Genomic DNA, 57,671 nt, shown 5'->3' on the forward strand with positions numbered 1-57,671 from the left:
GCGAGACGCCTATCCCACAAGAGTTATGGGAGAGGTCTATTATACTTGTCCAATAACTCTTGTGGGGTGGGCATCTGAGACGCCTATCCCACAAGAGTTATGGGAGAGGTCTATTATACTTGTCCAAAAACTCTTGTGGGGTGGGCAGGCGAGACGCCTATCCCACAAGAGTTATGGGAGAGGTCTATTATACTTGTCCAATAACTCTTGTGGGGTGGGCATCTGAGACGCCTATCCCACAAGAGTTATGGGAGAGGTCTATTATACTTGTCCAATAACTCTTGTGGGGTGGGCATCCTGCCTGCGCTTGAGGTTGTTTTCTAGAGAAGTCTATTTGACAGGGGTTCCCAAGCGACGCCAGGGTGCGAAACCATTTTCCACACCAACTAAAGCGGGTGCAAGTTCGGGGTGGTGACGGCGAAGGACCGTTAGGAAAGAATTATTGTCAATCCAATCTAAACCTAATTGGGTATAAATTTCTGCCCTGTAGTCCTTGGTAAAGAAGCGATCGCTTTTCAGTCGTCGGGAAGCCATCAGAATAAATACGCGAAAAGCAGTATCGCTAAAACCAAAGCCTTCTGGCAAATCTTCTGCAAACAAACCCACCATCAAATCTACACTGTCGATGTCGTTGTTATAGACTTCGCGCAGTTCTTTCGCCCACTGTGGATTGCTGGTAATTTCTGCAAAAGATTTTACCCGCCCTCGACCCATGATTTCTCGGAAACGATTGTAACGAGGAACGCCCCGTTCGCGATCGCGAATGATATCAACCGCAGCCAAATCAAAAATTTCTCCATCATCTTTGACTAATTGGCGCAGGAAATGCGGATAATTATGCAACGTCACGGCACCAGGATGAGCAATCCCAAACGAGTAGAATAAATCGGACATTTTCACTTCTTCCATGAAGCCACGAGTTTGCTTACCAAACACTTCGCGAAACTCTTTCTTCACCACGAATCGACCATCTTGGTGCGAATAAAATTCCAACTCGTCTGGAATCAGAGGATGCATCCGATACACAGAGACAAATTCCTCAGTCAGGTAGTAGGGCGCAGTATGATGATCTGTTGATGAGCCGATGATGCCACTGAGCATTTCGCTGTCACCGATGCGTCCCAGCATCTTTTTGAAATCCTGACCCAGCAGTCCCCACCAGTTGGTATTCATGGCAATCTTGGTGGCAGGATGGGGCAGGATGGCGGGCGTCCATTCTACGGTATGGATTTTAGCTAGCAAAGCAGCGTTAATCAATCGAGCATGGTCGAACAGATCGTCATCGCTCCATTCAGGGTACTCTTGCTTTAGGCGATCGCAGATAGCATTATGTTCTTTGACGAACAAAGTATGCAACATGCTTAAACCCACCCACCAAGTACCGGGAAAACCTACATCGTCAATCCCGTCTGTTGGGTGCATCGGCAAAAAGCCATCCCGATCAATAATCATTTTCCCATCTACATGGGAGCGGAGTTTGTTAATAGTCTCCTGGTTGCTACCATAAATCTGCGAAGCATCCCACCAATGGGTCACCTCATTAATAAAAGTGGGAGGGTTACTATTATCGTGGCGAGTTGGGTCTGCTAAAGTTTTTTTGACCTCCATCTTGCCATATTCTTGCCGCCAAGGGTCATCCTCTTCTACAGGGATTTCAACTTTATTATCTGGTTGGTTATTGCCATGAGTGAACCAGTCATGGGTTTGGAATTGAATCCAGGAAGCAGCATTGAGATTTAAGATAGTTGCTGGATGAAATTTATCTCGCGTCAATAACACTCGACTGACATTGCGAGGATTTGGGTTTAGGAGATTTTTTGCATCAACTTTAGCATCAGAGAGCGGCACATTGCGTCCAAATCGAGTACCCGCCATCCCCATTTCCGGATGGTCGAGGTCATTGTAACTTCCATCAGCAGTACGAACCACCAAATGGCGATCGCTAGGACTTGGAACAGGTTTAGGTAATTCATCTTTATTGGGTATTTGTGATGTATCGTGAAGGTTATTTTCCCGCAAAGCATTGCGGAACTGAAGCAGTTTAAACAGGGCAATAGGGGTAGGTAGCTTATGCCAAGGAATTCCAAACATAGCAATATTCCTGAATTACAAAAGAGCGATTGATCTTCAACTAGCTCCCACTAACTCAAAAGGTATAGCGGGAGAAGGTGAGGTGACAGTACCCTTGAGGGTACTTCTAATTTCTAACTCTGTAATTGAGATTGTGATGCCTTTACAGCCTATTGCTTGCTGAGTGAGAAAAAGTCTTAAGACTTCGTTTGTGTAGCGGCACCCTTAAGGGTGCCGCTACACAAACGAAGGTGTACCTCATACGGCGGCAATCCGCTGTAACTCTTTCTGCAAATCCTTCATAAAGGCGAGAAAGAAATCTTTGAAAACACAAGCTCGTTCTGAACTTCCCGCCCCAAAAGTAAAGAATATGTCGTGAGTTTTGGCAGCAGCTTTGCCGATTTGCATTAGCACTACTGTCTTGCCTGGAGTTGTGGGAGATGAGAGCATACCATCAAAAGTTGATGATTTGATCGCGATCCGAGGTGCTTGGGGCGTTAGGGGATGTTCTGTAAAGATTTCTTCCACAGGTTTATCGAGGTTATCTTTTAACTTTCTTAACCCCCCTGCCGTCGTTTGAACCACCTAGCCAAAGATGTCCAACATCGAGAATATGGACATCTTTGGCTAGGTGGTGTTCGCAGTAACTCATGATTTCCTGCTGCGCTTTGATGCCGCGTATATATTTCCAAGGCAAGATAGCCTCGGTAATTTTCTGGACTGTATTATTGGCTGTTTTGGTAATATGCAGGGGAATCTCTTCCCCGAAGAATCTCCGGTTAACTACTTGCACCATTGCATGGGCAAGCACCTCGTCCGCCGCATTATTTTTCAACAATTCGGCGATGGTTTTAACATCTTCTTGGCTATAACTTGTGGCAACTTTTTCCTCAAGATAAGCGCGTCTTGGCTGATAAGTAGGATTGGCAGTGGATTCAAACGGGCAAAACCACAAGTCGCGCTTATCGTCATGGAACTTCGTAGACCGAAAATAAAACTTCACCCATCCTGGTAAAGAGGCTGTATCGTATGCATGTAAGCGGTCTACATCCCCGGAAGTCTCGATTTTTTTAATCTGTTCCGGGTCGGAAACGATGATGATGTCTAACAAAAATGGGATTTTTATCCGCAGAGGATTGAAGAAAGATTTGATGGTCTTTAACATTGTTTATTCTTCCTTGATCTGGTAAAACTAGATGCATTTCTCCTCCACCATCTTCTCTACCATCTCCATGCTTAAGTTCCGCGAGCAATATTTCAGCCCTGTATGAAAGATATTTTGGGTTAGGTAGATAATGTTGATACACAAGACATCGACCTATGTCCGGAAAGTTTTTTCAATTATAACGGGCTGGCGATCGCGAATTGCTCTCAAGCTGACTCAAGCGTGGCTATCACCTTCAACTTGAACAAGATTTAGCAGCCTCTTCAATACCGAATCGGGATTTAAACCGATCGAATCTATTCCCAACTCTACCAAGAAACCTGGGAATTCCCCATAGTTGTTTTCGGCTTGATTGCAGATGGGGATGCAAAGAATTGTTAAGTTTAGTTGAGGCGATCGCACTCTCCCGCTTGCAGTAGGTAAAAAGCCCCTCTCCTTTCAAAGGAGAAGGGTTGGGGATGAGATTTCTAAGCGATCGCAAATTTAACTGTGCTGTTTTTAACTACCAACAGACCTTTGACGCAGACTGACAACAAATCCTGAGACACCGATCAGGATGGAAATTACGCCAATTACTCTACTGATTACCGGGCCACAGACAATGCAGTCTATACCGCCAGGGGTAATCATTAATCCGCCTATAATTATCAGCCAAGCCCAAGCTAGTGCGCCGATCGGATTAATCATTGTCTTTCTCCATTAATAGACGATAATATTTAGCAATTACTCTCGATCTCATTCTGAACAACACAACGCAAATCGCCCAGTCGCACGTTCGAGTGAAACTCATTTGAGTGACACGAAGATTTATGGTAATTGGTAATTGGTAATTGCTCTGATTGCTTAGGGTGCGTTAACAATTTCTGTAACGCACCATTATAGCGGATTGCGTGCTGAGTGAGGTACACCTTCGTTTGTCAAGCGCGCACCCGCGCATGGTGCGCGCTTGACAAACGAAGCGAAAGCGCTGTACCTCACGCGGCTGCAAGCCGCTGTAATCTTAGCTGATGCCTTCTACTTGGGCGACATCTAGCAGCGTTTTCAACACCGAATCCGGATTTAAGCTGATGGAATCTATTCCCAATTCAACCAAGAAGCGGGCGAATTCGGGATAGTCACTGGGTGCTTGACCGCAGATGCCGATTTTGCGATTGTTGCGTTTGGCAGATGCGATCGCCATCTTCACCATCCGCTTCACCGCTGCGTTACGTTCGTCAAAAATATGCGCCACTAAAGCCGAATCCCGATCCAATCCTAACGTTAATTGAGTCAGATCGTTAGAACCAATCGAAAAACCATCAAACACCTCGCTAAATTCATCCGCCAAAATTACATTACTCGGCAACTCGCACATTACATAAACTTGTAAGCCCTCGTTCCCAGGCTGAGCCTGCGTTATCTCGTTCCCAGGCTCAGCCTGGGAACGAGATAACCCATGTTTCGCCATTTCAGCTAACACTTTTTTCCCTTCTTCTGGCGTGCGGCAAAAAGGAATCATCGGGATAACATTAGTCAAACCCATTTCATCCCGGACTCGCTTCAAAGCTTGGCATTCCAAAGCAAACGCATCCCGATATCGCCAATCGTAATAGCGAGAAGCACCCCGCCAACTCAGCATCGGATTTTCTTCTTCCGGTTCAAACTGTTTACCGCCCAAAAGATTGGCGTATTCATTGCTCTTAAAATCGCTCATCCGCACTACTACAGGATTGGGATAAAACGCCGCAGCAATTTTACCCATACCTTGTGCTAGCTTATCTACAAAAAACTCGGATTTGTTTTTGTAGCGGGCAGTCATTTCGGCGATTTGAGCTTTGACGTCTGCATCTTTTAATTCGTCAAATTTAATCAATGCCAGCGGATGCACTTTGATATGGTTAGCGATGATAAATTCTAACCGTGCTAATCCAACCCCATCATTAGGAATTGCTGCCAAACTAAATGCTTCCTCTGGGTTACCCACATTCATCATAATTTTGGTGCGGGTGCGGGGCAGATTTTCTAAGGTCACTTCTTTGACTTCAAAAGGCAATAACCCTGCATAAACTCGTCCTTCTTCCCCTTCCGCACAGGAAACAGTTACTATTTGACTTGTTTTCAAAACATCCGTTGCATTGCCGCATCCTACTATTGCGGGAATTCCCAACTCGCGGGCAATAATTGCCGCGTGACAGGTACGTCCGCCAGCGTTAGTGACAATTGCACTCGCCTTTTTCATAATTGGTTCCCAGTCTGGGTCGGTTTTATTGGTAACCAATACTTCCCCATTTCTGAACTGGTCAATTTTATGCGGATCTAAAATAACGTGGACTTTCCCTTGACCAATTGCTTCCCCAACGCTGCGACCTTTTGCTAAAACTATGCCTTTTTCTTCCAGGTGATAGCTGCGTAAAATATTGTTCCGTTTTTGGGATTGTACTGTTTCCGGACGCGCTTGGACGATAAATAATTCCCCCGTTTCTCCATCTTTCGCCCATTCGATATCCATCGGGGTGTAAGTTCCCCGCACTTCGCTGTAGTGGTCTTCAATAATGCAAGCCCAACGTGCTAGTTGTAGAATTTCCTCATCGGTGAGGGCATATTGTTGCTGTTCGCTTAAGGTGACTCGTTCTTGTTTGGTAATTTTGCAGCCACCATCGTCGCAAATGAGTTTGAATTCTTTCGTACCCAGCCGTTTTTCTACAATTGGGCGAAATCCTTGTTTTAAAGTGGGCTTAAATACCAGATATTCATCTGGATTAACTGCCCCTTGCACTATATTTTCTCCTAAACCGTAGGCAGCGGTAATTAATGCGGCATTTTTAAAGCCAGTTTCGGTATCGATAGAAAACATTACCCCGGAAGCAGCTAAGTCAGAACGTACCATTTTTTGCACGCCGACGGAAAGCGCAACTGCAAAGTGATCGAAACCTTTCGTATGACGATAAGAAATTGCCCGATCTGTAAATAATGAAGCAAAGCATTTATGGCAAGATTCTAATACGCTTTGGACGCTTTGCACATTGAGGTAGGTTTCCTGTTGTCCGGCGAAGCTGGCGTCGGGTAAGTCTTCGGCGGTGGCGGAAGAACGGACGGCGACGTTTACATCGGTGCCGTATTGACTGCACAATTGTTCGTAGGCTTTGGCGATCGCATTCCGCAATTCCCCCGGAAACGGTGTGTGCAATAACAACGCTCTCGCCTGTTTCCCCCTCTCCCGCAAGTTGTTCACATCTTCCACATCCAAGTCTGCAAATAACCGCCGCAGCTTGTTTTCTATTCCAGCCGTCTCGATAAAATAACGATACGCATAGGCTGTAGTTGCAAACCCCATTGGGACGCTAACTCCTTTCCCAGTCAGCTGTTGAATCATTTCTCCCAACGAAGCATTCTTACCCCCCACCAAGGGAATATCGTCGATCCCGACTTCATCGAACCATAAAACGAGCGATCGCTCTCTAGATGACCCAGGAGATTTCTCTTGCGCTGCCATCACCATATATTTACCTACTACCCTTCCTATAGCCTCAGTCTAGCGACGCCAACAGGGGAATGGGTAATTTTGTTCATATTGTAATCAAATTTACAATTTCTTTGGGATCGCCTTTGAGTTGCAGTTTTTTGGTATAATAGAATACAAACTACTGTTTATAGTGGGATACGCCTTTGTCACGCAGTTGCGCGATTCTCCTGACGGAGACGCTACGCGAACGCTCTGGTGTTAGGTGTAATTTTGCTAAGATTAGCAACACGCGCTCCCGATCGGGGGATTGAAATATGACATTACCCACAATTACTGAAGATACAATTTCCCTGGCGGCGGGGGACGAACTGATTCTGCGATTCAGGACTTGGGAAGATTATGAGGCATTGCTAGCGCGTCGAGAAGATAAAGCTGGATTGAGAATTCGCTACGACGGTAAAACCCAAGAAATTAGAATTATTTCACCATTACCCAGACATGGTAAAGATGCAGATTCGCTAGCAGATTTTGTCAAAGCTTTGCTGCGACATCAAGGGAAAGATTGGGATGCATTTACCCCAATTACGCTGAAACGGATTAACCAACAGGGAATCGAACCAGATTACTGTTTTTATATTGACAATCGCGGCAGTATTTTAGGGAAAGAACGCATCGATTTAGAAACAGATCCTCCCCCAGATTTAGTTATTGAAATTGACCTGACTTGCGCCACTAAACCAGAAGATTATCAAGCAATTTCGCCTTTGGAACTCTGGATTTACCGTCAAAGTCAATTATCGATCTATCAGTTCGATTCACAGCAGTATCGAGAGTCTCAAAGGAGTCGGTGGTTTCCCAGTTACGATCTCAAAACTTTAATTCCTCAATATTGCGATCGCGGCTGGGAAATTGGCTCTAGTGTGGCGTTGCGCGAGTTTGAAGAAGTAGTGCGATCGCTATGAATCTATTTGAGATGGTAGAGATTAGAACTGAAGCGGAGAATGAAAAGGCTTTGGCGATTGTTGAGGAGTTGATGCACCTTTCTAACCGAACGCCAGAGGAAAATGAGCTTTATGAGTTACTGGTCACTTTAATTGAAAAGTTTGAGCAAGAGTTCTATCAACCAGGGAACGTTTCAAATCCCCATTCAATGTTATTGTTTTTGATGGAACAGCAGAGCGTTGAATCGAAGGATTTAGAGGAAATTTTGGGCGAAAGTGATGTTGTTAGCGAGATAGTTTCAGGGAAACGGAAGATTAGTCAGGAGGAAGCGATCGCATTGGCAGGTTTTTTTGGCGTTGATGCGAGTCTGTTTGTTTAATGGTGTGGGAAACAGGCGATCGCTTGTGGGATTGATGGATGAGAGAGCGATAATGCTACCCATCGCTGTCGCGATATGCCTCCGGCACGCTGCGCGAACGCATCTGTAGCAAGAGTGAGGGCGATGTTTTTGTAATTAAATTATTATGGTAAAGTTTGAAATCCAGCTTGACTAAAATGATTATCTAAGGTTAAAGCTGTAACAATCTCTCGTTCTTGCATAACGATAAATGATAAACAATCAGTGAGAGAGTAAGATTTATCTTTATGCTTTTGAAAATATTGCCATCCCCGATCAAATAAAGTTTGATCGATTTGGATTAATTCTATATCTGGGCTTTCCAATAAGCGATTCCCAACTTCAACTGCTTTATAATGAAGGTTTCGACTATTAAAAAAAGTGACAACTTCATCAAAAACGTATGTTGTTGTTACTAAAAAAACGTTGGAGATTGCTAAAGTAGCCCAATTTTGTAATACCCGTTGATGGGCAGAGTCATTTTGAATTTCTAGAGATAGAATATAGCTTGTATCCAAAAAGTAGATTTTTTTCATGGGTTATACAGATAATAATCGTGGTTAATTGCGCCATCTTTTACATCACATTCCACAGGATTTGAACCTAAATCCCAAATAGAAGATGTTTTCTTGATGCTGATAATAATAATTTTTCCCTCTTCTTGAATAATCTCAAACTCTTGGTTTTCTCCTAAGAGTTCTTTAGGGATTAATAAGCCTTGTTCTGTTGCTGTTAATTTCATGGTTAATTACTTCGGTTGATTTGCTGCAATCTATGGTACAAGCTTGTAGTTGAGCTTTAAATATTAAATTTAAAAGGTTTAGGGCTAAATGCTCAACTACAAACGAGTGGAGTAGAAATTACCTACTCTATTAATCTTAACTTACCTTAAGCAAAATTTACTCGTTAAAACAGCAGCAAATCCACCCCGCAACAGCAGTACCACCAGCAATACGACCAGGCGATCGCTATTGGGATTGGTGGATGGGAGGGGATGCGATCGCGCCTGTGGGGAGATGGTGAGCGAGATCTTTTGGGATTGGTGGATGGGAGGGGATGCGATCGCATTTGTGGGGAGAGTGAGTGCGAAGTCTTTTGGAATTGGTGGTATTGAGAGCGATCGCACCTGTAGCTAGAGTGAGGGCGAAGTCTTTTAGGATTGGTGGAATTGAGAGCGATCGCACCTGTGACCAGAGTAAGTGTATGTGAATAGCTTAATTTTTGTTTTCTAAATTAGGAGGTGGCGGTGGTAACTGAACATTACCTTCTACGGGAGTAAGTGTATACTCTGACTTTTTAGACGCCTTGTTTGCCTCAATGATTTCAGTCATTGCCTCAATCAAGTGAGACTGAGTAACCCGCTTTTCTTCTTTGGGTTTATCTTCTCTGGCAGCAGCAACTACAGCTTGAAAAACAGCATTTTTGATGTCCCTTCCAGAAATTTGGTCAAACTGTTTCGCCAGTTCCTCAAAGTTTACTGACCGATCTAGGGGAAGCTTACTGGGAATTTGAGCTTGCCAAATTTTGACTCGCGCTGCTTCATCCGGTAACTCAAACTCAACTTTCCATCGAATTCTACTTATAAAAGCAGGGTCATAGTTACGGATTAAGTTAGTCGCAAAAATTACAATTCCTTCGTATGAAGAAAGTTGCACGAGCATCACACTACGGGTTAAGTTAACTGCTGTGTCAGTTGACTGGGTAACGCTTTCAAGACGCTTTCCTAAGAAAGAATCTGCTTCATCGAAGAATAAAACTGCATTCTGTTTGCTAGCAAACTCAAAAGCTTTAGCAATATTTTTTGGAGTATCGCCAACATACTTAGACTCAAGTTGTTGGTAGGGTACAACTAAGATTTTCTTGTTCAGCGCATGAGCTAGCGCCTCAGCCGTAATAGTTTTACCTGTACCAGGAGGCCCAGAAAAGTTGATGGATAAAGCTTTATCTAGCTTGTGCTTCTCACTCATTCCCCACTCATTGAATATTAAATCTTGATACTGAATTTCAGCCAACATTAAATCAACCATATTTCTAGTTTTATGCGGTATCACCACATCATCTATAGTGTATTTAGCTTCTCTGAGGTATGGGCTAAAATCTATGGATGATTCTGAAGCTTTGTTGCCATTCTGTTCTTGGTTGGCTGGGCGATTTACTTCATTGTCTATCAAACTATACTCCGCATCATCTTTGCCATTGTTAGAGGTGGGGTTTTCTCCAGCAGCTTCCCGAAAAGCTGCTAATTTATCAACTCGCGGCATGATTTGTTACCTAGATTATCAACATCAACTCAACAATGATTAATCCCAATTGGTCAAAGACATGACTTCAGCTTGCGACCTGGTTTCAGGGAAATCCTTATTGTCCCCCTTAAATTTAAAGACTTGTGACGGTTTACTTTCAACATGCTGGGGATCCCAAATTTCCATAATGATTTCATCTGGGTCTTTTCCAGCGTACAAGATCGCATATAAAGTGGTTTCTAGTCCAAATTGTTCGATGAGAATAGGTGCGATCTTGCTAGGCCAGATCGCAGCTAATTTTTCCCAGATATCTAAAGAGTTTTTAGAAGGTTTATCACCCCCAAAAAGGCGAGGCATAAAATCCAAGCCTTTACCTTTTTCACGCTGAGGTGTTTCCCTTTTATCATCAGGATACCAAGCATCTAAGTTTCTGTTTCGCGGTGGCTCGCTTCGTGGCATAGCAATAACCTCTTGTAGTCAAATAAAAGTTCAATTTTGACCCATTTTATGGATTTCAATCAATCTGGATAATTAAGGCATTAAAAAACAGATTTCGTTTCATTTTGCCATAATCATCTACGCTATCAGTCATTTTTTATACAAACTTGGCAAAGGGGTTATCAGCCAAGATATCTGGCAGTTCTGGTGGTGCAATGAAATCCCTGAATAGCGGACTAAATAGTTTCTCAGCCATTTCCTTCCATCGGTCGTATTCTCGACCTGTTAACTCGTTATCAAGCACATAGATTCTTTCTAACTTAGAAGAAAGAACATTTGAGCTAATTTTTAAATCGCCTTTATCAATCTTTGGAACAGCATACCCCCTTTCAGCGTCGCCGATCTCTGTGTCGTATAGCCAGATCTTGATGTATTCAAAATTACAGTCGGGTATACGGCGACTCTGACGGAATATTTTCCTGACAATTAAATCATCAAAGAATTGTTGAACTTTTTCGCTGACAACACATTCATTATTCTTTAGTTTTTGACCTGGTAATCCCAACAGTTCGATGCTTCTTAAACTGCCCTCACGTTCAGGAGAACGAAAGCCTATTTCCAGAAAAACTCTTTCGGCATTATTTTTATTTAGCATACTTTAACCTCTGTTTTTCTAATCTTCTAGTTCCAATCTTCAATCAGCAATGTTTGAGCTTCTGACCGTTTAGGCAGTGGTGTGTTTTGAGGTGCTTGCTTCAACTTGAAAACTTGTGAGGGCTTGCTGTTAACATATCTAGGATCCCAAATTTCCATTATCGTCTCGCCTAGCACTGAGCCAGCGTAGAAGATAACATACAAAATAGATGCAAATCCAAAGGCTGCTGTTAAAACACTGGCAATTGCAGTTTCCCAAAGTTTTTGTAAGCCAGTAAATAGGGCTTTCAAAAAAGCTGTTAGCTTTTCTGCTAACCAGGTTGTTACATCACGCAACCAGTTAAAAACCTCGCTTGCTAATCTATCTAACTGGCTACCTAACCATGTAAAAAAGCCCATCTTCTTTCCTCTTTAAATCATTTAGTCTGGCTCTAGTTCACAGTTTTAGCTCAGTGACTATCGGATTTTGGACGCTAGGCAACTGAGCTTCATTTCCTGGTGGTAGTTCTCCGATTTTGAAGGGGACAGAACGACCTTGTGATAAACTCGGATCTACAAAGACAACAAATACTTCTAAACCATCCCTAAAAACAGCTACCAACCACTCTCGACGATATCCAATTTCTTGACGCAAGTAATACTCAATCTCAGACCAGTTGTTGTCTAATATTTGAGCTATACTCGCCAAACAATATTCAGTAGCTTCTGTTACATATCCCCAAATTGCTCTAGTGGCAGCAACAAGGTTTTTCCATAACTCAGCAAAGGCTCTTGAAAGAGCATCAATAATCGCAGCAACCCCATAACCCACCGCTGCACCAAGAATGAATCCGGCAGCAGCTTGCAATAAAAGATCCCAGACCATTGCTCGTTACTCCAGCGAGCGCATCAGTTAATTAGAGCGAACTATATTGGTAGATTTCCTAGTAGAAACGCACGCCAGAAAGGTGGATGTTGCTCGCTCGCGGAACGATCGCATACTGCTCATCCCGCCGCTATGCAATGTCTCGCGAATTTCTACCTTTGATCTGGCTTAAGCCCCAACTTTGATGCGAAAAGTCGGAGATTGTTGCAAATATTTACGTTGGTTTGATGCCCGTGACTCTGATTACACCCTGAGAAGCACCCATTAGCCTTACTTCTCATCAAGCTCAACCGTGTTGGTTATTACCATACTAAACTAGCTATACTTAGTAAACACCTAACTGGCACTATAATTTTAGTTAGTATTACGTTATCAATTTATCCAGACATCCTGCAATGGCTAACGACGAGATGTTTGCAGAGGCTGCACATAACTGGGATTTGGAAAGGCTATACCAAGATCTGGCAGAAGCCAAGCGGCAAGTGTCTCCTCGCGCTAGAAAGGGACTGACGGAGCGGGAAAAGCTTTATCTACGCGGGTTACTGTGCGGTTACAGTCCGGCTGAAATGGCTCGCAAGCTGATTCAGAGTCCCAAGGGTGTTGAGGTTTATGTGTGCAAAACTTTATATCAGTACTTTAAAAGAATGGTAGATATACCGAATGAAACTAAAGTAAGTAACTGGAGAAATATTAATAACTCACTAGAAGAAGCAGGATATAAAACTAAGTCGTCTACTAAATCTAAATCAAATAATTCTTTGCAGATAGAGCCATTAGTAAAGATAGTTAATATAGGTGTGGTTCAAAATAATCAAGATACAGTAACAATTGACATTAACATTCGAGTCTCGCTTCCCTCAGCTTCAGAAAACCAAGGAACAGAGGACTTAGATTCAGGGGATTCCTAATGCAGCGCGATCGCACGCACCCGAAACGCGATCGCATCCCCATCTGACATGCGATCGCAAGCCTATCTAAATTTCTAGGGCTAAGCTATCCTCAAAGTATAGAGATATAAAAGACAAGCGAATAGGAGGAAAGCGATCGCCATGCCAGCGACTGAAATTGATATCAGTACATTGATTACTCGTACACCTGGCTTGCACGGGGGTTGTCCTCATATTACAGGCAAAGGCGTTACCGTTCGACGCATCGTATTGTGGTATAAACGAGGACTCAATGCAGAGGAAATCTCTGACCGCATTGGACATTTAAACCTTGCCGAGGTTTATGCTGCACTGGCATATTACCATGCAAACAAAGAAGAGATTGAAGCTGACTTAGCTGCCCAAGCTGCTGAAGCGAAACGCCTGGAACTGTTCTACGAACAAAATACTAACAACCAAACATGAGTGCCATTCGTCTATACATCGATGAAGATTCAATGGATAAAGATTTAATCCGCGCATTGCGAGCCAGGAATGTTGATGTCATTACCGTTCTAGAAACTGAGACAGAAGGGCAACTTGATGAAGAACAACTGAATTTAGCAACATCCCAAAACCGAGTGCTATACAGTCACAACATTGCTGACTTCTGTCAGCTACATACAGAATTTATCGCTGAAGGTAAAACCCATGCAGGAATAGCCTTGTTGTCACAAGATTATTCAATCGGCGAACAATTACGCGCCATTTTAGGATTGATCGCTACTAAAACCGCCGAAGAGATGCAAAATCAATTGGAATTTCTGAGCAAGTATTTGAGAAACGGTTAGTTATTCTTGTATAAAGATCGCGATCGCATATCCTAATTGACGCGATCGCATCCCAGCAATCCCCTAATATGGAATCCAATCTATCTTATCAATCCATTCTTCAGCCTCGGTAGTCTCCCAAATCAGAAAAAGAGTTTCTGCCCAACTGCGTATTGTCCCACTTGGACGCAACCAAATCACTCCCCAACTATGTCCACCTGTTGCCCAATGGTCTTCCAAATGCCCAGGAATACTTCTGCGGTTATCTGTCACCAACAATCTTTGCGATAATTCTAGATACTGCAACAGTTCTGGATCTAATGTTCCTAGCGGTGGTGTATCTGACTCGCCCACACGCAGAATATCTATCCCTGGGTTGAGGCGTAAAACCGCAGATTGCAGCTTAGGCGATAAGTTTTCATCTATTAAAAAACGTATTTTCACGACCGATTTAGCAACTCCTGTTCTCGTTGCGCTTTTATTGCTCTCAAACGTTGTGCAAAAGGTGGCAGATTAGCTAACCATTCTTGATAGCGTTGTTCCCGCCACCTCGCCAACCGCAACATATAAGCATCCATCTCGGCACGATTGTGCAAATAATAGGTAATCGTTGCGTGAACCTTTTCCAAATTCAAGGTAGGCAACTCTTCCAGAATCTGTTCTGGCGAATATCCTTGCAGGTAATAATCAATCACATCGTCAATGCCGATGCGATGTCCTTTGATCCGGATGTCATCTGGATCTAAAAATTCAAAATAATCTTCTAGTTGCATTTCTCTACCTCTGCTGAATGTTTAATACTATCTTACCTCAAATACTTGGTAGCTATTTGCTAATTTATAGGCGCGCGATCGCTCTCATATCATGTCGGGTTGCATCGGTAGCTTCAGCCGGGGCGGGTTTAACGAAATATCTCGTGGTTCCATAGATTGGTTGGTAAAACCCGCCCCTACAACATCAAAAATTATACAATACCATTGCTACCGCACGCGATATCAATTAGTCAAAAAAACCCAGTGCTAAAATGATTGAAAAATCAATACATCTGGAGACTGCCCTATGCCCTCACCCTTTCCCGGAATGGACCCCTACTTAGAACACCCCGATTTTTGGCAGGAAACTCACCATTGGTTAATTTCCCTGATTGCGGAATCCCTAGTTCCTCAAATTCGCCCTAAATATGAGATCGCGATTGAAAAACGCATCTATGAAATTAACGATACCAACGACAATAACGGCGACTCGCTATTAGTTGGCATTCCCGATGTCGCGATTAAACGCCAACCTAATAACCCCAATGTTCCCACCAGTTCGGTTGCTACTTTAACTACAACTGTTCCTACTACTGTCAAAGTCCCAATGCCTGAAAAAATTAAACAGGCTTACCTGGAAGTGCGAGAAATGGCAACTAGACAAGTTGTGACGGCGATTGAAATCCTCTCCCCAGTTAACAAACGCAATGGAGAAGGACGAATCACTTACCTCAAAAAACGCCAGAGTATTTTAGGCAGTTTAACCCATTTGATTGAAATAGATTTGCTGCGAGGATGGCAATCTATGCCAATACTTAACAATCCCATTCAAAGCGATTATCGTGTTTTAGTCAGTCGCAGCGATCGCCGCCCCTTTGCCGAACTTTATCCTTTCAATCTGCGCGACTCTTTACCTGTATTTCTGCTTCCTTTGCGCGAGGAAGATGTAGAACCTATTGTTAATTTACCAGAGTTGCTTACAGGTATTTACGATCGCGCAGGCTACGATTATCGCATCGATTATCATCAAGAACCCGTCCCGCCTCTATCAGAACAAGATATGGTTTGGGCAAACGAACTGTTACGCGAAAAAGGTCTGCGGGATAATTGCTAATTGCTAATTGCTAATTGCTAACTGGGTGTTTATTAATGAAGGGGGCGGGGTGTGCGATCGCTCTCGACTCATGTAAAATTAATCGATACATTGTATAATCTATTGTATGAATTATCCGTATTATGGCGGATGTCAATGCGGGCGGATACGGTACGAAATACACGCTGAACCTCTGACACTTTATGTCTGCCATTGTCAAGAGTGCCAAAAGCAGTCATCTAGCGCGTTTGGGATGTCAATGCCAGTCCCGCGCGAGGCAATTAAGATCCTGCGGGGAGAACCAAAACAATGGAGTCGGAAAGGGGATAGCGATCGCGAAGTGATTTGTTTTTTCTGTGGAGACTGCGGGACGAGATTGTTTCACAACCCAGCACGTAACCCAAAAATTACCAACGTCAAACCCGGTACTCTTGATGATACCAGTTGGTTGAAACCTGTGGGAAATTTATGGACTCGCAGCGCTCAAAAATGGGTTTTTATTGATGAATGTATGTTGAACTATGACGGTCAGCCAAGCGATTTTTCCCCTCTATTTGAACAACATTCACAGCAGATTGCAAGCGAGTGAGGTACAGCCTTAAGGCTTCGTTTGTGTAGGGGCAGCGTTAACGCTGCCCCTACACAAACGAAGGTGTACCTCATGGGACTGTAATCGGTTATAATATCGTGTCCTTTAGCAAAGGTTGTGTATAGTAGGGGCGGGTTTTACGAGACATAAGGTTGTGTATAGTAGGGGCGGGTTTTACGAAACATATTTGCTACCAGCGCTAGGGTTAAATAAACCCGCCCCGGCTTAGGCTACCGATGCCACCGGACATGATATAACGCCAAAATAATCCATTTTATTTTGTGAGCAAAGGAGGCATGAGCCTCCATTCTTGCGTTCCAAGGCGGGAGCCTTGGAACGAGTTTACGAGTTGAGCATCTGCTATTAGCTCAAAATACCTTCTTTTTGCGCCATGTACAGCATTAAATCAATCACTCGACAAGAATAACCCCACTCGTTGTCATACCAAGAGACAACTTTAAAGAAGTTGGAATTTAATTCAATTCCCGCACCCGCATCGAAGATGCTGGAATGGGCATCGCCGCGAAAATCCATCGAAACTACTTCTTGTTCGGTGTAACCCAAAATGCCTTTCAGTTCGCCTTCACTAGCGGCTTTCATTGCAGCGCAGATATCTTTATAGCTGGTTGCTTTTTCCGTCTTAAACGTTAGATCGACCACCGAGACATCGGGGGTAGGAACTCGGAAAGCCATACCCGTCAGCTTGCCTTTTAATTGTGGCAGAACCAACGCCACTGCTTTAGCCGCCCCTGTAGACGAGGGAATGATATTTTGCGCCGCACCTCTTCCGCCGCGCCAGTCTTTTTTACTGGGACCGTCTACCGTTGGCTGGGTGGCGGTCATGGCATGAACTGTGGTCATCAAACCTTCCGTCAGCCCAAAGTTATCATCGATCACTTTGGCGACAGGTGCTAGACAGTTGGTTGTGCAGCTGGCGTTGGAGACGATTGTATCCTTGGCTGGGTCAAATGTTTGATGATTGACGCCTACCAGCAGGGTAGGAACTTTATCCGGATCTTTCGTTGGTGCGGAAATTACCACCCGTTTAGCACCTGCCTTTAAGTGATTGGCAGCGCCGTCCTGGTTGGTAAATAACCCTGTAGATTCGACTACGTAATCGGTTCCCAGATTCCCCCAGGGCAATTCTGCCGGATTTCTCAGGGAAAAACAGGGGATAAAGCGTCCGTCAATTACAATACCGTCTTCTTTCGCTTCCACTGTGCCGTCGTAAGTGCCGTGGGTTGAGTCGTATTTGAACAAATACGCGAGGTTATCCGGCGGCACGAGGTCGTTGATGCCGACAAACTCGATCTGCGGATTTTTAATGGCGCTTCGCATCACCAAGCGTCCGATGCGACCAAATCCATTGATACCAATTTTTAATGGGGACACAATTAAACCCTCCTTTTCAAATGCGATCGCCTCAACAGAGCATTGCGTATGGGGGATTGGATAAACTGTTCTTCGTTACCCCAGTCCCCAGTCCCAGAGCCGATCTTCAAACTGCTCTTTCTCAGTTCTCTTGCACTTAGCATATTAAGGCTCTCACCAGCGGGCTTTAGACCGGACGCAAGCACGCTGTATGAATGTACGAGGGCATTCCAAACCCCTGGGCAAAACAGGAGAGTTTAAGAAAGGTTTTAGAAGTTTACCAAAGCGTCCTCGTGGTTTTGAGTTACCTTAAACTTAATAGAGTAGCCTTTGATACATTTCTTTACCTTATAACTGAGCCATGCTAACTTAATGAACTTTTGTGAAAAAATGCAATGTTTTAATTGCAAATCTTAAAAATTGCAGACAGTTGTAAAAAAATTCATGCATACTTTGACAAGATACCCATCTGGCCTGGAAAAGAGCAAATTAAAGGAAAATTGATTATGACAGCTTTCAATCCTCCTGTTTCAGCCTGTCGGTACTGTCAGCATTACAAACCGATTGGACGGCGCGGCGGTGCTTGCGAAATGCTTAACGTATCGGTGCAAGCAGGATGGAAGGGTTGCCAGCTAGGCGTTCCCACTTTTACAACAGCCTACGAAAGTGATGCCAGATGCGATCTAGTCCGGCAAAACTGAAGGCAGAAAGCACAATAATTATCAGAATTGTCAAAAAACTTGACTAATTTTGCATTAGAGTAGGGGCGAGTTTAACTAAGGATTCTGCGCCAACCACGAGCAATCTGGTAAAACCGGCCTCTACTTTTTTTGAGGGCGACTGGGGGAAGACAGCGCCACTACGAATCAGGCGATCGCATCCCACTGGTGTGGTGATGCGATCGCTTTCTGATTTAAAAGTGATCTAGCTAACTGACAGTCACGCGCCAGTTCCGCTAAGGTGTAATTAAGTAGAGAAACGCGAAACTTAGGCAGAGGAAGTTGTTAAGAAGTTATTAAAGTTCAGACGGCTCAAAACTGATAGGATATATCGGCTTTTAAGCCATTTCCTCAAAACAGAGAGTCCTAGCATCGATTGGAGAAATCGTCAAAATGGTAACCGTAAAATCGATCAAACCCACCACCGATCCGGCTTATGACATTCTGCGTGCCGAAAGCCAACCCCTCAGTTCAATTTTCACGCCAGAAACTGTCGCCGTTATCGGTGCAACGGACAAACCCGGTAGCGTGGGGCGGACTATCCTGTGGAACTTGATTAGCAATCCTTTCGGGGGAACCGTTTATCCCGTCAATCCCAAGCGACACAGCGTTTTGGGCATTCAAGCATACCCCAACATCAAAGCCATCCCAGAACGAGTTGATTTGGCGGTGATTGTCACCCCAGCAGCGACTGTACCAGAGATCGTCAGCGACTGCGTAGAGGCTGGAGTGAAAGGCGCGATCGTTATTTCTGCCGGATTTAAGGAAATCGGCGCCGCCGGTATAGAATTAGAGCGGCAAATCCTGGAAAAAGCGCGGGGCAAAATGCGAATTATCGGTCCCAATTGCTTGGGGGTGATGAATCCGCGCACGGGATTAAATGCTACCTTTGCCAGCACGATCGCGCGACCCGGTAATGTAGGTTTCATCAGCCAAAGCGGCGCGCTTTGCACCGCAGTCCTCGACTGGAGTTTGGCTGAAAACGTCGGTTTTAGTGCCTTCATTTCTATTGGTTCGATGCTTGATGTGGATTGGGGCGATTTAATTTATTATCTCGGCGATGACCCCAACACCCAAAGCATCGTTATATATATGGAATCGGTGGGAAATGCCCAGTCATTTCTCTCCGCCGCCAGAGAAGTGGCGCTGACGAAGCCGATTATTGTAATTAAAGCCGGACAAACTGAAGCCGCCGCCAAAGCATCCGCCTCCCACACCGGCAGTTTGGCAGGTAAAGACGAAGTACTCGATGCGGCATTTCGTCGCTGCGGGGTATTGCGGGTTAACCGCATCTCCGAACTGTTTAATATGGCAGAAGTTCTCTCCAAACAACCCCGACTGCCAAAAGGCCCACGATTGAGTATTATCACCAACGCTGGGGGACCGGGAGTACTGGCAACGGATGCCTTAATTGCATCAGGAGGAGAACTGGCAGAATTAGCACCGGAAACGATCGCCGCCCTCAACCAATTCTTACCCACCCACTGGAGTCACGGTAACCCGATCGATATTCTCGGCGATGCCGACCCGCAACGCTACACTAAAGCTTTGGAAGTAGCAGTTAAAGATCCCAATAGCGATGGCTTGTTGGTGATTCTGACTCCCCAAGCAATGACCAATCCTACCGAAATCGCCGAACAATTGAAACACCACGCGCAAAGTGCCGACAAACCAGTTTTGGCTAGTTGGATGGGAGGAGATGAAGTCACCACAGGGGAAACAATTTTAAACCGCGCCAGCGTTTCCACCTATCGCTATCCAGATTCCGCCGCGCGCCTGTTTAACTTAATGTGGAAGTACAGCTACAACCTGCGCGGTATCTACGAAACGCCGATGATGCCTCCAGATGGGGAAGGCGCACTTGACCGCGCAATGGTGGCGCAGATGCTGGAAGGGGTACGCCAGTCCGGTCGAACCATTCTCACCGAAGTGGAATCGAAGGAAATTTTAGCAGCATATAGGATTCCGATTGCCAAAACAGCGGAAGCTGATAGCGAAGACACAGCAGTTGCGATCGCCAATTCCCTCGGTTACCCAGTCGTCCTCAAACTCCTCTCCAAAACGATTACCCACAAAACCGACGTCGGTGGCGTACAGTTGAACCTCACCGACCCAGAAGCAGTCCGCTGGGCTTATCAAAAGATTAAAACATCGGTGAGCGAGAAAGTGGGGTTGGAGCATTTCTTGGGCGTTAGCGTGCAGCCGATGTACGATCCTGATGGCAGTTACGAATTAATTATCGGTAGCAGCATCGATCCTCAGTTTGGTCCGGTATTGCTGTTCGGTTCTGGGGGACAATTGGTAGAGGTGTATAAAGATAGCGCGATCGCTCTTCCACCCCTCAACACCACCCTGGCGCGGCGGATGATGGAAAATACCAAAATCTACAAAGCGCTGCAAGGGGTGCGCGGACGCAAACCCGTCGCTCTCGCCGCCCTGGAACAGATTCTGGTACGATTTAGCCAATTGGTGGTAGAACAGCGCTGGATTAAGGAAATTGACATCAATCCCCTGCTGGCTTCATCGAATCGACTAATTGCCCTCGATGCGCGCATCGTCCTCCATCCACCGGATACAAGAGAAGACGAACTCCCCAAACCCGCGATTCGTCCCTATCCGACGCAATATGTTTCGTCCTGGACGATGACAGACGGGACTCCAGTGATGATCCGTCCCATCCGTCCCGAAGACGAACCGCTGATCGTTCAATTCCACAAAATCCTATCCGAACAAAGCGTTTATTTCCGCTTCTTCAATTTAATGAAGCTGAGTCGGCGCATCGCCCACGAAAGGTTAACGCGCATCTGCTTCATCGACTACGACCGGGAAATGGCACTCGTGGCAGAATATAAAAACCCCCAAACAGGCGATCGCGAGATTCTCGCAGCTGGACGTTTGAGCAAATTGCACGGCGTCAACGAAGCGGAATTCTCCCTGCTGGTCGCCGATCCATACCAGCGTCGCGGATTGGGTACGGAGTTGCTGCGACAGCTATTGCAAGTTGGTCGCGATGAGAAACTCGCCAAAGTCCGGGGCGATATTCTAGCTGAAAATACAGCCATGCAGCGCGTTTGCGAAAAAGTTGGATTTAGACGCGATCGCACTACCAACGATTTAGTCAAAGTCGAGATTGATTTGTAATGGCTAATGGCTAATGGCTAATTGCTAATGGGTAATAATTCTACCTATTACCAATTCAGGACTTACGCAAAAAAACCCGGTTTCTCCCAAAAATCCTGGGTTTAGAGTCGCGAGATTGACGCATCACCTTTGTTTTTGGCCCCGCGGTGGAGGTTGAATATGACAGATACTGGGAGGGGAAAACTGGATGAACTGAAGCAGACATATCCGAAAAAGTTTGCTTCAGAAGAGAAAATATTTAGTCGGATTCATCGAGGCGATCGCATTTTTATCGGTACGGGATGCGGCGAACCTCAATATCTCGTTCGCGCTTTAATCGATTATGTCAAATCTCATCCCAAAGAGTTAGTAGATGCGGAAGTTTTGCACGTCTGGACTCTGGGCGTCGCGCCCTACGCCGATGAAAAATTCAAGCGCAATTTTCGCCATAACTCTTTCTTTGTTGGCAAGAATACCAGAGACGCAGTTAATCAAGGACTTGCCGATTATACGCCCATATTCTTATCAGCGCTTCCCAATTTATTCTATCGCGGTCTGGTGCCAATTGATGTAGCCTTGATCCAAACTTCACCGCCAGACAATCGCGGTTATATGAGTTTGGGCGTTAGCGTTGATATTGTCAAAGCCGCTACAGAAAAAGCTGGATTAGTTATCGCTCAAATTAATTCTTACATGCCCCGCGTGCATGGAGATGGATTTATTCACATCGAAGATGTAGATTTTATTATTCCCTACGATGAACCTCTCTTAGAATACGAATCAGAAGCAGATTCAGAAATAGCCGAAAAAATCGGCAAGTACGTCGCCCGTCTGATTCAAGATGGAGATACGATTCAGGTTGGATACGGCAGCATTCCCAATGCTATTTTAGCAAATATGGCTCATAAAAAGAACCTGGGCGTCCACACAGAACTGCTATCAGATGGCATCGTAGACTTAATCAAAAAAGGTGCGATCGCCAACAAAAATAAAAACATAAATCGGGGAAAAACAATCGCCGCATTCTGCATGGGGAAAAAAGAAACATACGAATACATCCACGATAACCCAACTGTAGAATTTAAAACAATCGACTACACAAATAATCCTCTGGTTATCGCCCAACACGATAACATGGTAGCGATTAATAGTGCCTTAGAAATAGACTTAACCGGACAGGCGACAGCGGAATCTATCGGCAAGATATTTTATAGCGGCATTGGGGGACAAGCTGACTTTATGCGAGGGGCAGTTTTGTCTTGCAATGGCAAAACAATTTTAACCATTCAATCTACCGCCGAAAATGAAACAATTTCTAGAATCGTACCGTTTCTGAAAGAAGGTGCAGGAATTACACTCAATCGCGGCGATATTCATTACGTTGTCACAGAATACGGCATCGCATATTTACACGGAAAAAATATCCGAGAACGGGCAATGGAATTAATCTCTATTGCCCATCCAACCTTCAGAAATTGGCTAATAGAAGAAGCAAAAGCGCAGAATATAATTTATAAAGACCAAGCATTTATACCAGGAAAAGCCGGAGAATATCCAGAAGAATTAGAAAATTATAAAACCACAGAATCGGGAATAGAAATATTAATGCGACCTGTAAAAATCAGCGACGAACCGTTATTAAAAGAATTCTTTTATGCTTTATCAGACGAGAGCATACATCGCCGCTTTATTTCGATGCGTCCGGATATGCCCCACAAAAGATTGCAGGAATTTGCCATAATTGATTTTACCAAAGAAATGGTGATACTCGCCGTGCGATCGGCAGAACAAAAACAAGAAATAATCGGCATCGGACAATATGCCATAGACGAAGAAACCCACGCAGCAGAAGTCGCTTTTGTAGTCAGAGACAATTATCAAAACCAAGGGGTCGGAACTGAACTACTTACTTACTTAACCTATCTAGCCAAAAAACAGGGACTGCTTGGCTTTACAGCAGAAGTATTAGTAGAAAATCAGCCCATGCTGCATCTATTTGAAAAAATGGGATTTGCAATTCAAAGACGAATGGCAGAAGAAATTTACGAACTGAAAATGGCATTTGGGAATGGGTAATGGCGTTCCCAGGCAGATCCGTGGGAACGAGGGGAATGGGAGAAAAAATACCTCCCCAATTAGCAATTAGCAATTAGCGCTCGCCGACGCCACGCAATTGTTTAATTATGTGTAGCGGCTGTCTCCAGTGCGCCCCGCCACCTTATGATATAGTCAAAGATTTATTTTTTCCGCCGATTCAGTCAGCGCTGCCAGGATCAATCGGTCGTGGTTACTCAATGACCTTTATTCTATAGCTCGTTAGAAAGATCCAAGGGAGTCGAGATATGGGTCACCAAAAAAGGAATGGGTGAAGATTCTTCCAAACGCTCTGGTAAACCCCCAATATTATCTCTCTTCTTCTTGGCGTCCTACTCTTCGAGAAGCCGCTACCCTTGTCTATGGCGTCTTGGCGGTTCATTAAAAAAAAAGCTTGTCGCAGCGGATAAAGCACAATCTTATTGCCATCCGCAGCCGAATTATAGTCTCACTTTCAAAAGGGTGTAAACAACTATGTCGCAAGCCACAATAGAATCCATCCTACAAGAAGAACGGCTATTCCAGCCACCCGCTGAATTCTCCCAAACAGCGCATATCAAAAGCCTGCAAGAATATCAACACCTATACGATAAAGCAAAAACTGACCCCGAAACATTTTGGGCAGAATTAGCAGAACAAGAATTGCACTGGTTCCAAAAATGGGATAAAGTACTCGATTGGCAACCCCCCTTTGCCAAGTGGTTTGTAGGAGGCAAGTTAAACATTTCCTACAACTGTTTAGACCGCCATTTAACCAGCGATCGCCGCGACAAAATCGCCTTAATCTGGGAAGGAGAACCGGGTGATGGCTTAAAAATTACCTACGGGGAATTGCACCGACTCGTGTGCAAAATGGCAAACACCCTCAAAACAATGGGAGTGCAAAAAGGCGATCGCGTAGGCATCTACATGCCCATGATTCCAGAAGTTGCGATCGCAATGCTAGCCTGTACCAGAATCGGCGCCCCCCACACCGTTGTATTTGGCGGTTTTAGTGCCGAAGCATTAAAAGACCGACTCCTCGACGCAGAAGCCAAAGTTATTATTACCGCTGATGGCGGTTGGCGCAAAGATGCCGTTGTCCACATCAAAGACCAAGTAGATAAAGCACTTGCCGATGACGGCGTCCCCAGCGTCGAAAAAGTCATCGTCGTGAGGCGCACCGGACATCCGATTAATATGCAACCAGATCGGGACTACTGGTGGCACGAATTGCGGAAAGAAGCTGCGGATGACTGTCCAGCTGAACCGATGGACAGCGAAGACCCCCTGTTTATCCTTTATACTTCTGGCACTACCGGAAAACCAAAAGGTGTCGTCCACACCACCGGCGGTTACAACCTCTACACCCACATCACCACCAAGTGGATTTTCGATCTCAAAGATACGGATATCTTGTGGTGTACCGCCGACGTAGGTTGGATTACAGGTCACAGTTACCTGGTTTACGGCCCCCTCTCCAACGGCGCTACCACCGTAATGTACGAAGGCGCACCCCGCGATTCCAATCCCGGTTGCATGTGGGATGTCATCCAAAAATACGGCGTTACCATCTTTTATACCGCTCCCACTGCAATTCGCACCTTCATGAAAATGGGAGAAGCTTTGCCTTTGGCGCGGGATTTATCTTCCCTGCGATTATTGGGAAGCGTGGGGGAACCGATTAACCCAGCCGCTTGGATGTGGTATTACCGAGTAATAGGAGGAGAACGCTGTCCGATTGTAGATACTTGGTGGCAAACTGAAACCGGCGGCGCGATGCTTTCGCCGCTACCGGGTGCAACTCCGATGAAACCTGGTGCAACAACCCTGCCCTTCCCCGGAATTGAGGCGGAGGTGGTAGATTTGGATGGCAATCCCGTGGGTGAAAATCAAGGCGGATATTTGGCGATCAAAAATCCTTGGCCTAGCATGATTCGCACAGTTTACCGCAATCCCGACCGCTACCGTACCACCTATTGGGAGCATATTCCGCCCAAAAACGGTCAATACCTCTACTTTACTGGGGATGGAGCTAGAAAAGATAAACAAGGATACTTCTGGGTTATGGGAAGAGTGGATGATGTGATCAACGTTGCCGGACATCGCTTAGGCACGATGGAAGTCGAATCGGCGTTAGTGTCTCACCCGGCGGTAGCGGAAGCTGCTGTTGTGGGAAAACCTAGCGATATTAAAGGGGAAGAAATCGTTGGTTTCGTGACTTTAGAAGAAGGGTATTCCCCTAGCGACCAACTGGCGAAAGAACTCAAGCAACACGTTGCGAATGAAATTGGTGCTTTAGCGCGTCCCGCAACGATCCAATTTTGCGAAGCCTTACCCAAAACGCGATCTGGTAAAATCATGCGGCGACTGCTGCGAAATCTAGCATCAGGTCAAGAAGTTGCGGGGGATACCTCTACACTCGAAGATCGCAGCGTTTTGGAAAAACTGCGCGGCGGTGCTTGAATTTTAGAGGGTGGGGTGCGAACGCATTTTTCATCCCCTCTAGGTTGGGTTTCACTTTGTGCAACAGGACTTAGGCAAACACCAAAGTTTCTCTGAAAAATCGTGGATTTGCTGTGGAGAGATCGACAAAGAAACCCGGTTTCTCGCCTCGACCTGCGTAAGTCCTGGCAAAGAAACCCGATTTCTCATCACCTCTTGCGTAAGTCCTGCATAAATTTCGCACCTGTAGGGACACGGCATTCTAGAAACTTTGGGTAAAAATCAAAATTTATTCTGCGCCGTGTCCCTACTGTGCGATCTCCAGCTATTTTCCCAGAGGATGAGATCGCATACAGGGGCGGGTTTAGTTAAATAACGCCAGTTGCTAGTTATAAACAAGGGCGTTGCTAATTGCTAATTGCTAATTGCTAATATAGGATTTTTACTGACATTAGCCATTAGCCGCTCCCAGAGAGAGCGCTAGCAACTTGAGTTAAATACTCTATTTTAGCAAAAATTATGGGTAAAACCCACCTCTACATGGCTCACTTGCTCACCTGCTCAACTTTTGGCTTCGACTTTGGTACTTTCGCCTGCATTTCCAACAGTTGCGGCACCGTTACAAACCGATAGCCGCGCTGTCTGAGTCCGGCAATAATTTGCGGTAAAGCTAGCACGGTTTTCGGATGAACGTCATGCAGTAGGACAATTCCTCCTGGCGTTGCTTGCTTCAGCACATTTTTCACATACGCAGCGGCAGTATTGCGGGGTCGAAATTCTCCTGGCTCGGAATTCCACATCATAATACCATAATTTTTACTGCGGGCATAAGCGACTAGCCCATTATGCATAAAGCCACCAGGCGGACGGAAAAGAAATGTTTGTACGCCTGTAGTTTGATAAATCAGCTTCGACGTATTTTCTATTTCCGCAGCAGCAGTTGCTGAATTCATGTGAAAATACCAATGATGCCAGGTATGGTTGCCAATTGCATGGCCTTCGGCGACTACTTGCCGCCCAATGTCTGGATACTGTTTCAGGTTTCTACCGATCCAAAAAAACGTTGCTTTGATGTTGTTTTGCCTGAGAATGTTTAATACCTGAAACGTGGTGTCAGGCCAGGGTCCGTCATCGAATGTGAGCGCGATCGCTTTTTGTTTCCCACCCAATTGCACCTGTGTGACAATTTTCCGTTGAAACTGTAGGGGGGGAGCAAAGATCGGCGCAGTGACGGCTTCCTTCTCTGCTTGCTGCGGAAGATTTGGCAGTTTAGGATCGGCTAGGCGTGAGGGTAACAGCAGGGAAATGCCTAACAACCCTGTCACAGAAATCGCCGTTGTTACAAACCTGGGATACCAAAAAAACGTGCTACGGTTTTCCATATTAAAGTTTGTTTAAAATATAGCCTCCCGATTACAGGAACGTGCTAGCGCGGACATCTATCTGCGGGCGGATTTCACTGTGCTTGGGACATCCTATATTTTACCGAGCAACGTGGCAGCTCTCAGGATTTTATCGCTATTTTTTGCTCAAAACAAACAGAAACCCGGTTTCTTTAACAGGACTTACGCAAAGAAACCGGGTTTCTATGAAAAATCGTCAGTTTGGCAACGAGAGATCCCAGCAAGAAACCCGGTTTCTTAAAGAAACCGGGTTTCTCAAAGGTAGCTGACTACCCAATGATTGGAACTGTTTCACCTGCGCTCAAAAGCGGTGGGAAATGGTGAACGTTGACTTCATGCATCACTTGAATGCCGATCGTAGCGCGGTTGACAATATCCGCATTAGTCGGAATCGGTCGCCCTTGGCTATCTAGGATCGAGTGGTTGAAATTGAAACCGTTGAGGTTCAACGCGACCAAACAAATCCCCGCTGTAGCGAACCAAATACCTATCGTTGGTAAAGCTGCCATCAAAAAGTGTACAGCACGGCTATTGCGGCTGGCTAACGATGGAATAAACAGCCGTCCTAAGTAGCCAGAAAACCCAGCAAGATAATTGTAGGTTTCTTCGAGTTGACCAAACTTGTAACCCGCCGTCGCCGATTCAATTTCTGTTGTTTGCCGAATTAGGCTCGCAGTTGTCAATGCACCATAAGATGCGCTCATGAATGCACCGCCAAACACACCGATAATGCCTAAGAGGTGGAAAGGATGCATCAGAATATTGTGACCGGCTTGGACGGCTAACATGAAGTTAAACGTGCCGGTAATTCCTAAAGGCAACGCATCAGAAAAGCTACCTTGACCGATGGGATAAACTAGCAATACTGATGTCGCGGCGCCAACTGGCGCACTGAAAGCCACAGCAATCCAGGGGCGCATCCCTAAGCGGTAGCTGAGTTCCCACATTTGCCCCAGGTAGCACCAAATTCCAATCAGGAAATGCAGCACAATTAATTGATAGGGGCCGCCGTTGTAAAGCCATTCATCGAGAGAACCAGCAGCCCAAATCGGATAAAAATGCAAGCCAATTGCCGCAGAGGTCGGTACGACAGCAGCCGTGATGATGTTGTTACCGCCCATAATAGAACCGATGACTGGTTCCCGCACGCCATCGAGATCTACGGATGGGGCGGCGATAAATGCGATCGCAAAACAAATTGCAGCAGCACACAGAGTAGGAATCGCCAGTACGCCAAACCAGCCAATATAAATCCGGTTCTCCGTACTCGTTATCCAATCGCAAAACCCATCCCAATATTTTGCGACATCTAGTTCGGCACGACGTTGAGTAATAGTGTTCATAGGAAAAGCGCTCTCTGCCAAAACTACGCCGAAAAAAGGAAATTAAACAGCCAGCTAAAATCGGATAATTTTATCACAATTGTGGATTAAATTTTTCTCTCCGCTTCTGCTAGTGCGTTCAAGCTCTTTGATTGCAGTGAATTTAGTTACTCATTCACCATCACTTACAAAAAATTCTATAAAAACTTTCGATTAGCTTGCACATTTATGAAACATCTTTTAATTTAAATTTAAAATAAATTAAAAAAACATAATATTTTTATAATGTGTTTTAATATAACGTAGCAAATCGGGGTTCGAAGGTTTTTCTTCATAGCCGATGCCAAGAGCGTTCCGCCGTCCCATGCCCCTCTGAAGATTGATAGATTCTTACTTTCACCTGCCACGCCGGACGCATCTGGCAGAGTCAGGACTTACGCACGACGATCTGAGAAACCGGGTTTCTTGCTGCGAACGCGAGTGCGGAAGGGAGGCATATCTCTAGTTCTAAAGCCACAATTTTTCCTAGAAACTTTGGTGTTTGCGTAAGTCCCGAGCATAAAACTGGAATCCGCGCCGTGCCGGTACCGGCGTCTAGCAGCAGGGCATTGGTTGGTCCCAATTTAATCGCCAGCTTCCGGTTCCAACAGTCTCTGCATGGTAAATACCCTGAAAGGAGTTTGGCAAACTTTGGATTAATTTTTTCACAATTGTGAAATTACTCGCAGGTTTGGGAACAATAAAACAAGTTCTTGACATAATTTTCCAGGAAATTATGCCCGTAACCCTCTTATGTCACAAATAAAACCCATAAGAGCAGAAAAAAATTTTTCAGGAGATATAAGCTATGAAGAATCGGATTTACCGAGGAAATGGGGAGCAAATGCGCGAAAATCGCGATAGTCCTGCGGAGGCGCTGCGGGAACGCGAGCGAGGGACGATGGCGCAGTCACTCGATGCATACATGCAAAGCCAAATCTTGGATAAAACGGAAAGTAATTCCCGCCTCAGTTTGGCAAATCAATTAATCGAGGAAGGGGTCAAGTATGGTTCGTCGTTGCAGTTTAAGGAAGCATTGCAGTATTTGCAGGAGGCACTTAAAATCTACCGAGAACTGGAACATCTTCGCGGAGAAAGCAAGGCGCTGGGAAATCTGGGTAATGTTTACTATACTGCGGGAGATTACATAAAAGCGATTGAGTATTTCCAACAGTGCTTAGCGATCGCGCACCAGCTTCCAGACCGCCGCAGGGAAGGACAGACCTTAGGACATCTGGGAAACGCTTACCGTCACGTGGAAGACTACGCCAAAGCGCTGGAGTATCAGCAGCAGAGTTTGATCGTTGCCAGAGAAATTAAAGACCGGCGCGGCGAAGTTGCAGCACTCAATAACATGGGACTCGCGTACAAAGCTTTGGGTAATTTAAACTCGGCGATCGAGTACCAACTGCAAAGTCTAGCCCTAATGCGGGAGTTGCAAGACCGGGAAGGGGAAGCACAGGTGCTGAGAAACTTGGGAAATGCGTTTTATGCGTTGGAAGACTATCCCCAAGCAATTAACTACTACCAACAGTGCTTGGAGATCGCGCGTCAAATGGAAGACGGGCGCGGAGAAGGACAAGTGCTGCGAAATTTGGGAAGTGCTTGCTATGCTTTGGGCAATTACACCGAAGCGATTGAATATTACCAACAGCGGTTAGCGATCGCCAAACGTCTGAATGACTGCCGAATTGAAGAGCAAACTTTAGGGAGTTTAGGCGTTGCTTGCGAATCGATTGGTAATTTTACCACAGCGATAGAGTGCTACGAACAACGCTTAGCGATCGCGCGCCAACTCCAAGACAAGCGAGTCGAACAACAGTCACTGGGAAGCCTGAGAATTGCTTGTTATGCGATGGGTAACTACGCTAAAGCTTTTGATTATCAATATCAGCATTCCACCACCTTACCAGAATGACCGTTTAATTTATTGGCTCTGCTTGCCAAGTTAAAATCCCATCTGCCTTGGAGGTTTTCATCTAACTTGTTTCAATCTTTATTTATCAGGGTCAATACAATAAACTTCTTGCAAAAATTATTTTGACGGGCAGGATGCCCATCCCACAAGAGGCTTTTTTTCTTGTGGGGTAGGCGTCCCGCCTGCCCAAAAATTAATCGAAAAAAGTCTTTTGCAACAGGTAAAAAAACTGACGGGATTGCCGTCCCGTCAGTTTTTTTTACCTCTACTACGCGAGGCCAGAAACCCGGTTTTTTCGCATATTTCTGGCTGTCAACCCTGGATTTTTCCTCAAAACCGGGTTTGTTTGCGTAATTCCTAAGAGCGTTAGTTTCGCAGCAGTTTCAACCCCATTGCCACCTTGTCTAAAAGCGTTTTTTGCGACACGCAGGTAATCAGGCAGAGTTTACCACAACCCACGGTTTGGCGGCGGATTTCCTGAGCTTTTTCACCGTACCAAATTTCACGGGCGCTCTGCTCTTTGATATTACCAACTACGGGATATTCGTCGCATAATTTCACATCTCCCCGCGTGTCAATCCAGAAATTACGCAAACCCACGCGACAAGGACGAGATTCGGGGGGTGCTTGTTCTTCGCGGAAGTGAGGAATCATCAGCCTGAGGACTTCATCGCTGTTCATAATGGGAGCGCCGTTTTTCTTCATTTCAATTAACCGCTCCATCATCTGTTCAAATTCCGCCATATCTTCGTCTTCTATCCACAATTCTTCGTAAGTTTCTTGGGTCCAACGATTTACTGGCTGGAAATTAACAGTTGTCGCTCCCAGGTGTTCCGCCCATTTGACTATATCTGGCAGCACGCGGAAATTTAGTTTGTTAATCGTCGGTTTTATATTAATCGGAAACTGCACGCCTTGTTTTTCTTGCTCCTCGCGCAGATACCGAACACCGTTAGAAAGCCTGTCAAATAATCCCGGTTGTCCGCGCAAATAATCGTGGAGTTCTGCATTGTGACCATCCAGGGACATGTTCACGTTAAACGGATGCGCTGCTACAGTTTTGGCTGCATTTTCTTTCGTCATGCAGTAACCATTGGTTGTGACGCCGCAGTTTATGCCATTTTGATGACTAAACGCCAGCAAGTCAACAAAACCTTTTTTAATGTATGGTTCGCCACCGCTAAAGTTTATAGAAAAATCGCCGACAAATTCTTTAACCCTCAATAACGCATTCTGCCATTCTTCGATGGTCATTTCATCTTTGTATTCTTTGAGTCGCCAATACTCGCATTGACGGCATTTAACATTGCAGCGCTCGTTGACAATCCCGTAAAAAGTCACCGGCTTGGTCATGTCATAATTGTAATTTATGTAAAGCGATTCGGCGACAGCATTCTGAGTATGTTTGACTGCAAGCTTAGATAAAGTTAAGGCGTCCATGGGTTTCTCCTCTTATATTACTTTTGTAATCTTCTTGAATCCCAGCCGATGATCTTTGAACCATTCTAATGAATTATTGAAATCTTTTTTCCAGAAAGCCCTATCTTGATTAAATCTTTATATCTTTAATTTTTGTAAAGTATTAGTATTTTAAATATTTAGCGGTTTAATTTTTGATAAAAACGCCGCAAAGCTGATTAAATAAAGGCTGGCACTCGTGCGATCGCTCCTTCAAACTCAAATGGCGACATCCCACGCCTGTGCTTTTAGACTAAATGTTTAATTTTCCTATATCTTTAACGAGTTATTTTGCCTTGCTATTGCAATATAGGTTCAATTTTTTAATATAAATTAAAATACTGTTACCTTTCTTAAATAACTTGAGACAGTAGAATTACGTAAATCAGCAGGTAGATAAATAAAAGTTATAGGAAACTAGGAAGTCGGTAGACAAGGAAAGTTTACAAAATCTTTACAGAGACAAATCCAGGACTTACCCACGAGGATTTTAGCAACCGGGTTTCTGGCGGGGATTTCTGGTTCTTTTGCCACAATTTTGCCGAGAAACCCGGTTTCTGTGCCGATTGCACTCACAGTGTCAAGACTTTAAGGGTTTTTAGCGTAGCATCGGCACAACCGCTAATGACTCCACCCATAGTTTGAATCTGCTGTAGGTAGTCGAGGGCGGATTTTGCGATCGCTTCACCGGGTAGCAAAACGGGAATACCCGGTGGATAAGGACAGATGAGTTCGGCACAGATGCGAGATTTCGCCTGTTCTATCGGTAAAATTTCCGTTGGAGCAAAAAACGCTTCGCGGGGGGAGATTAGGGGGGCCCAGGTGCAGAGGGGCACGACGACGGGTGGGCAAGGGGGGCGTCGATATTCTGTGGCGAGGGTGGTGAAAGCTTGCACCAGTTGGTCTATATCTGCTTCTGTATTGCCCAGACTAATAATAAAAGTTAGATGTTGCAGGGATGGGAACTCAGCCGTAACGCCGAGATATTGATGGAAAATATCATCAACTTCAAACCCGGTTAAACCCAAACCGGATACCGTCACGGTTAGTCGCGTTCGATCTAAAGTAGAACATCTCGGTATTTGTACGGAGGATAGAACGGACAATCCAGGAATTTGCTGAATTTGGTGTCTGGCTACATCAGCTAAATGTAAAGTTTTAGCCATCAAAGCTTCTCCGTGCAATGCCATTTGTTGGCGCGCCGCATCGAGGGAAGCTAAAAGAATATAGCTGGGACTGGTAGATTGGACTAACTGTAAAGCTTTGCTGAGGCGATTTCTATCGATGCGGTGACCTTGGACGTGTAACATAGACGCTTGGGTCATGCCAGCCAAAGTTTTGTGGATAGATTGTACGGTTAAATCTGCACCTGCTGATAGCGCCGAGGTCGGTAATTCGGGATGAAAGGCGAAATGGGAGCCGTGGGCTTCGTCTACGAGTAGGGGGATATTATATTGATGGGCGACCAGAGCGATCGCGCGCACATCTCCACACACCCCATAATAAGTTGGATACACCATCATCACCGCCTTCGCATCCGGATGCTGGTTTAAAGCATCGGCTACCGCAGCGGGTGTTATAGAGTGGGCGATATCTAGAATCGGGTCGTATTCTGGAAGGACGAAAATCGGGATAGCACCGGAGAGGATGAGAGCAGCGATCGCAGAAGAATGCACATTTCGCGGCAAAATAATCTTATCCCCCGTTCCGCAAGTAGCCAAAATCGCCGCAATTATTCCCGAAGTAGAACCATTGACCAAAAACCAAGTTTGTTCTGCACCAAACGCCGCCGCCGCCAGTTCCTGCGCTGACCGAATCACCCCATCTGGGGCAAATAAAGCATCCAATTGGGCTAATTCAGTCAAATCCGCTCGAAATACAGCCGTTCCCAGCAATTCTGCCAAACTAGGAGCAATACCCACCCCCCGCTTGTGACCAGGCGTATAAAAAGCAGCGTGCGGCTGATTCGCACATAGTCGTAGAGCATCTAACAAAGGTGTTTCTACTTGAAAATCCCGGCAACTTTTACTTGCACTCATTCCCTACTCTTTTTCTTCTTCTGGAGCGGTTCAATTAACTATTCTTCTCCCAAAAGCGAGTAATATAGGGAACGTCCCAAGACGTAGCTAATGGGAGGGATGTTATTTTATCAGTTTTTCCCTACTTTTATAGAGTTAAACGATAAAATAACAAGTCTCATGATCGGCATCCCAGAACCACAAATTCCCCATCCAGAACCCATCCCCCAACCACCAGTACCGGAACCCGTACCAGCACCCATTCCTGGGCCAGTACCAAGTCCAGTCCCAGAACCAATACCAGAACCAGTACCGGAAACCGTACCAGCACCCATTCCTCAGACAGTTCCGGCACCGATTCCCCAAACGATTCCCGCACCTATCTAAAATACACCGGGGAGGTGATAGCAACTTGTATAGGACGATGGCAATAAAAGCTAAGTTTGCCGATGAGCAGCAAGCGTTCTGCGTTTACAAGTGCGAACAAGCAAACAGCTCGCTCAACTGCGCGCTTTATTACACCCGTCAAAAGCACTATGCTTTCTTAGAGCCAAGTGAAAACGCCTTCGCTACCTATTGGTGTGGCGACTGATTGAGCCATAGCTGGAAAACATATAGATGCCGGACGACCTATGGAGAAATTGACAAAGTTCTCCAGGATAATCCTGATTACAAAGCGATGGCTGCACAGTCCGCACAGCAGACACTTAAGTTTGTTGGGGAATCAATTTCCAGCTATAACAGATTGGTCGATTTATAGTAACCCAAGTTGCTAGTTATAACTTGTGACAGCGGTAATTGCTAATTGCAAGCTTGCTAATTGCTAATTGCTAATTGGGTTAACAGGCTTTTGCCTTCTTGACAACTACCCATTAGCCATTAGCGATTAGCCATTACCAGTACCGCTTGATGTAACTAGCAACTTGCGTTAGTACAAAAACTCAGTCGATAAACCTTCTTTACCCAAATACAGAAAGCGTGGCAAACTTGCATCTGTAACCTTTCCCCGTCAAGCATTAACCTACAAAGACGGCTGCCAAAACGGTATGACTTGTTTGGCTCTCTCACAAAATCAGGACTTACGCAAGGGCGTTGCCAGAAACCCGGTTTCTGAGTCGATCTCTGGTTCCCTTTCCCAAGGATTTTTCGGAGAAACCGGGTTTCTGGGCGTAAGTCCTGAAAATCATACCGTAAGCGTTGCGGAGCGCTTCTTGCTGACCGCTTTGCAACATCAGCTGAGAATCCCCTCTCTTTCAAGCAGGGGAGATGTCAACTAAAATAGATCTGGTTTAAAATCAACCCAGTTTCTCACCTTTTAACCTTCACACTCAAATGCTCAGAGCCGGAATAGTCGGACTACCCAACGTTGGTAAATCTACCTTGTTTAACGCCTTAGTTGCCAACGCTAAAGCCGAAGCAGCCAACTTTCCTTTTTGCACCATCGAACCTAATGTAGGCGTCGTAGCGGTTCCCGACGAGCGGTTAAACGTGCTAGCGGAAATCTCCAAATCTAAGCAAATTGTGCCGACGCGGATTGAATTTGTCGATATTGCCGGTTTGGTCAAAGGCGCAAGTCAAGGCGAGGGACTGGGAAATAAATTTTTATCCCACATCCGCGAAGTTGATGCAATTGTCCACGTCGTGCGCTGTTTCGAGAACGACGATATCATCCACGTCGCCGGTTCGGTAGACCCGCTGCGGGATATAGACATAATCAATTTAGAGCTAGCATTAGCAGATTTAGGACAAATTGAACGCCGCATCGACCGTACCCGCAAACAAGCACGCGGTAGCAAAGAAGCCCAAATCGAACTGGATGTTTTGGAAAAAATCAGCGCCGCCTTAAATGAAGGAAAACAAGCACGCCAAGTTGAATTAACCGAAGAAGAAGCAGCAATAATTGAACAATTGTGCTTGCTCACCCGCAAACCGATTATCTACGCCGCTAACGTATCCGAAGATGACCTGGCGACGGGAAATCAATGGGTAGAACAGGTGCGACAACTTGCAGCACAGGAACATGCTCAAGTCGTCGTTGTTTCCGCTCAAGTCGAGGCGGAATTAGTTGAATTACCCGAAGCAGAAAGAGGAGAATTTTTAGCATCTTTAGGCGTCGAAGAAGGCGGATTAAAATCTTTGATACGCGCCACCTACGAACTGTTAGGCTTGCGGACATACTTAACAACAGGTCCCGAAGAAACCCGCGCCTGGACAATTACCGCCGGAATGAAAGCACCCCAAGCAGCGGGTGTGATTCATACAGATTTTGAACGCGGCTTTATTCGTGCAGAAACGGTTTCTTACAAAGATTTAGTCGAATCTGGTACGATGACTGCTGCTAAGGAAAAAGGCTTAGTTCGTAGTGAAGGGAAAGAATATGTAGTCCAGGAAGGAGATGTGATGTTGTTCCGGTTTAACGTGTAGCAGGTTAAATCAATAAAGCAAGTTAACAGCTTTATGAAACGGCGAAACTTATTGGAATATGGAGCGCTAAGCAGCGCTTCATTCTTGGTTAATCAAAATTGGCTAAGCTCTACTGAGGCAAAGCCAAATTTACCTAAAAATATGAAGGAAAAACATAGTTATGAATGGCTCGTTTTATACTGGATGCCTTATGACAATAATTTGTCAGGATTTGCCAGTCCTATACTGGAAATGCTGACCAGAGGTGTACAGAGCGACAATATTCTTGTAGTAGAATCAGACTTTAGAGGCGCCAAGCAACTTTCCAGACATATTATCGCTAAAGGTAAGATTAACGTCGAAAAACTAGCAACAGCAAACAGTGCTAGCGAAGAAATATTTGCAGAATATCTTAACTGGGCAAAATCGCAGTTTCAAGCAGAAAAATGGGCGATTGTCTTTTTAGGACATGGGGGTCGTTTAGATGAAATTAGTCCAGATGAACACCCCGAACCTAACTCGTTGTCAGTAACTAAATGGATGAATATTCAAAAGCTGAGTCAGATTATAGCTAACTTTAATAAAGAATTAGATAATCGTGTAGAGTTAGTTTTCTTTCAAAACTGTAATAAAGGAACGATTGAAGCACATTACACCTTTAGAGATACAGCTAAATATACGCTTTCTTCTCAATTGGTGCTGGGAGCGCCTAATTATTATTATCAGTCATTGTTTGAATTTTTGGGTCGCAACCCAGAGATTAACGGCGGACAACTAGCGGAAAAGATTATGGAATTTGAGCGGAGCGACATGTACCATAGCTACACAGTCACCAACAATCTTGCTGTGCGCGATCTACCAGCAAAAATTAATCCTCTAATTGAAGATATTTTTTCATCTAATACAGATAATATTAAAATTGGTGAAATAAAGAGTTATAATTATATGGGCGATCGCTTTGTTGATGTGGTGGCATTTTTTGAAGCGATCGCTAATCAATCCGGTGCAGATAAACAGAAATGCCAAGATTTTGTTGATTTTACCAAAAAATCAATGATTCACAAGTTTTATCCAAATGGAACTATGCTAAAAAGTGGAACAGATTATAAAAATTTTTCTGGTCTTGGTATCTTTTTACCTAGAAATAGACAAGCGCTAGAGCAATACCACTACTTACCAGTATTTTCAGATATAAAACTGAGCGAACTTTTTGAGAAACTTCTGTTTAAGTAAGGAAGATATCAACAACCAGAACACCTCGAAGTCATGTATTACTCCCTTCCCGGTAAAAGATTATCTACTTCTTTCTTCTTCCTTCGCGTCCTTCGCGTCTTCGTGGTTCAATAATACGAATTATTCAGGCGGGAAAAAAGTAAATTAAATTAAAAATAGCGAACTATTAACTGAACAGCGAGCCTTATTTATGTCAAGAAACTTTCCTATCCTAACTTTAAATATCGAAGATTTAGATGAGCGCGGTTACGGCATTGCTCAACATGGAAATAAGATAGTACAGGTACTAAATGCTTTGCCTGGAGAAACAGTCGAAGCGCAGATTTTTAGAAGAAAAAAAGGAGGATTGCAAGGAGTTGCTACACAAATTTTACAAGCTTCAAACTTGCGCGTAGCACCTCGCGAAGATCATTTTTTATGTTGTTCGCCGTGGCAAATTTTAGATTTTGAGGCGGAGAATCAAATTAAGGTATCTTCGCTCAAAAAGTTTTATCAAGCAGAACAAATAGACTTGCCAGATTTTGATATTATCTGCCTGCCTGACCAAACTTGGAATTATCGCAATAAAGCTGAATTCTCTTTCTATAGCGATGATACAGAGCAATTAAATCTCGCCTTTTTCGGGAGAGATAGTAGAAGTAAGTATCCCCATACTGGTTGTGTTTTAATGGCTGAGCCTATTAATATAGTAGGCAGAAGATTTTTAGATTTCTTAAATGACCGAAAGATTCAAGCGAGGCAATTAAAAAGCTTGATTTTGCGCTATTGTTATGCTCAAAATAAGGTTGTAGCTTGTCTGTTTTTTAAAGATGAAAATTTGCAATTTGACCCTGAAGAGTTGTCATCTGTTTTAGATGAGGTTTTACAGGGGGTTAGCATTATCTATTCTACTCACAAATCTCCCGCTCCAGTTGTGACTGAAATCAGGCATCAATTAGGCTGTCTGGAGTTAACAGAGTCGATTTATAATGTGAATTTAACCTATAACTGGGATAACTTTTTTCAGATTAATCCGCCGGTGTTTGAACTAGCGGCTAAAGATTTGGTTGAGCAAATTAAAGCTACGCCGGATTTTAGCAACTTACCTGTGGTAGAAATGTATGCTGGGATTGGAACTTTAGGGTTATTGGTAGCACCTTTGGTGCCAAAGGTTTTGGCGGTGGAATTGACTCCGGGTTCCCAGGAACGCGCTATTAGGAATGCGGCACAAAATAGGGTGGGTAATTTTGAATTTATAGAGAGTTTAGCGGAAGAGAGCGTGAGTGCGATCGCCTCCAATCAAATCCTAATTTTAGACCCCCCCCGCGTGGGTTTGCACGATAAAGTGATTAAGAAAATTATCGCAGAATCTCCCAAGCATATTGTCTATCTTTCATGCAACCCAAAAACACAGGCAGCCAACTATGCAGCGCTGCAAGAGAAATACAAAATTAGATGGATGCGAGCATATAATTTTTACCCACATACACCACATAGCGAAAGTCTGCTAGTCCTTGACAAAAGATAGAATGCTAATTGCTAATTGCTAATTGCTAAAAACAATTAGCAATTAGCAATTACAGTCCTGACGCACGAGGGCAAGCAACCCGGTTTCGACCTCGCTCTCTCGTTTCCTTTACCAAGGATTTTTCGGCTCACCTTTGTTTCTTTCCATAAGTCCTGAATTAGCAATTAGCAATTAGCAATTAGCAAACTTTACAGATGACCCCAGATTTTCATCATCGGTTCCGAAGATGACGCCGCCAGCAGCACCGGGGACGAGTTCAATCGCTTCAATTTTGCGATAATTGTCATGATAAAGGGGAACAAAATCGGGATTTAGACGGAAATAGATGGCATTTCCTCCCACTGCAAAAGCACCAGCAGTGTAAACAGCAGACTCAAATGGCCCATCATTTCCAGTATCGCTGGCTGAGGCAATAAAAAGAATACCCGCTTTATCTACTTTTAAATCTGAAATGTGGCGCAGATTACTGCCAGTCGGGAGGGGAACTTTTAAATTAGCTGAACTTGTTTGAGTAATTTGATAAGTATTCAAGTTGAACTTGCCCCAATAAATTGTAGCAGCTTCTTCTCCTCCACCTCGGTGCGCCCAAATAGCTACTAAATTTCCCTCGATTGCTTGTAAGGTAAATCCTTCTAAATTAGTTGTTGGCGTAATTCCCGGTAAAGTAAAGACCTGGAGAACCGAGATAGTCTTGTTATTGTTGAACCGGATATGATAAACTTTGCCAGAACTGCTTAAGGCCATGAAAGCGTTTAGCGTACCGGGAACGGATGCGATCGCTTCTAAATCCCTAGGCAATTCGACGTTACTAGGCCAAGTTAAAGCAACGTATTCTGGTTGTGCTTCACCCTTGATAGTAATAACCGCTAGACGACCTTCATCTTTCCCTTTATTATCGTGAACGATCAGGAATTCCATCTCATGGTTTTGCTGCTGCACCAAAGCCATCCCGCTAATGCCAAAAAGTATGCCACCCCGAACCGGACGCCACTGTTGCGCTAAAGCTGGATGGGGACTCAGCAACATAGCCTTCAAAAGCGCCCCAGTTATCAGCAAATTGAGAAACCAATGCATGTTGTATCTAGGAAAAACAGTTGAATTATTTTAAAGGCATACTGGGAACAGTAGAGACATTGCGCCCAATGTCTTTACTGCAACCGACTCCCTGCTAAAATGGGGCGAAAGGACAGACAAATGTCACTGACCCCGCTCTCTCATAGACGGGGCTTGTCCGAACCAATTCGGACGACGTAAGCAGCGACTAGCCCATTGAGACACGGCTTGGTACACACTTCCAAATACTTCCCTAGTTTGGATTCACTGTAAGTCTGATTGGTACAGGCGCTTTGAGAAAGGACATCTTAGCTGTGTTGGGCGAAGGGACAAGGAACAAGTTTGCTGGTTCTTGGCTTTATCAGCGCTTAAAAACCAGCCCCTTTTGTGGGGACTAAAGTCCCTGGTGTCGGCAAGCCTCTCAGGTCTAAAGACGCTGAGTTTCCCACATACCGAGCAACATTATGAGACGCAAATCTACATCCTCTGGGTTCTTTAATTCTACGATTTTGGCAGTTCTTGCAGGCGTGTTTATTTTAGGGGTGGGAATTGGTATCGCCTTCAGTTCAACGGCGACATTGACCCCGACAAACGTGGCGTCGCGGGAATTCATCGACCGCAGTGCGCCAAACGCAGACTTGTGCGTGCAATATGGAGCCAGTGCCATTGTCACCGATACCCGCGTGTTTGTGACGCTAAACCCCTTCAATGTCTACGTGACGCAGCCGCGTATGCAACCTGGGTGCGTGCTGCGTACCAATAACTGGTCAATTCTAGAACAAAGAAAAGCGGTGAGCGGGGATGATGTGCGCCAGTGTAAGAACCGGATGAACACTTTTGGCTACACGGGTGACTTGGGAGATAAACCCCTAGTTGACTGTATCTATCAAAACGACGCCGAGAAAAACCGCTTCCTCAATCAACCAGGTTCTATTGGCGCTCCCGCACCAGAAACCAACCAATTCTAATTGTTTGAATTCAACAACCCCCACTTAAAATCGCCTAGAGCATCGGTCAAGGATTGGGTATCGGATTATGACCGAGGTTCTAGGCTTTTACCTTTGAAGCGGGTGGGGGGTTTTCTCCCCTAGATTACAGCTTGTAACTTGTGCTAAACAATCCCTCGGGACTTACGCACGCGGGGGCAGAAACCCGCTTTTTTCGCAGATCTTTAACTTCCCAACTCGGCATTTTTCCTAAAAACCGGGTTTCTTTGCGTCAGTCCTGTGGATTTTTCCACACTTGCACTATGCCCGTTGATGCAAAATGCAAAAGCAGTATTGGATTTTAGAGCAGGCAGAGTATAGTTTTCTAAGGGCTTTTGTACTAATAATGCCAAAAGCCCCCTGTGTGTCAGTTCCACAGAGAGTTCAGGGTGTTTACTGTCGCAAATATATGAAAATGCTCCATTCGATGACGCAACATCTCAACAACTGGCGGCGCTCTGCCAGCGCTTGCGCTTTGAAGAAAACCATCGATGGCGCTTCGGTTGTATCGGAACCCGCGATCAATTTGCTGCAAAAGAAATTTTCGGCGCTGCTACGTAGTGCCAATTGCTCTCAAAGGCAACCAAAGCGCCACAGTAGCACCTGTGCGCGATCCCGTAACTCTCCCAAGGTTGTGTTTGTTGTCGCCGTAGCGTCTCTCACCAGCGTTCTAGGTTATCGCTTCTACAACCAACCTAAATTAGTGGTTGGAACAGTTGCCCCGCAAACAATTTGGGCACCAGAGGACGCTACGGTCGAAGATACTAAAACCACCGAAGCCAAACGAAAAGCAGTCCGCAGGAATTTAGCACCCGCGTTGATGGTGGATCGGGAAGTGGATGGCAAAATTTACCAGCAACTTCAACAAAGTATCGATAAAATTAACTCGCTCAGGCAACTGCTGGCTCCGTTTCCCTTTACCAATACCTCAACCCTATCGATTTCTACCCAACTTTATTTGCTCGAAACTCCAGAATGGCAATGGCGAACCGTGCTAGCAAACCTAGACGCACATAGGACAACCGATGAGCTATTTTCCACTCCCGCCGTTGCGCCTTCCTCCCCTTCAGCGGAACTACAACGCGCCATTACCGAACTGCAAGCTTATCAACGCACTGCATATTCCGCCAATTTATCCGCACTGATCGATCAAATTACCCAGGCTCGACAGCGTTACCAAAAGGCGCTATCAGTTCTCAGTCAGGAGTGTAAAGACGAGGGAATTGGGTCCAGAGTCAGTCGCGCGACTGGGGTCTACGTTAGGTCTGCAATGCTCAGCAACGCCCTCGATACCCCCGACTGCGGCTATGCTGCTTTCTTGGCAGCATCCCAGTCAGACTGGCAAAAAACCCAAACGGGTATCCGCAACGCTGCCGAGTTAATTCTCACCCAAGGCATCCCCCCTGGTTTACCGCCTTCCCACTTGCAGGAAACCGCGAGTATCCAGGTGCAAAATCAAGTGCCGCAAAGCCTGCAATCCTCCGCAACGGCGTTGTTAGTATCCCTCCTCCAGCCGAATTTAAAGCAAGATGCCGCACAAACGAAACTTTTGGCAGAACAAGCGGTACAAGCTGTCCCACCGGAAATTATCCAGGTGCGGCGAGGCGAGATCGTAGTCCGGGCGGGGGAGGTAATTACCCAACCGGATTTTTTACTTTTGGATTATTTCAACCTCAGTCGTCGGGGGCTGAATTGGCTGGGGTTAATTGGCTTTGCTGGAGTGACTTGCCTCGGTGTGAGCGCGTTTTGGCTGGTGCAGCGGCGATTTCATCCTGGGATGCGCCGCCGGGACTATATTATGGTGCTGCTGTTGACGCTCTCGACGCCGCTGATAGTAAGTTTGGGCTGGCACTATACCAGCTTGCCTGCGATTGGTTTATTGATGGGTAGCTTTTACGGTTCGGCGTTGGGGGTGACAACGGTTGGGTTGATTGCCTTATTTCTTCCAGTTAGTCTACCCATTAGCTGGGAGCATTTGCTTGCCGATGCTGTTGGCGGGCTGCTGGGTGGTTTAATGGCAGGAAGGATGCGATCGCGCGAAGAACTCGCCCTCTTGGGCGTCGCCGTCGGCTTAGCTGAAGGCGCAGTCTACCTGCTGCTTAATTTAACCCTGGGCGCTGCTTCCGGTTTGCTCTGGTATGCTTTCATCCCCAAAGCCGCGTTATACAGTCTCACGGGTTTGGCTTGGAGTGTAGTAGCGCTAGGTCTTTCGCCTTATTTGGAACACCTGTTCGACTTGGTAACCTCAATCCGCTTATCCGAACTGGCTAACCCGAATCGACCTTTGCTCAAGCGTTTGGCAGAAGAAGCACCAGGAACTTTCCAGCATACCCTGCTGGTGGCAACTCTCGCTGAAGCGGCGGCGAAAGTGTTGGGATGCAACGTCGAGTTGGTTCGCACCGGGACTTTGTATCACGATGTCGGCAAGTTGCACGACCCCCAAGGATTTATTGAAAATCAAATCGGCCACCCCAACAAGCACGACGAAATTAACGATCCTTGGAAGAGTGCCGAAATTATTAAAAAGCACGTCACCGAAGGATTGGCGATGGCGCGCAAATACCGACTCCCCAAGGCAATCTGTGCGTTTATCCCCGAACACCAAGGCACTATGCTGATTGCCTATTTTCATCACAAAGCGCAGCAAGAATCCAGCGAACCCATCCCGGAAAATGATTTCCGCTACGATGGCCCCATTCCCCAGTCCCGCGAAACTGGTATCGTCATGCTGGCAGATTCTTGCGAGGCGGCGCTGCGAAGTCTCAAAGATGCCACTTATGATGAGGCTTTAGTCATGGTAAATAAAATTCTCAAAGCCCGTTGGCAAGATAATCAACTCTTGGATTCCGGTTTAAGGCGAGACGAAATGCCCCTGATTGCTGAAATTTTTGTCCAAGTTTGGCAACAGTTCCATCACAAGCGTATTGCTTATCCCAAAATAGGCGTTAAAACTTAGCTATTTTAGTTTTATTTCTCCTCAAAAAATAGGAAGGGTTGATTTGAGCGTCTATTTTTTGGTATTATGAGTCTATTCTAATAATGGAATATTTTTACTTTTTATATTTTTTGACATATTCCCATTCTGAGAAGAGTATAGCAAAAATTGGCAGCGATCGAAACCCCCTAAAACAAAAAAATCGCATTTTTTGATAAAAAAAACAAATTGGTAATGGCTAATTGCTAATGGCTAATTGGTGATATAGCCTTTTTGGCGATTGAGCGATAAGGGATGAGCGATTAGGTTATCCCATAGTTAAAGCGAGCGCAACAATTGAGCGATCGTTGTGAAATCTTGCAGATAGAGCGGATTGCTTTTCTAGTGAGGTATAGCCTTTTACCTTGTTTGTGTAGCGGCACCCTTAAGGGTGCCGCTACACAAACAAGCCGTAACTCATAGGGCTGCAAACCGCTATAAAGGTTGTAGGTTGGGCGGAGGGTGCTCTCTTCGACAGCGTAACGCACCCTAGTCCGAAACCCAACTTGTTAGATCCCAAAGGGTTGGTTAACACTATGGTCAATCCAACCTACGAATGATTAGATAAATTTATAGGATAGTTCGCGAAAACCCCGGTCTAAAGACACGGGGTTTTCGCGCGAGACTTTAGTCTCGCGAATTCTTCTTCAAGGGTATATTAAAATTTGCACAATCTTACTACAACAATGACGATGTTCGCAGTAAAATAGGCACAGAAGTGGAGGAAGAAATTGCTAGTTATTGAGTACAAAGTCAAAGCTAAGTCATACCAGTACAAAGCGATTGATGAAGCAATTCGCACGGTGCAATTCGTGCGAAATAAATGCCTGCGGTACTGGATGGACGCACCCAAAGACGCAAAAGTCAATGGGTTTGCTTTGAACAAGTACTCAACCAAACTGCGCGAAGAATTTCCCTTTGTCAAAGAGTTGAACTCAATGGCAGTGCAAGCATCTGCCGAGGGAGGATGGGCAGCAATTTCTCGATTTTACCAAAATTATTGCAAAAACAATCAACCGGGCAAGAAAGGATTCCCACGCTGACAAAAAGACAACGGTTCAGTCGAATACAAGACCAGTGGATGGTTGTTGCATAAAACTAAGCGGAGGGTTACTATTACCGACAAGAAAGGCATTGGTGAATTAAAAATATTGGGCAAATGGGACATTCATACATACCCACTCAAATCAATTAAGCGCGTTAGATTGGTGAAACGCGCCGACGGTTACTATTGCCAATATTAATTTATGGAGTTAGCTTTGAGCGTTTTATCTTTTATTTAGCCTGGTATAACTTGCGTCATTCTCATATCTGGTTAGCTTATCCCCAATGGATTAGCCATATTTTCATCAGTCTGGCGCCACACCAAATTCATCATAGTGTAGACGCGAAACATTATGATAAAAACTTTGGTTATATTTTCGGATTTTGGGACTGGATGTTTGGCTGCTTATACATGCCAACCAGTTATGAAAAACTGAATTTTGGTTGAGCAGATGGAGAATCAAATTTGTTTAATAATGTCCCCAATATCTTGTTCCAACCATTTAGATCAATTTGGCAGCGAATCAGCCAAACCTCAGTCTGATGGAAATCCAAATTTAAATCAATTTGATTTTTTGACCTCTGAGATTCAATTGAAAACATCTCTAGTTTACCAATTTCATAGTGCTTGATTACAGCCAAAGTAAATCGTTGTTGCCATCATTTTAGAAAGAGTTAACATGAGCCAAGCAGCCTTAGATTCCAACTATCAAACTACCGGATTTAGTCAATATTTAAATCTAACAACAGAAAGTTGGTATTCTCAAACGCAGTGTATTCATCAGGTATTTGCAGAGCAGGTAGAAAAAACACCTGATGCAGCAGCAATAGTATTTGAAAACCAGCGATTCACCTACCGAGAATTGAACGCCAAAGCTAATCAACTGGCACATTATTTGCAAGCAATGGGGGTAGGGAAAGAGGTATTGGTAGGTCTATGTGTAGAGCGTTCTATTGAAGTAGTCATAGGAATTCTCGGTATCCTGAAAGCGGGTGGTGCTTACGTTCCTTTAGACGCTGCTTATCCCCAAGAACGACTAGCATTTATGTTAGAGGATTCTAACTTAAAAGTGCTTTTAACTAAAACCCAATGGCTAGAAATACTACCTATTATTACCGCTTCAGTGATTTGTTTGGATGCAGATTGGCAGAAAATTGAACAACAAAGTCAAGAGAATCCAATATGTGATGTGAAACCGGAAAATCTTGCTTACTTAATATATACTTCTGGCTCTACTGGTAAGCCAAAAGGAGTGCAAATGCCTCATGCCAGTGTTTGTAATTATCTTGAGGCTGTAGCTAAAATAATCCCAGTCAATAGCAACGATATTTATCTCCAGACAGCATCTTTTTCGTTTACCGCGTCAGTCAGACAATTATTATTACCTTTATCCCAAGGTGCTACAAGTATTATTGCTACCCGCGAACAAACTAGAACTCCCCTCAGTTTATTTGAATTAATCCAAAACCAGGGGGTTACTATCTCTGATGGTGTACCTTCGGTGTGGCGTTATGGACTGATGGCTTTAGAAAGTTTAGAGCAAAAATATACAAAAGCTCTCAGCGAATCCCAACTCCGATTAATAGTATTTGGTGGGGAATTACTACCCTATCAATTAATCAAAAAATTACGCAATCTGTTTTCTACCCCACCACTATTTTTTAATATTTTAGGTCAAACAGAAAGCATTGGAAATGGTTTTTATCCCATTCCAGAAGACTGCAACTTGGAAGAAGGATATGTGCCAGTTGGTAATCCTCTCAAAGACATTCAGCAGGTTTATGTACTCAATTCCCAACTGGAACCAGTAAAAATTGGTGAGTCTGGTGAATTACATATTGCAGGTTCTACCTTAGCTCGTGGTTATCTGAACCGGACTGAAGCGAATGCGGAAAAATTTATTGATAATCCTTTTAATCCACAACAAAGACTTTTCAAAACAGGTGATGTAGCTCGCTACTCCAGTGATGGTAATTTGGAAATTCTTGGTCGCATCGACTTTCAGGTAAATATCCGAGGGATGCGCGTTGAACTGGAAGAAATTGAAGCTGTATTGAAACTGCATCCATCTGTTCGTGAAGGTGTAGTTACCCTGAGAGAAGATCTCCCCGGAGATCAGCGCCTTGTAGCCTATATAGTCCCTAACAATCAAGCCTTGGATTGGGGAGAAATCCGCAGCTTTCTAGAGCATAAACTACCAGATTACATGGTTCCTAATGCCTTTGTGCTGATGGAAAAACTGCCAGTATTACCCAACGGTAAATTAGACCGCAACAGCTTACCTGCACCAAATATATCGACTGAGAGTCGTAACTTTGTTGCACCCCGTAACCCAAAAGAGCAACTTATCGCTAACATCTGGGCAGAAGTTTTAGGATTAGAAAAAGTTGGCATCCATGACAACTTTTTAGAATTGGGAGGACATTCGCTGCTTGCTAGTTTAGTTATATCTAGATTGCGCGAAGCTTTAGCTGTGGAATTAGCGGTCAGCGTTTTATTTGAATCGCCAACTGTAGCCAGTTTAAGCGAAAGGATTGAAAATTCCTCCCATCAAAACCAGCAAAATCAAACCTTGCCAATATTAGAGTCAATCGATCGTTCTGTTGAATTACCTTTATCTTTGATTCAGCAGCGATTTTGGATTCTCGACCAAATGGAAGGGGCAAATGCTGCATACAATATTGCCAGAGCATTGCGTTTAGTTGGTCGGCTGAATTTAACCGCACTCCAACAAGCAATAGAGTCAATTATTCAACGTCACGAAACCCTGCGTACTTCCTTTGGGATGGTAGATGGAAAACCAGTGCAATTTATTGCTGAAACTGTACCATTTAGTTTACCAGTGTTAGATTTACAAGACTTGCCAGAAGTTGAGCGACAGGCTGAATTACAAAGATTAATTACCGCCGAATATACACAAACTTTTGATTTAAGAACAGCACCTTTATTAAGAGTCAAAATCATTCGCCTGGAGTCAGATTCCCATGTGTTGCTGGTGACAATGCACCATATTATCTCTGATGCTTGGTCAGTGGGAATTTTCCTCAAAGAATTGTCTAGTTTATATGCAGCTTCTCCCTTACCAGAGTTGCCGATTCAGTATGTAGATTACGCTTACTGGCAACGTCAATGGCTGCAAAATGATATTATCAATACCCAGCTAAACTATTGGAAACAACAGTTAGCAGATGCTCCACCTGTAATAGAATTACCAACCGATCACCCACGTTCTGCTATCCAAACATTTCGGGGTAGTATCCAGAGGTTTAAGTTGGGTGATGACCTGACTAACAAACTGAAAACCCTGAGTCAGAAGTCAGGTACTTCCCTATTTATGACTCTTCAGGCGGCTTTTGTGACGTTGCTTTATCGCTACACTGGTCAGGAAGATATTATTATTGGCTCTCCCATTACTAACCGCAACCGTCCAGCCCTTGAATCATTAATTGGGTTTTTTGTCAACAGTTTGGTTTTACGCACCCGCTTAGAGAACAACCCCACATTTAAAGAACTACTAACTCAGGTACGGCGGGTTGCGCTTGATGCTTACGCTCACCAAGATGTACCTTTCGATCAATTAGTTGAAGTTCTCCAACCACAACGTCACCTCAGCTATAGTCCGCTGTTCCAGGTGATGTTTGTATTGCAAAATTCCCCAGTGGAAAAACCAAAACTGCCAGGTTTGAATGTAACGCCGATTGAATTAGATAGACCGACAGCAGGTGCGACTTTTGATTTAACTCTGTCGATGCAAGAAATAGATGCAGAACTCAAGGGGGCATTTGAATATAATGCCAACTTGTTTGATGCTGAAACTATTGCACGGATGATGATAAATTTCCAGATATTACTGGAAGATATCGTAAACAATACCCAAAAAGAAATAAGTAATTTACAACTTATTTCTGCCAATGAACTACTTCAAATAGAGGAATGGAGCCATGCTTAACACTAACGAATTACTCACCCCAAACTACAGCACACTGATTACTGATTTATTTGCTGTTATAGATTCATCTGATTGGCAAGCACTACCGGATATGTTTCACCCTGACATCGTTTATGAACGTCCTGGTTATCAGCCTTTCGTTGGTATAGAACGATTACTTGTGTTTTATCGACAAGAAAGGATAATCCTTTCAGGTAAACATCATATCGAAAACATTGCCACTGACAAAAATTGCGCTGCTTGTTGGGGTCGGTTTATTGGTGTTGGTAAAGACGGTAGCCAACTTGATGTGTTATTTGCCGATACATACTCTTTTAAAAACGGCAAGATTTACACTCGCAGAACTCATTTTTTTACAGCAGCAGTATAAATAAGAAGAGGCAAGTATTATGCAGAGAACTTTGCAAAGCTACCAGTGTATCCATAAGATTTTTGAAACACAGGTTTTACAACAAAACCATGCTACAGCACTAATTTACAAAGACCAACAACTCTCTTACTCGGAACTAAACCGCCGTGCTAATCAGTTGGCACATTACCTACAAAAACTGGGTGTAAAACCAGATGTACCAGTAGGTATCTGCATGGAACGCTCTTTAGAGATGGTGGTAGGACTGTTAGGAATTCTCAAAGCAGGGGGAGCATATTTACCACTAGATCCAATATATCCTCCAGAGCGGCTAGCTTTTATGTTGGAGGATGTTCAGGCACCAATAATCTTAACTCAACAGCAGTGGGAACATAAATTTCCAGCACATTTAACCTCAAAATTGGTTGATATTGATTTAGATTGGGAAATTATTTCGCAAGAAAGTCAAGAAAACCCTAGTAGTGAAGTCAGCCCTGAACATTTAGCCTATATAATATATACATCTGGCTCCACAGGAAAACCAAAGGGAACAGAAATTCCCCATCGAAGTATGATTGGTTTTATGTTTGGGGTCAATTACCTGCGGCTAGACTCAAAACAAACTCTTCTGCAATATTCATCTATTTCTTGGGATGCTTTAACCCTAGAACTTTGGCCAGCACTTCTTCATGGTGGTCGCTGTGTTCTTTACCCAGGAACCATCCCCACACCTGATGATTTAATCCAGATAATTCAGCAACATGGTGTTAGTATCTTATGGCTGACTTCTGCCTTATTTAATACCATTATTGATTATAATCCAGAAGGATTATCTGGTGTTAAACAATTGCTAATTGGTGGGGAAGCAATTTCCTTAGCTCATGTTCGTCGCGCTCTGGATATCTTACCATCAACAGAGATTATTAATGGTTACGGTCCTTCAGAATGCACAGTATTTAGCTGCTGTTATCCCATTCCTCGAACCCTGGGCGAAAATGTTAGGTCAATTCCCATCGGTAGACCCATAGGAGACAGAAAAGTTTATCTCCTAGATTCATATTTAAATAGAGTCCCCATTGGTGTTACTGGCGAAATTTGCATTACCGGACCCAGTTTAGCACGGGGGTATGTCAATCGACCACAATTGACGGCAGAAAAGTTTATTCATAATCCCTTTATCCCAGGAGAACGCCTTTATAAAACAGGAGATTTGGGACGCTTTTTACCCGATGGAAACATTGAATTTCTGGGACGCATCGATCACCAAGTTAAAATTCGCGGTTTTCGGATTGAAGTAGGAGAAATTGAAACGCTTCTGAGTCAACATCCCCAAGTTCAGCAGGTAGTAGTAATTGTCCGCGAAGACAATCCAGGGAATAAGTATCTCACGGCTTATATTGTTAATGAAACTTTGACGCTTACGAGTAGCGAATTGCGTCAGTTTCTCAAAGAACATTTGCCGGAATATATGATTCCAGCTGCTTTTGTGATGCTCAAAACCTTACCCTTGACTCCTAATGGTAAAGTTGATCGTCGGGTTTTGCCAAAGCCAGAGATCGCAAATTCACAACTAGAAGCAGCTTTTGTCGCACCTCGTACTTGGCAAGAAGAAAAACTAGCTGAAATCTGGTGTACAGTGTTGCATCAAAAGAAGCTAGGCATCTATGATAACTTCTTTGAATTGGGAGGACATTCTCTGTTGGTAACATCTGTCATCTCTCGGATTCGAGAAAGTTTTGCGATCGAACTTCCTCTGCGTTCTCTATTTACAGCACCTACTATAGCTGAACTTAGTCAAGTAATAACTGCTCATCAGCTGGAGTTACAGGAGCAGAGTACAAGTGGTATGACATTTGACACTTTACCACCTCTTGTTCCTCAAGTACGAGACACATATATACCACTGTCTTTTGCACAAGAGGATATATGGTATGAACAGCAATTAGCTCCTGAAAGTTGCGCCTACAACAGCTTTTTTGTTTTACGTTTCTCTGGTTCTCTCTCTGCAAGTGCGTTGGAGTCTAGCTTCAATGAAATTATTCGCCGTCATGAAATATTACGGACATCTTTTACTGTGGTAGAAGGTCAACCAGTACAAATCATTTCCCCATCCCTAACTATACCGTTGGAGATTATAGACTTACAAAACTTCCCTCAAACAGAGCGAATATCTGAAGCCGAAAAACTTGCTGCGCTGCAATATCAGCACCATTTCGATCTAGCTTCAGTCCCTCTGATCAAGACAACCTTGCTGCGATTAGCTCAACAGGAGCATTGGTTGATAATCAATATGCACCATATCATTACAGATGGGTGGTCATTTGACCTGTTGTTGGAGGAGTTACGAATACTCTATGAAGCTTTTGTCAATGATTTACCTTCACCCTTACCGGAATTACCTGTTCAGTACGCAGATTTTACTCTCTGGCAACGGAAATACTTTAATGAAAAGGTAATAGAACAGCAACTTGCTTATTGGCTGGAAAAATTAACCAATACCTCACAAATATCTAATGTGGTTTCTAACACTCAGCCACAGGTGAGTAACAGCACAAGTGCATCTGTTTATTCTGTGGTTCTGCCAGCGAGTCTGGTGGTATCAATCGAAGCCCTCAGCCGTTCTCAAAGAGTTACTATCTTTATCATCATTCTGACTGCTCTGAAGATACTTTTGTTTAATTACAGTGGTAAAAACGATATTTTAGCGATCGCAACAGTTGGTAATCGTAGTTCAGTCGAAACTGAAAAAATGCTCGGTTGCTTTATCAACGACGTCATTTTGCGATCGCATCTCTCATCTGAGCAAACAAAGCTTTCTCTTTTAGAGCAGGTCAAAGAAACCCTGACAGAAGCAATTAACAATAAAGAGATTGCTTGTCAAACAGTCATGGATGCTATTACAAGTAAACAACCACTTAACATCTCGGCTTGCGTTACTATGGTACCTCCACAAAATTTGCCGGACTGGATGTTAGATGTAGAATTTGTCACAATTAAGCGGGAGCGCAGTTTATGGGATCAGGAAATTCCTTTAGAGCTTTATATTTCTTCACCTTCTGTAAATAATCCCACCATTGAAATTAAAGTCTTGTACAGCACAGATTTATTTACAGATGAAACCATTGAGTTTCTGTTTAGTTATTATCAGGAAATTCTAGAGAAGCTCGTCCAACATCCAACCAGCCAGATTTCTGAATTTGAAAAGGTTCTAAGAACCTAGGGTGGGCACTGATCTCCAACGTAAAAATAAGGATTTGAGCGTGTATGTAGGCAGGGGTGGCAAACAAAATTCTGAGGATGGAGACATTAGATACCCGACTTCTTAAAGAAGTCGGGTATCTGAGGATTAATTAACCAAAAATTACTATTGCTATGTTAGAAAACAAACCACCAGAGTTGAAAGAACAGCCCGGATTTGGATCGTATTTATCTAAGTGGAGTAAGTATTTCTCCAGTAAGGAAGGAGAGATAACTCAAAGCATGAGCGTTTTTATCTTGATCTGGATTGGTCAAGTGTTATCTCTGGTTGGCTCTCGCATGACCAGTTTTGCTCTCAGTATTTGGGTTTATCAGCATACCAACTCAACCACCCAGTTCACTCTCCTGATTCTATCAACGACCTTACCTGCGATTATTATCTCTCCCATTGCTGGAGTGTTTGTCGATCGCTGGAGTCGGCGCTGGATTATGATTATTAGTGACTTCTGCGCTGGTCTGTGTACCTTAACCATTGCCTGGTTATTTATCAATGGCAACCTAGAAGTTTGGAGTCTGTGCCTAATTAGCGCTCTTAGCTCTAGCTTCAGTGCATTTCAGGCGCTCGCCTATTCTTCAGCTACTACATTATTAGTGCCTAAAGAACAACTTGGTCGTGCCAGTTCAATGACGCAGATTAGGTTAGCTATTGCGGAAATCCTCTCACCTGCACTGGCAGCTGCACTGCTGGTAACTGTCCAAATTCCGGGAGTTGTGGTGATTGATTTGGCAACTTTGTGCTTTGCTCTGGTTTGTTTGCTAGTGGTTAAGTTCCCTGAAGTTCAGACCAGAGAAGCTAAAGGAGAAGCAGTTGGGTTCTTATCTTCATTCTGGCAAGAAGTCACCTTTGGATGGCATTATTTTATCGAGCGCCCTGGACTGATTGGGTTAGTGGCTTTTGTTGCGCTCAGCAACTTTCTCATTGGCGGTGTTGAAGCTCTCACCACACCTCTAGTACTTTCCTTTGCTTCTACACAAGCTCTAGGTACAATATCTTCCATTGCTAGCTCTGGAATGTTAGTCAGCAGTTTCATTATGAGCTTATGGGGGGGACCACAGCGCCAGATGAATATCATATTTACCTCGATGTTTTTTTTCGGTTTATTCTATCTGTTAGCTGGCTTGCGTCCTCACCCGATTTTGTTTACTATCTCTGATTTCTTTATATTTTTTATACTCCCCATCGTTAATGGTGCAATCCAAGTAATTTACCAAAAGAAAGTTGCTCCAGAAGTACAAGGAAAGGTCTTTGCATTCCGCATTGCGGTTACTCAGGGTTTTCTGCCGCTTTCTTATTTGATCGCCGGACCACTAGCCGACCGAGTTTTTGAACCATTGATGGCTGCTGATGGCTTGGGAGCAGCCAATATTGGACAAATTATTGGTGTTGGACATGGTCGGGGTATTGGTTTGATGTTTGTCATCATGGGTATATTTAGCATTGTTGTCACCTTCATTGCCTACTTGTATCCCCGTCTGCGTCTGCTAGAAGATGAGTTACCGGATACAATTCCTTTGTTCGATCAACCTGATTTTCATCAGTCTGGCGCCACACCAAATTCATCATCGAATCAGTCTTAAAACTTCATCCCCATGTCCGAGAGAACACCGGATGCGATCGCGCGAAAAACTCGCCCTCTTGGGCGTCGCCGTCGGCTAAGCTGAAGGCACAGTCTACCTGCTGCTTAATTTAACCCTGGGCGGCGCTTCCGGTTTGTTCTGGTATGCTTTCATATCATGTCGGCTTAATGTGCAATAAAAACTTCGAACCGTCGCCGCGTCGCCCCGTCAGAGCGTCAGCCCTAATTATAAGTGTTCAACCGGACATGATATCATCCCCAAAGCCGCGTTATACAGTCTCATATCATGTCCTTAGGTATCAGTTGTGTATAGTTGATTGTGCGAAAAAGCGTTTTTTCTCCCCCAGCTCCCCCATCCCCTTTGCTCCCCCAGCTCTCCAAACGCAACCGATGCAACCGGACACGATATCACGGGTTTGGCTTGGAGTGTGGTAGCGCTGGGTCTTTCGCCTTATTTGGAACACCTGTTCGACTTGGTAACCTCGATCCGCTGATCCGAATTGGCTAACCCAAATCGACCTTTGCTCAAGCGTTTGGCAGAAGCAGCGCCGGGAACTTTCCAGCACACCCTGTTTGTCGCCACTCTCGCCGCAGCTGCGGCGAAAGCTTTGGGATGCAACGTCGAACTGGTTCGCACGGGGACTTTGTATCACGATATCGGCAAGTTGCACGACCCCCAAGGATTTATTGAGAATCAAATGCGCCACCCCAACAAGCACGACGCAATTAACGATCCAAGGAAGAGTGCCGAAATTATAGCGGATTGCAGCCCCATGAGGTACACCGCACAGCTGTGCCAAAAGCCTATACCTCACTCGCTGGCAATCTGCTGTATTAAAAAGCACGTCACCGAAAAATTGGCGATGGCGCGCAAATACCGACTCCCCAAGGCAATCTGTGCGTTTATCCCCGAACACCAAGGCACGATGCTGATTGCCTATTTTCATCACAAAGCGCAGCAAGAATCCAGCGAACCCATCCCGGAAAATGATTTCCGCTACGATGGCCCGATTCCCCAGTCCCGCGAAACTGGTATCGTCATGTTGGCAGATTCTTGCGAGGCGGCGCTGCGCAGTCTCAAAGATGCATCTTATGACGACGCTTTACTCATGGTGAATAAAATTCTCAAAGCTCGTTGGCACGATCGTCAACTCGTCGATTCCGGTTTAAGACGCGAAGAAATGCCCCTGATCGCTGAAATTTTTGTCCAAGTTTGGCAACAGTTCCATCACAAGAGGATTGCTTATCCCAAAATAACCGTTAAAACTTAGCTATTTTTGTTTAATTTCTCCTCAAAAAATAGGAAGGGTTGATTTGAGGTTCTATTTTTGTGGTATTATGATTCTATTCTCATAATGGAATATTTTTACTTTTTATATTTTTTGAAATCTTCCCATTATGAGATAAGTATAGCAAAAATTGGCAGCGATCGCAACCCCCTAAAACAAACTGCGGATGTGCCCAACAAAAACGAAACCAAGGTATTCCGGTAATCTTAGTCAAAGATAATACCAAGAAGTATAATATCACCCCAGAAAGACTACAACAGGACTTACGCAGGCGGGGCCAAAAACCCACTGCGTCAATCTCGCGACTCTAAACCCACGATTTTTCCTATCACCAAAGTTTTTTTGCGTAAGTCCTGTACAAATTGATCGGACTCAGGGCAGAAAGATATATCTTGTCAATAGCTACATGGAAACGGCGGGATTACTGTTAGCTTTGCGTCATGGTATTGTGCCAGTACAACTCGCCCAATGCCACAACTGAAGCCAATTTTTCTTTGACAGGACTTACGCAAAAAAACAACGGCGATCCGAAAAATCGTGGGTGTAGACTCGCGAGATTGACGCAGAGGGTTTTTGGCCCCGGGTGCGTAATATCATGTCCGGCTTTTCACCCCTAATAAAAATGCCTGAAACCATTGATTTTACAAGATTGCAATTATGGCCGATCCCTCGGAGATGATATAAGTCCTGTTAGTAAAGTTTTACAATACTTGACTGAGCCAGTTGAATGCTGGACAGATGAAGGATATACAGATGATATCCATTTGGGTTTTCTTGGTAATTGGTAATTGGTAATTGGTAATTGGTAGTAGGGGCGCTTTAATGAAATATTTCTTGGTTCGGAGTAAGGGCGGGTTTAACGAAATATCTCGTGGTGACACAGAATGGCAGGTAAAACCCGCCCCTACTTGAGTTAACTAACAACTTGATTGAATAAATAGCCATAAAAAAATAATTTCTATTATCATCCCTTGATTTTGCTGTCAACCATATGAAGGGAATTAAACAGATCTTAACTGGAAATAATATTGTAAGTTTTGTTAAAAATAATTTGTGTTAGCTCAATATTGGCATAATCGTGGTAAATTTGGCCTCGGATGAAATTATCTCATCAGGAAAACATCACGGCGCTCTTAGTTTGCGCATCTGTGTGAAAATTTAAGGAGTTTATTTTCATGAGACGAGTTATGAAAATAGGGATCGCTATGGCGATGTCCCTATTGCTTGTCCTGTCAGGAATCCTGCCTTGGCTTCCGACAGACGCGGCTTTGGCCCAGAGTAATCCTCATCGTCCCAACATCCTGGTGATCATGGGAGATGACATTGGTTGGACAAATGTCAGTGCCTATGAAAAGGGCATTGTGGGTTATGACACGCCCAACATCGATCGGATTGCCAAAGAAGGAATGCTGTTCACGGACTACTATGCTGAACAAAGCTGTACCGCAGGTCGGGCAGCTTTTATCACTGGGCAAAGTGGTCTCCGTACTGGCTTGCTTAAGGTCGGTTACCCGGGGGCATCCTTTGGCCTACAGAAAGATGACCCGACTTTAGCAGAAATGTTGAAGTCTGTGGGCTATGTGACGGGGCAGTTTGGTAAAAACCACTTAGGGGATCTCAATAAGTTTCTGCCGACGGTACATGGGTTCGATCAGTTCTTTGGCAACCTCTATCACTTGAATGCAGAAGAAGAGCCGGACAATGTGGACTATCCCGGCGGACGCGAGGGTGAATTTTACAAAAAATATGGTCCCCGTGGAGTCCTAGAGTGTAACGCAACAGATACACCCATACCGCTCGACCCTGAAGACGATCC

At 44.5% G+C, this 57,671-nt stretch carries 48 protein-coding genes and 4 pseudogenes (1 of these 52 running past the window's edge); 28 read left to right on the plus strand and 24 right to left on the minus strand.

Annotated elements, in window-relative coordinates:
- On the plus strand, positions 1–226 hold a 226-nt coding region (locus MiSe_RS16645), incomplete at its 5' end, for a hypothetical protein (RefSeq protein WP_226582096.1).
- Between the two features lie 104 nt (positions 227–330).
- Here the strand turns inward: MiSe_RS16645 and MiSe_RS16650 are convergent.
- From MiSe_RS16650 to ppsA, 5 genes are all read right to left on the minus strand, one after another.
- Entirely contained in the window at positions 331–2,091 is a 1,761-nt protein-coding gene (locus MiSe_RS16650) for a peroxidase family protein (protein WP_226582099.1), read from the minus strand.
- A gap of 237 nt (positions 2,092–2,328) precedes the next feature.
- Positions 2,329–2,655, minus strand: coding sequence for a hypothetical protein (locus MiSe_RS16655; protein ID WP_226582101.1), 327 nt, complete (start codon positions 2,653–2,655; stop codon positions 2,329–2,331).
- On the minus strand, positions 2,612–3,235 hold the full coding sequence (locus MiSe_RS16660) for a hypothetical protein (protein WP_226582104.1): 624 nt from the start codon (positions 3,233–3,235) through the stop codon (positions 2,612–2,614). The genes MiSe_RS16655 and MiSe_RS16660 overlap by 44 nt, the downstream gene beginning before the upstream one ends.
- A gap of 498 nt (positions 3,236–3,733) precedes the next feature.
- Positions 3,734–3,922: a hypothetical protein gene (locus MiSe_RS16665; RefSeq protein ID WP_226582107.1), complete on the minus strand. Its 189-nt coding sequence runs from the start codon at positions 3,920–3,922 to the stop codon at positions 3,734–3,736.
- A 313-nt stretch (positions 3,923–4,235) separates the two neighbouring features.
- Positions 4,236–6,713 carry a phosphoenolpyruvate synthase gene (ppsA, locus tag MiSe_RS16670; protein WP_226582110.1) on the minus strand — a complete coding sequence of 826 codons (2,478 nt, stop codon included), beginning with the start codon at positions 6,711–6,713 and terminating at the stop codon, positions 4,236–4,238.
- Positions 6,714–6,991: 278 nt separating this feature from the next.
- Between ppsA and MiSe_RS16675 the strand changes: the two genes are divergently transcribed.
- Positions 6,992–7,639, plus strand: a complete 648-nt coding sequence (locus MiSe_RS16675) for a Uma2 family endonuclease (protein ID WP_226582113.1) — start codon at positions 6,992–6,994, stop codon at positions 7,637–7,639.
- Entirely contained in the window at positions 7,636–7,998 is a 363-nt protein-coding gene (locus MiSe_RS16680; protein ID WP_226582116.1) for a helix-turn-helix domain-containing protein, read from the plus strand. The genes MiSe_RS16675 and MiSe_RS16680 overlap by 4 nt, the downstream gene beginning before the upstream one ends.
- A gap of 143 nt (positions 7,999–8,141) precedes the next feature.
- Here MiSe_RS16680 and MiSe_RS16685 read toward each other — a convergent pair whose 3' ends face one another.
- The 8 genes from MiSe_RS16685 to MiSe_RS16720 all read right to left on the minus strand — a co-directional run bounded on the left by MiSe_RS16685 (position 8,142) and on the right by MiSe_RS16720 (position 12,216).
- Complete coding sequence (locus MiSe_RS16685) at positions 8,142–8,552, minus strand: type II toxin-antitoxin system VapC family toxin (RefSeq protein WP_226582119.1); 411 nt, start codon at positions 8,550–8,552, stop codon at positions 8,142–8,144.
- A complete protein-coding gene (locus tag MiSe_RS16690) occupies positions 8,549–8,758 on the minus strand; it encodes a hypothetical protein (protein WP_226582122.1) in 210 nt (69 codons plus the stop codon). Before MiSe_RS16690 ends, MiSe_RS16685 begins: the two co-directional genes overlap by 4 nt.
- A gap of 226 nt (positions 8,759–8,984) precedes the next feature.
- Positions 8,985–9,200: a hypothetical protein gene (locus tag MiSe_RS16695; protein ID WP_226582126.1), complete on the minus strand. Its 216-nt coding sequence runs from the start codon at positions 9,198–9,200 to the stop codon at positions 8,985–8,987.
- Positions 9,201–9,230: 30 nt separating this feature from the next.
- Positions 9,231–10,277, minus strand: a complete 1,047-nt coding sequence (locus MiSe_RS16700) for an ATP-binding protein (protein WP_226582129.1) — start codon at positions 10,275–10,277, stop codon at positions 9,231–9,233.
- Between the two features lie 39 nt (positions 10,278–10,316).
- Complete coding sequence (locus tag MiSe_RS16705) at positions 10,317–10,718, minus strand: hypothetical protein (RefSeq protein WP_226582132.1); 402 nt, start codon at positions 10,716–10,718, stop codon at positions 10,317–10,319.
- Between the two features lie 136 nt (positions 10,719–10,854).
- Positions 10,855–11,352: a hypothetical protein gene (locus MiSe_RS16710; protein WP_226582147.1), complete on the minus strand. Its 498-nt coding sequence runs from the start codon at positions 11,350–11,352 to the stop codon at positions 10,855–10,857.
- Between the two features lie 26 nt (positions 11,353–11,378).
- Complete coding sequence (locus MiSe_RS16715; protein ID WP_226582150.1) at positions 11,379–11,750, minus strand: hypothetical protein; 372 nt, start codon at positions 11,748–11,750, stop codon at positions 11,379–11,381.
- Between the two features lie 37 nt (positions 11,751–11,787).
- On the minus strand, positions 11,788–12,216 hold the full coding sequence (locus tag MiSe_RS16720; protein ID WP_226582152.1) for a hypothetical protein: 429 nt from the start codon (positions 12,214–12,216) through the stop codon (positions 11,788–11,790).
- Positions 12,217–12,611: 395 nt separating this feature from the next.
- Between MiSe_RS16720 and MiSe_RS16725 the strand changes: the two genes are divergently transcribed.
- From MiSe_RS16725 to MiSe_RS16735, 3 genes are all read left to right on the plus strand, one after another.
- Positions 12,612–13,124, plus strand: a complete 513-nt coding sequence (locus MiSe_RS16725) for a helix-turn-helix transcriptional regulator (RefSeq protein WP_226582155.1) — start codon at positions 12,612–12,614, stop codon at positions 13,122–13,124.
- Positions 13,125–13,265: 141 nt separating this feature from the next.
- Complete coding sequence (locus tag MiSe_RS16730) at positions 13,266–13,568, plus strand: DUF433 domain-containing protein (protein WP_226582157.1); 303 nt, start codon at positions 13,266–13,268, stop codon at positions 13,566–13,568.
- The gene (locus MiSe_RS16735) at positions 13,565–13,933 is read left to right on the plus strand and encodes a DUF5615 family PIN-like protein (RefSeq protein ID WP_226582160.1); all 369 of its coding nucleotides are present in this window, start codon (positions 13,565–13,567) and stop codon (positions 13,931–13,933) included. The genes MiSe_RS16730 and MiSe_RS16735 overlap by 4 nt, the downstream gene beginning before the upstream one ends.
- A 63-nt stretch (positions 13,934–13,996) precedes the next feature.
- On the opposite strand, the gene MiSe_RS16740 is transcribed toward MiSe_RS16735, so the two are convergent.
- Both MiSe_RS16740 and MiSe_RS16745 read right to left on the minus strand, forming a co-directional pair.
- Positions 13,997–14,356: a DUF5615 family PIN-like protein gene (locus MiSe_RS16740; protein ID WP_226582163.1), complete on the minus strand. Its 360-nt coding sequence runs from the start codon at positions 14,354–14,356 to the stop codon at positions 13,997–13,999.
- The gene (locus tag MiSe_RS16745; RefSeq protein WP_226582166.1) at positions 14,353–14,685 is read right to left on the minus strand and encodes a DUF433 domain-containing protein; all 333 of its coding nucleotides are present in this window, start codon (positions 14,683–14,685) and stop codon (positions 14,353–14,355) included. The genes MiSe_RS16740 and MiSe_RS16745 overlap by 4 nt, the downstream gene beginning before the upstream one ends.
- Before the next feature lie 286 nt (positions 14,686–14,971).
- Between MiSe_RS16745 and MiSe_RS16750 the strand changes: the two genes are divergently transcribed.
- Together MiSe_RS16750 and MiSe_RS16755 are read left to right on the plus strand one after the other, a co-directional pair.
- Positions 14,972–15,778: a DUF4058 family protein gene (locus tag MiSe_RS16750; protein ID WP_226582169.1), complete on the plus strand. Its 807-nt coding sequence runs from the start codon at positions 14,972–14,974 to the stop codon at positions 15,776–15,778.
- A 106-nt stretch (positions 15,779–15,884) separates the two neighbouring features.
- Complete coding sequence (locus MiSe_RS16755) at positions 15,885–16,346, plus strand: GFA family protein (protein ID WP_226582172.1); 462 nt, start codon at positions 15,885–15,887, stop codon at positions 16,344–16,346.
- Positions 16,347–16,709: 363 nt separating this feature from the next.
- Here MiSe_RS16755 and gap read toward each other — a convergent pair whose 3' ends face one another.
- Positions 16,710–17,738, minus strand: a complete 1,029-nt coding sequence (gene gap, locus MiSe_RS16760; protein WP_226582175.1) for a type I glyceraldehyde-3-phosphate dehydrogenase — start codon at positions 17,736–17,738, stop codon at positions 16,710–16,712.
- 485 nt (positions 17,739–18,223) lie between these two features.
- On the opposite strand from gap, the gene MiSe_RS16765 reads away from it, so the two are divergent.
- The 4 genes from MiSe_RS16765 (at position 18,224) to acs (ending at position 26,095) form a co-directional block, all read left to right on the plus strand.
- Positions 18,224–18,418, plus strand: coding sequence for a hypothetical protein (locus MiSe_RS16765; protein WP_226582178.1), 195 nt, complete (start codon positions 18,224–18,226; stop codon positions 18,416–18,418).
- Between the two features lie 411 nt (positions 18,419–18,829).
- Positions 18,830–21,577 (plus strand): bifunctional acetate--CoA ligase family protein/GNAT family N-acetyltransferase, encoded by a 2,748-nt coding sequence (locus MiSe_RS16770; RefSeq protein WP_226582181.1) that lies wholly within the window; start codon positions 18,830–18,832, stop codon positions 21,575–21,577.
- 159 nt (positions 21,578–21,736) lie between these two features.
- Complete coding sequence (locus MiSe_RS16775) at positions 21,737–23,632, plus strand: bifunctional acetyl-CoA hydrolase/transferase family protein/GNAT family N-acetyltransferase (RefSeq protein WP_226582183.1); 1,896 nt, start codon at positions 21,737–21,739, stop codon at positions 23,630–23,632.
- Positions 23,633–24,124: 492 nt separating this feature from the next.
- Positions 24,125–26,095: an acetate--CoA ligase gene (gene acs / locus MiSe_RS16780; RefSeq protein WP_226582186.1), complete on the plus strand. Its 1,971-nt coding sequence runs from the start codon at positions 24,125–24,127 to the stop codon at positions 26,093–26,095.
- Between the two features lie 70 nt (positions 26,096–26,165).
- Here acs and MiSe_RS16785 read toward each other — a convergent pair whose 3' ends face one another.
- The 3 genes from MiSe_RS16785 to psbA all read right to left on the minus strand — a co-directional run bounded on the left by MiSe_RS16785 (position 26,166) and on the right by psbA (position 28,820).
- Positions 26,166–26,330, minus strand: coding sequence for a hypothetical protein (locus MiSe_RS16785; protein WP_226582188.1), 165 nt, complete (start codon positions 26,328–26,330; stop codon positions 26,166–26,168).
- A gap of 289 nt (positions 26,331–26,619) precedes the next feature.
- Positions 26,620–27,456, minus strand: a complete 837-nt coding sequence (locus MiSe_RS16790; protein WP_226582190.1) for a polysaccharide deacetylase family protein — start codon at positions 27,454–27,456, stop codon at positions 26,620–26,622.
- Between the two features lie 290 nt (positions 27,457–27,746).
- The gene (gene psbA, locus MiSe_RS16795; protein WP_226582192.1) at positions 27,747–28,820 is read right to left on the minus strand and encodes a photosynthetic reaction center family protein; all 1,074 of its coding nucleotides are present in this window, start codon (positions 28,818–28,820) and stop codon (positions 27,747–27,749) included.
- An 826-nt stretch (positions 28,821–29,646) separates the two neighbouring features.
- Between psbA and MiSe_RS16800 the strand changes: the two genes are divergently transcribed.
- Positions 29,647–30,756, plus strand: a complete 1,110-nt coding sequence (locus tag MiSe_RS16800) for a tetratricopeptide repeat protein (protein WP_226582193.1) — start codon at positions 29,647–29,649, stop codon at positions 30,754–30,756.
- A 366-nt stretch (positions 30,757–31,122) separates the two neighbouring features.
- Here MiSe_RS16800 and MiSe_RS16805 read toward each other — a convergent pair whose 3' ends face one another.
- The 3 genes from MiSe_RS16805 to MiSe_RS16815 all read right to left on the minus strand — a co-directional run bounded on the left by MiSe_RS16805 (position 31,123) and on the right by MiSe_RS16815 (position 34,253).
- The gene (locus tag MiSe_RS16805; protein WP_226582196.1) at positions 31,123–32,196 is read right to left on the minus strand and encodes a radical SAM/SPASM domain-containing protein; all 1,074 of its coding nucleotides are present in this window, start codon (positions 32,194–32,196) and stop codon (positions 31,123–31,125) included.
- A 435-nt stretch (positions 32,197–32,631) separates the two neighbouring features.
- Entirely contained in the window at positions 32,632–32,790 is a 159-nt protein-coding gene (locus tag MiSe_RS16810; RefSeq protein ID WP_226582198.1) for a hypothetical protein, read from the minus strand.
- The gene (locus tag MiSe_RS16815; protein ID WP_226582200.1) at positions 32,787–34,253 is read right to left on the minus strand and encodes an aminotransferase class I/II-fold pyridoxal phosphate-dependent enzyme; all 1,467 of its coding nucleotides are present in this window, start codon (positions 34,251–34,253) and stop codon (positions 32,787–32,789) included. Before MiSe_RS16815 ends, MiSe_RS16810 begins: the two co-directional genes overlap by 4 nt.
- A gap of 159 nt (positions 34,254–34,412) precedes the next feature.
- Here MiSe_RS16815 and MiSe_RS16820 point away from each other — a divergent pair, with 159 nt between their 5' ends.
- Positions 34,413–34,619, plus strand: coding sequence for a hypothetical protein (locus tag MiSe_RS16820; RefSeq protein ID WP_444980510.1), 207 nt, complete (start codon positions 34,413–34,415; stop codon positions 34,617–34,619).
- A 25-nt stretch (positions 34,620–34,644) separates the two neighbouring features.
- Positions 34,645–34,986 (plus strand): annotated as a pseudogene (locus MiSe_RS53840) (RNA-guided endonuclease TnpB family protein); the annotation flags it as partial.
- A gap of 325 nt (positions 34,987–35,311) precedes the next feature.
- On the opposite strand, the gene MiSe_RS16830 reads toward MiSe_RS53840, so the two are convergent.
- Complete coding sequence (locus MiSe_RS16830) at positions 35,312–35,464, minus strand: hypothetical protein (protein ID WP_226582207.1); 153 nt, start codon at positions 35,462–35,464, stop codon at positions 35,312–35,314.
- Between the two features lie 100 nt (positions 35,465–35,564).
- On the opposite strand from MiSe_RS16830, the gene ychF reads away from it, so the two are divergent.
- The 3 genes from ychF to rlmD all read left to right on the plus strand — a co-directional run bounded on the left by ychF (position 35,565) and on the right by rlmD (position 39,375).
- Positions 35,565–36,656, plus strand: coding sequence for a redox-regulated ATPase YchF (gene ychF / locus MiSe_RS16835; RefSeq protein ID WP_226582221.1), 1,092 nt, complete (start codon positions 35,565–35,567; stop codon positions 36,654–36,656).
- 33 nt (positions 36,657–36,689) lie between these two features.
- Positions 36,690–37,868, plus strand: coding sequence for a clostripain-related cysteine peptidase (locus MiSe_RS16840; RefSeq protein ID WP_226582223.1), 1,179 nt, complete (start codon positions 36,690–36,692; stop codon positions 37,866–37,868).
- A gap of 190 nt (positions 37,869–38,058) precedes the next feature.
- Positions 38,059–39,375, plus strand: coding sequence for a 23S rRNA (uracil(1939)-C(5))-methyltransferase RlmD (gene rlmD, locus MiSe_RS16845; protein ID WP_226582226.1), 1,317 nt, complete (start codon positions 38,059–38,061; stop codon positions 39,373–39,375).
- A gap of 171 nt (positions 39,376–39,546) precedes the next feature.
- Here the strand turns inward: rlmD and MiSe_RS16850 are convergent, their stop codons facing one another.
- The gene (locus tag MiSe_RS16850; protein WP_226582229.1) at positions 39,547–40,449 is read right to left on the minus strand and encodes a hypothetical protein; all 903 of its coding nucleotides are present in this window, start codon (positions 40,447–40,449) and stop codon (positions 39,547–39,549) included.
- Between the two features lie 443 nt (positions 40,450–40,892).
- Between MiSe_RS16850 and MiSe_RS16855 the strand changes: the two genes are divergently transcribed.
- From MiSe_RS16855 to MiSe_RS16900, 10 genes and pseudogenes are all read left to right on the plus strand, one after another.
- The gene (locus MiSe_RS16855; RefSeq protein WP_226582232.1) at positions 40,893–41,396 is read left to right on the plus strand and encodes a DUF3172 domain-containing protein; all 504 of its coding nucleotides are present in this window, start codon (positions 40,893–40,895) and stop codon (positions 41,394–41,396) included.
- Between the two features lie 427 nt (positions 41,397–41,823).
- Positions 41,824–44,370, plus strand: coding sequence for an HD family phosphohydrolase (locus MiSe_RS16860; protein WP_226582235.1), 2,547 nt, complete (start codon positions 41,824–41,826; stop codon positions 44,368–44,370).
- A gap of 749 nt (positions 44,371–45,119) precedes the next feature.
- A pseudogene (locus tag MiSe_RS16865) lies at positions 45,120–45,629 on the plus strand (nuclease/transposase family protein); the annotation flags it as partial.
- Positions 45,620–45,880, plus strand: a complete 261-nt coding sequence (locus MiSe_RS52715) for a sterol desaturase family protein (RefSeq protein WP_226582250.1) — start codon at positions 45,620–45,622, stop codon at positions 45,878–45,880. The pseudogene MiSe_RS16865 and the gene MiSe_RS52715, both read left to right, overlap by 10 nt.
- Positions 45,881–46,112: 232 nt before the next feature.
- On the plus strand, positions 46,113–49,382 hold the full coding sequence (locus MiSe_RS16875; RefSeq protein WP_226582253.1) for a non-ribosomal peptide synthetase: 3,270 nt from the start codon (positions 46,113–46,115) through the stop codon (positions 49,380–49,382).
- On the plus strand, positions 49,375–49,752 hold the full coding sequence (locus tag MiSe_RS16880) for a nuclear transport factor 2 family protein (RefSeq protein WP_226582256.1): 378 nt from the start codon (positions 49,375–49,377) through the stop codon (positions 49,750–49,752). Before MiSe_RS16875 ends, MiSe_RS16880 begins: the two co-directional genes overlap by 8 nt.
- A gap of 19 nt (positions 49,753–49,771) precedes the next feature.
- On the plus strand, positions 49,772–52,951 hold the full coding sequence (locus tag MiSe_RS16885; protein WP_226582258.1) for a non-ribosomal peptide synthetase: 3,180 nt from the start codon (positions 49,772–49,774) through the stop codon (positions 52,949–52,951).
- 152 nt (positions 52,952–53,103) lie between these two features.
- The gene (locus MiSe_RS16890; RefSeq protein WP_226582265.1) at positions 53,104–54,567 is read left to right on the plus strand and encodes an MFS transporter; all 1,464 of its coding nucleotides are present in this window, start codon (positions 53,104–53,106) and stop codon (positions 54,565–54,567) included.
- A 406-nt stretch (positions 54,568–54,973) separates the two neighbouring features.
- Positions 54,974–55,837: pseudogene (locus MiSe_RS16895) on the plus strand (HDIG domain-containing metalloprotein); the annotation flags it as partial.
- Between the two features lie 1,223 nt (positions 55,838–57,060).
- Positions 57,061–57,671: pseudogene (locus MiSe_RS16900) on the plus strand (sulfatase-like hydrolase/transferase); its annotated part runs 91 nt beyond the window's last position; the annotation flags it as partial.

This window comes from Microseira wollei NIES-4236 (assembly GCF_020521235.1).
GTDB classification, from domain to species: domain Bacteria; phylum Cyanobacteriota; class Cyanobacteriia; order Cyanobacteriales; family Aerosakkonemataceae; genus Microseira; species Microseira wollei.

Excerpts from the sequence above, each read along its gene's own strand:
- MiSe_RS16650 (WP_226582099.1), bottom strand. The coding sequence starts at position 2,091 with ATGTTTGGAATTCCTTGGCATAAGCTACCTACCCCTATTGCCCTGTTT.
- MiSe_RS16660 (WP_226582104.1), bottom strand. The coding sequence starts at position 3,235 with ATGTTAAAGACCATCAAATCTTTCTTCAATCCTCTGCGGATAAAAATC.
- MiSe_RS16665 (WP_226582107.1), bottom strand. The coding sequence starts at position 3,922 with ATGATTAATCCGATCGGCGCACTAGCTTGGGCTTGGCTGATAATTATA.
- ppsA (WP_226582110.1), bottom strand. The coding sequence starts at position 6,713 with ATGGTGATGGCAGCGCAAGAGAAATCTCCTGGGTCATCTAGAGAGCGA.
- MiSe_RS16675 (WP_226582113.1), top strand. The coding sequence starts at position 6,992 with ATGACATTACCCACAATTACTGAAGATACAATTTCCCTGGCGGCGGGG.
- MiSe_RS16680 (WP_226582116.1), top strand. The coding sequence starts at position 7,636 with ATGAATCTATTTGAGATGGTAGAGATTAGAACTGAAGCGGAGAATGAA.
- MiSe_RS16685 (WP_226582119.1), bottom strand. The coding sequence starts at position 8,552 with ATGAAAAAAATCTACTTTTTGGATACAAGCTATATTCTATCTCTAGAA.
- MiSe_RS16690 (WP_226582122.1), bottom strand. The coding sequence starts at position 8,758 with ATGAAATTAACAGCAACAGAACAAGGCTTATTAATCCCTAAAGAACTC.
- MiSe_RS16700 (WP_226582129.1), bottom strand. The coding sequence starts at position 10,277 with ATGCCGCGAGTTGATAAATTAGCAGCTTTTCGGGAAGCTGCTGGAGAA.
- MiSe_RS16705 (WP_226582132.1), bottom strand. The coding sequence starts at position 10,718 with ATGCCACGAAGCGAGCCACCGCGAAACAGAAACTTAGATGCTTGGTAT.
- MiSe_RS16710 (WP_226582147.1), bottom strand. The coding sequence starts at position 11,352 with ATGCTAAATAAAAATAATGCCGAAAGAGTTTTTCTGGAAATAGGCTTT.
- MiSe_RS16715 (WP_226582150.1), bottom strand. The coding sequence starts at position 11,750 with ATGGGCTTTTTTACATGGTTAGGTAGCCAGTTAGATAGATTAGCAAGC.
- MiSe_RS16720 (WP_226582152.1), bottom strand. The coding sequence starts at position 12,216 with ATGGTCTGGGATCTTTTATTGCAAGCTGCTGCCGGATTCATTCTTGGT.
- MiSe_RS16725 (WP_226582155.1), top strand. The coding sequence starts at position 12,612 with ATGGCTAACGACGAGATGTTTGCAGAGGCTGCACATAACTGGGATTTG.
- MiSe_RS16730 (WP_226582157.1), top strand. The coding sequence starts at position 13,266 with ATGCCAGCGACTGAAATTGATATCAGTACATTGATTACTCGTACACCT.
- MiSe_RS16735 (WP_226582160.1), top strand. The coding sequence starts at position 13,565 with ATGAGTGCCATTCGTCTATACATCGATGAAGATTCAATGGATAAAGAT.
- MiSe_RS16745 (WP_226582166.1), bottom strand. The coding sequence starts at position 14,685 with ATGCAACTAGAAGATTATTTTGAATTTTTAGATCCAGATGACATCCGG.
- MiSe_RS16750 (WP_226582169.1), top strand. The coding sequence starts at position 14,972 with ATGCCCTCACCCTTTCCCGGAATGGACCCCTACTTAGAACACCCCGAT.
- MiSe_RS16755 (WP_226582172.1), top strand. The coding sequence starts at position 15,885 with ATGAATTATCCGTATTATGGCGGATGTCAATGCGGGCGGATACGGTAC.
- MiSe_RS16765 (WP_226582178.1), top strand. The coding sequence starts at position 18,224 with ATGACAGCTTTCAATCCTCCTGTTTCAGCCTGTCGGTACTGTCAGCAT.
- MiSe_RS16770 (WP_226582181.1), top strand. The coding sequence starts at position 18,830 with ATGGTAACCGTAAAATCGATCAAACCCACCACCGATCCGGCTTATGAC.
- MiSe_RS16775 (WP_226582183.1), top strand. The coding sequence starts at position 21,737 with ATGACAGATACTGGGAGGGGAAAACTGGATGAACTGAAGCAGACATAT.
- acs (WP_226582186.1), top strand. The coding sequence starts at position 24,125 with ATGTCGCAAGCCACAATAGAATCCATCCTACAAGAAGAACGGCTATTC.
- MiSe_RS16790 (WP_226582190.1), bottom strand. The coding sequence starts at position 27,456 with ATGGAAAACCGTAGCACGTTTTTTTGGTATCCCAGGTTTGTAACAACG.
- psbA (WP_226582192.1), bottom strand. The coding sequence starts at position 28,820 with ATGAACACTATTACTCAACGTCGTGCCGAACTAGATGTCGCAAAATAT.
- MiSe_RS16800 (WP_226582193.1), top strand. The coding sequence starts at position 29,647 with ATGAAGAATCGGATTTACCGAGGAAATGGGGAGCAAATGCGCGAAAAT.
- MiSe_RS16805 (WP_226582196.1), bottom strand. The coding sequence starts at position 32,196 with ATGGACGCCTTAACTTTATCTAAGCTTGCAGTCAAACATACTCAGAAT.
- MiSe_RS16815 (WP_226582200.1), bottom strand. The coding sequence starts at position 34,253 with ATGAGTGCAAGTAAAAGTTGCCGGGATTTTCAAGTAGAAACACCTTTG.
- MiSe_RS16820 (WP_444980510.1), top strand. The coding sequence starts at position 34,413 with ATGATCGGCATCCCAGAACCACAAATTCCCCATCCAGAACCCATCCCC.
- MiSe_RS16830 (WP_226582207.1), bottom strand. The coding sequence starts at position 35,464 with ATGTTGCAAAGCGGTCAGCAAGAAGCGCTCCGCAACGCTTACGGTATG.
- ychF (WP_226582221.1), top strand. The coding sequence starts at position 35,565 with ATGCTCAGAGCCGGAATAGTCGGACTACCCAACGTTGGTAAATCTACC.
- MiSe_RS16840 (WP_226582223.1), top strand. The coding sequence starts at position 36,690 with ATGAAACGGCGAAACTTATTGGAATATGGAGCGCTAAGCAGCGCTTCA.
- rlmD (WP_226582226.1), top strand. The coding sequence starts at position 38,059 with ATGTCAAGAAACTTTCCTATCCTAACTTTAAATATCGAAGATTTAGAT.
- MiSe_RS16850 (WP_226582229.1), bottom strand. The coding sequence starts at position 40,449 with ATGCATTGGTTTCTCAATTTGCTGATAACTGGGGCGCTTTTGAAGGCT.
- MiSe_RS16855 (WP_226582232.1), top strand. The coding sequence starts at position 40,893 with ATGAGACGCAAATCTACATCCTCTGGGTTCTTTAATTCTACGATTTTG.
- MiSe_RS16860 (WP_226582235.1), top strand. The coding sequence starts at position 41,824 with ATGAAAATGCTCCATTCGATGACGCAACATCTCAACAACTGGCGGCGC.
- MiSe_RS16875 (WP_226582253.1), top strand. The coding sequence starts at position 46,113 with ATGAGCCAAGCAGCCTTAGATTCCAACTATCAAACTACCGGATTTAGT.
- MiSe_RS16880 (WP_226582256.1), top strand. The coding sequence starts at position 49,375 with ATGCTTAACACTAACGAATTACTCACCCCAAACTACAGCACACTGATT.
- MiSe_RS16885 (WP_226582258.1), top strand. The coding sequence starts at position 49,772 with ATGCAGAGAACTTTGCAAAGCTACCAGTGTATCCATAAGATTTTTGAA.
- MiSe_RS16890 (WP_226582265.1), top strand. The coding sequence starts at position 53,104 with ATGTTAGAAAACAAACCACCAGAGTTGAAAGAACAGCCCGGATTTGGA.